Origin of the sequence: Neorhizobium galegae (genome assembly GCF_017877135.1) — a bacterium.
GTDB classification, from domain to species: Bacteria; Pseudomonadota; Alphaproteobacteria; order Rhizobiales; family Rhizobiaceae; genus Neorhizobium; species Neorhizobium galegae_A.
Genome location: NZ_JAGIPH010000004.1, coordinates 401995 through 458353, shown reverse-complemented (window position 1 = coordinate 458353; position 56359 = coordinate 401995). Strand labels below are relative to the sequence as shown.

The 56359-nt window shown below is 62.2% G+C and carries 53 protein-coding genes and 1 tRNA gene (1 of these 54 cut by a window edge); 31 read left to right on the top strand and 23 right to left on the bottom strand.

The genetic code is table 11. The features are described 5' to 3' along the window. From J2858_RS15035 to J2858_RS15020, 4 genes are all read right to left on the bottom strand, one after another. Window positions 1-1006 carry the 5' portion of a flagellar motor protein MotA gene (locus J2858_RS15035; RefSeq protein ID WP_210105607.1) on the bottom strand. Its footprint begins 38 nt before the window's first position, so only the first 1006 of its 1044 coding nucleotides appear in the window; it begins with the start codon at window positions 1004-1006; its stop codon lies off the left edge, out of view. Window positions 1007-1145: 139 nt separating this feature from the next. Further along, window positions 1146-1946 (bottom strand): inositol monophosphatase family protein, encoded by an 801-nt coding sequence (locus tag J2858_RS15030; RefSeq protein WP_210105606.1) that lies wholly within the window; start codon window positions 1944-1946, stop codon window positions 1146-1148. Between the two features lie 177 nt (window positions 1947-2123). Then, window positions 2124-3281, bottom strand: coding sequence for a tetratricopeptide repeat protein (locus J2858_RS15025; protein ID WP_210105605.1), 1158 nt, complete (start codon window positions 3279-3281; stop codon window positions 2124-2126). Window positions 3282-3289: 8 nt separating this feature from the next. Then, the gene (locus J2858_RS15020; RefSeq protein ID WP_210105604.1) at window positions 3290-3943 is read right to left on the bottom strand and encodes a thiamine phosphate synthase; all 654 of its coding nucleotides are present in this window, start codon (window positions 3941-3943) and stop codon (window positions 3290-3292) included. A 197-nt stretch (window positions 3944-4140) separates the two neighbouring features. Between J2858_RS15020 and J2858_RS15015 the strand changes: the two genes are divergently transcribed. After that, window positions 4141-4917 (top strand): sulfite exporter TauE/SafE family protein, encoded by a 777-nt coding sequence (locus J2858_RS15015; RefSeq protein ID WP_210105603.1) that lies wholly within the window; start codon window positions 4141-4143, stop codon window positions 4915-4917. An 85-nt stretch (window positions 4918-5002) separates the two neighbouring features. Beyond that, a complete protein-coding gene (locus J2858_RS15010; protein ID WP_210105602.1) occupies window positions 5003-5263 on the top strand; it encodes an ArsR/SmtB family transcription factor in 261 nt (86 codons plus the stop codon). Window positions 5264-5430: 167 nt separating this feature from the next. Here the strand turns inward: J2858_RS15010 and J2858_RS15005 are convergent, their stop codons facing one another. After that, the gene (locus J2858_RS15005; RefSeq protein WP_210105601.1) at window positions 5431-5607 is read right to left on the bottom strand and encodes a YdcH family protein; all 177 of its coding nucleotides are present in this window, start codon (window positions 5605-5607) and stop codon (window positions 5431-5433) included. Between the two features lie 376 nt (window positions 5608-5983). Between J2858_RS15005 and J2858_RS15000 the strand changes: the two genes are divergently transcribed. The 6 genes from J2858_RS15000 to J2858_RS14975 all read left to right on the top strand — a co-directional run bounded on the left by J2858_RS15000 (window position 5984) and on the right by J2858_RS14975 (window position 9806). Continuing rightward, window positions 5984-6187 carry a YdcH family protein gene (locus tag J2858_RS15000; RefSeq protein WP_210105600.1) on the top strand — a complete coding sequence of 68 codons (204 nt, stop codon included), beginning with the start codon at window positions 5984-5986 and terminating at the stop codon, window positions 6185-6187. 50 nt (window positions 6188-6237) lie between these two features. Beyond that, window positions 6238-6705: a 5-(carboxyamino)imidazole ribonucleotide mutase gene (gene purE / locus J2858_RS14995; RefSeq protein WP_210105672.1), complete on the top strand. Its 468-nt coding sequence runs from the start codon at window positions 6238-6240 to the stop codon at window positions 6703-6705. Continuing rightward, a complete protein-coding gene (locus J2858_RS14990) occupies window positions 6702-7760 on the top strand; it encodes a 5-(carboxyamino)imidazole ribonucleotide synthase (protein ID WP_210105599.1) in 1059 nt (352 codons plus the stop codon). Before purE ends, J2858_RS14990 begins: the two co-directional genes overlap by 4 nt. A 146-nt stretch (window positions 7761-7906) precedes the next feature. Then, window positions 7907-8032, top strand: a complete 126-nt coding sequence (gene ykgO, locus J2858_RS14985) for a type B 50S ribosomal protein L36 (RefSeq protein ID WP_062279996.1) — start codon at window positions 7907-7909, stop codon at window positions 8030-8032. 111 nt (window positions 8033-8143) lie between these two features. Continuing rightward, on the top strand, window positions 8144-8764 hold the full coding sequence (locus tag J2858_RS14980) for a hypothetical protein (RefSeq protein WP_210105598.1): 621 nt from the start codon (window positions 8144-8146) through the stop codon (window positions 8762-8764). 163 nt (window positions 8765-8927) lie between these two features. Continuing rightward, on the top strand, window positions 8928-9806 hold the full coding sequence (locus J2858_RS14975; RefSeq protein ID WP_348635494.1) for an alpha/beta fold hydrolase: 879 nt from the start codon (window positions 8928-8930) through the stop codon (window positions 9804-9806). Window positions 9807-9876: 70 nt separating this feature from the next. Here the strand turns inward: J2858_RS14975 and J2858_RS14970 are convergent, their stop codons facing one another. The 3 genes from J2858_RS14970 to J2858_RS14960 all read right to left on the bottom strand — a co-directional run bounded on the left by J2858_RS14970 (window position 9877) and on the right by J2858_RS14960 (window position 12439). After that, window positions 9877-10437 carry a pyridoxamine 5'-phosphate oxidase family protein gene (locus J2858_RS14970; protein ID WP_210105597.1) on the bottom strand — a complete coding sequence of 187 codons (561 nt, stop codon included), beginning with the start codon at window positions 10435-10437 and terminating at the stop codon, window positions 9877-9879. A gap of 131 nt (window positions 10438-10568) precedes the next feature. Next, window positions 10569-12008, bottom strand: coding sequence for a pyruvate kinase (gene pyk / locus J2858_RS14965; RefSeq protein WP_210105596.1), 1440 nt, complete (start codon window positions 12006-12008; stop codon window positions 10569-10571). Next, window positions 12008-12439, bottom strand: a complete 432-nt coding sequence (locus tag J2858_RS14960) for a DUF1036 domain-containing protein (protein WP_377296893.1) — start codon at window positions 12437-12439, stop codon at window positions 12008-12010. Before J2858_RS14960 ends, pyk begins: the two co-directional genes overlap by 1 nt. 227 nt (window positions 12440-12666) lie before the next feature. Here J2858_RS14960 and J2858_RS14955 point away from each other — a divergent pair, with 227 nt between their 5' ends. From J2858_RS14955 to J2858_RS14945, 3 genes are all read left to right on the top strand, one after another. Beyond that, on the top strand, window positions 12667-13458 hold the full coding sequence (locus J2858_RS14955) for an N-formylglutamate amidohydrolase (RefSeq protein WP_210105669.1): 792 nt from the start codon (window positions 12667-12669) through the stop codon (window positions 13456-13458). A 24-nt stretch (window positions 13459-13482) separates the two neighbouring features. Continuing rightward, a complete protein-coding gene (locus tag J2858_RS14950) occupies window positions 13483-13788 on the top strand; it encodes a DUF1244 domain-containing protein (RefSeq protein ID WP_210105595.1) in 306 nt (101 codons plus the stop codon). A gap of 93 nt (window positions 13789-13881) precedes the next feature. Then, window positions 13882-14154 carry a DUF2312 domain-containing protein gene (locus J2858_RS14945; protein WP_210105594.1) on the top strand — a complete coding sequence of 91 codons (273 nt, stop codon included), beginning with the start codon at window positions 13882-13884 and terminating at the stop codon, window positions 14152-14154. 100 nt (window positions 14155-14254) lie between these two features. On the opposite strand, the gene J2858_RS14940 is transcribed toward J2858_RS14945, so the two are convergent. After that, window positions 14255-16069 carry a DUF882 domain-containing protein gene (locus J2858_RS14940; protein WP_210105593.1) on the bottom strand — a complete coding sequence of 605 codons (1815 nt, stop codon included), beginning with the start codon at window positions 16067-16069 and terminating at the stop codon, window positions 14255-14257. A 349-nt stretch (window positions 16070-16418) separates the two neighbouring features. Continuing rightward, complete coding sequence (locus J2858_RS14935; protein ID WP_210105592.1) at window positions 16419-17951, bottom strand: sigma-54-dependent transcriptional regulator; 1533 nt, start codon at window positions 17949-17951, stop codon at window positions 16419-16421. Window positions 17952-18157: 206 nt separating this feature from the next. Here J2858_RS14935 and J2858_RS14930 point away from each other — a divergent pair, with 206 nt between their 5' ends. From J2858_RS14930 to hemH, 8 genes are all read left to right on the top strand, one after another. Next, window positions 18158-20011 (top strand): M3 family oligoendopeptidase, encoded by a 1854-nt coding sequence (locus J2858_RS14930; RefSeq protein WP_210105668.1) that lies wholly within the window; start codon window positions 18158-18160, stop codon window positions 20009-20011. A 119-nt stretch (window positions 20012-20130) separates the two neighbouring features. Continuing rightward, window positions 20131-21306 (top strand): aminodeoxychorismate synthase component I, encoded by a 1176-nt coding sequence (locus J2858_RS14925; protein ID WP_210105591.1) that lies wholly within the window; start codon window positions 20131-20133, stop codon window positions 21304-21306. Continuing rightward, window positions 21255-21914 carry an aminotransferase class IV family protein gene (locus tag J2858_RS14920; protein WP_210105590.1) on the top strand — a complete coding sequence of 220 codons (660 nt, stop codon included), beginning with the start codon at window positions 21255-21257 and terminating at the stop codon, window positions 21912-21914. The genes J2858_RS14925 and J2858_RS14920 overlap by 52 nt, the downstream gene beginning before the upstream one ends. Before the next feature lie 27 nt (window positions 21915-21941). Next, the gene (locus tag J2858_RS14915) at window positions 21942-22850 is read left to right on the top strand and encodes a heme-dependent oxidative N-demethylase family protein (RefSeq protein ID WP_210105589.1); all 909 of its coding nucleotides are present in this window, start codon (window positions 21942-21944) and stop codon (window positions 22848-22850) included. A gap of 129 nt (window positions 22851-22979) precedes the next feature. Then, window positions 22980-24431: a homospermidine synthase gene (locus J2858_RS14910; RefSeq protein WP_210105588.1), complete on the top strand. Its 1452-nt coding sequence runs from the start codon at window positions 22980-22982 to the stop codon at window positions 24429-24431. A 154-nt stretch (window positions 24432-24585) separates the two neighbouring features. Continuing rightward, complete coding sequence (gene omp10 / locus J2858_RS14905) at window positions 24586-24948, top strand: outer membrane lipoprotein Omp10 (RefSeq protein WP_210105587.1); 363 nt, start codon at window positions 24586-24588, stop codon at window positions 24946-24948. A 222-nt stretch (window positions 24949-25170) separates the two neighbouring features. After that, entirely contained in the window at window positions 25171-27150 is a 1980-nt protein-coding gene (locus J2858_RS14900; protein ID WP_210105586.1) for a 5'-nucleotidase C-terminal domain-containing protein, read from the top strand. Between the two features lie 149 nt (window positions 27151-27299). Then, window positions 27300-28334 carry a ferrochelatase gene (gene hemH, locus J2858_RS14895; protein ID WP_210105667.1) on the top strand — a complete coding sequence of 345 codons (1035 nt, stop codon included), beginning with the start codon at window positions 27300-27302 and terminating at the stop codon, window positions 28332-28334. Window positions 28335-28382: 48 nt separating this feature from the next. Here hemH and J2858_RS14890 read toward each other — a convergent pair whose 3' ends face one another. The 3 genes from J2858_RS14890 to queC all read right to left on the bottom strand — a co-directional run bounded on the left by J2858_RS14890 (window position 28383) and on the right by queC (window position 30994). Next, window positions 28383-29135 carry an MBL fold metallo-hydrolase gene (locus tag J2858_RS14890; protein WP_210105585.1) on the bottom strand — a complete coding sequence of 251 codons (753 nt, stop codon included), beginning with the start codon at window positions 29133-29135 and terminating at the stop codon, window positions 28383-28385. Continuing rightward, window positions 29135-30127: a GNAT family N-acetyltransferase gene (locus J2858_RS14885; protein WP_210105584.1), complete on the bottom strand. Its 993-nt coding sequence runs from the start codon at window positions 30125-30127 to the stop codon at window positions 29135-29137. The genes J2858_RS14890 and J2858_RS14885 overlap by 1 nt, the downstream gene beginning before the upstream one ends. 159 nt (window positions 30128-30286) lie before the next feature. Next, entirely contained in the window at window positions 30287-30994 is a 708-nt protein-coding gene (gene queC / locus J2858_RS14880; RefSeq protein ID WP_210105583.1) for a 7-cyano-7-deazaguanine synthase QueC, read from the bottom strand. A gap of 174 nt (window positions 30995-31168) precedes the next feature. On the opposite strand from queC, the gene J2858_RS14875 reads away from it, so the two are divergent. Further along, complete coding sequence (locus tag J2858_RS14875) at window positions 31169-32194, top strand: SPFH domain-containing protein (RefSeq protein WP_210105582.1); 1026 nt, start codon at window positions 31169-31171, stop codon at window positions 32192-32194. Between the two features lie 4 nt (window positions 32195-32198). Beyond that, a complete protein-coding gene (locus tag J2858_RS14870) occupies window positions 32199-32660 on the top strand; it encodes an NfeD family protein (protein ID WP_210105581.1) in 462 nt (153 codons plus the stop codon). Window positions 32661-32667: 7 nt separating this feature from the next. Here J2858_RS14870 and J2858_RS14865 read toward each other — a convergent pair whose 3' ends face one another. Next, window positions 32668-33663, bottom strand: a complete 996-nt coding sequence (locus J2858_RS14865; RefSeq protein WP_210105580.1) for a KpsF/GutQ family sugar-phosphate isomerase — start codon at window positions 33661-33663, stop codon at window positions 32668-32670. 175 nt (window positions 33664-33838) lie between these two features. Between J2858_RS14865 and J2858_RS14860 the strand changes: the two genes are divergently transcribed. Next, window positions 33839-35266, top strand: coding sequence for an outer membrane beta-barrel protein (locus tag J2858_RS14860; RefSeq protein WP_210105579.1), 1428 nt, complete (start codon window positions 33839-33841; stop codon window positions 35264-35266). Window positions 35267-35329: 63 nt separating this feature from the next. On the opposite strand, the gene galU is transcribed toward J2858_RS14860, so the two are convergent. Then, window positions 35330-36214 (bottom strand): UTP--glucose-1-phosphate uridylyltransferase GalU, encoded by an 885-nt coding sequence (gene galU, locus J2858_RS14855; protein ID WP_210105578.1) that lies wholly within the window; start codon window positions 36212-36214, stop codon window positions 35330-35332. Between the two features lie 206 nt (window positions 36215-36420). On the opposite strand from galU, the gene J2858_RS14850 reads away from it, so the two are divergent. Together J2858_RS14850 and J2858_RS14845 are read left to right on the top strand one after the other, a co-directional pair. Continuing rightward, window positions 36421-37644 carry a lytic murein transglycosylase gene (locus J2858_RS14850; protein WP_210105577.1) on the top strand — a complete coding sequence of 408 codons (1224 nt, stop codon included), beginning with the start codon at window positions 36421-36423 and terminating at the stop codon, window positions 37642-37644. Window positions 37645-37729: 85 nt separating this feature from the next. Beyond that, window positions 37730-38896, top strand: a complete 1167-nt coding sequence (locus tag J2858_RS14845) for a DUF459 domain-containing protein (protein WP_348635493.1) — start codon at window positions 37730-37732, stop codon at window positions 38894-38896. A 3-nt stretch (window positions 38897-38899) separates the two neighbouring features. Here J2858_RS14845 and J2858_RS14840 read toward each other — a convergent pair whose 3' ends face one another. From J2858_RS14840 to gltB, 3 genes are all read right to left on the bottom strand, one after another. After that, on the bottom strand, window positions 38900-39484 hold the full coding sequence (locus J2858_RS14840) for a nucleoside 2-deoxyribosyltransferase (RefSeq protein WP_210105575.1): 585 nt from the start codon (window positions 39482-39484) through the stop codon (window positions 38900-38902). A 91-nt stretch (window positions 39485-39575) separates the two neighbouring features. Then, window positions 39576-41030, bottom strand: coding sequence for a glutamate synthase subunit beta (locus J2858_RS14835; protein WP_210105574.1), 1455 nt, complete (start codon window positions 41028-41030; stop codon window positions 39576-39578). 331 nt (window positions 41031-41361) lie between these two features. Continuing rightward, window positions 41362-46026, bottom strand: a complete 4665-nt coding sequence (gene gltB / locus J2858_RS14830) for a glutamate synthase large subunit (RefSeq protein WP_245366257.1) — start codon at window positions 46024-46026, stop codon at window positions 41362-41364. A gap of 530 nt (window positions 46027-46556) precedes the next feature. On the opposite strand from gltB, the gene J2858_RS14825 reads away from it, so the two are divergent. Beyond that, window positions 46557-47609, top strand: a complete 1053-nt coding sequence (locus J2858_RS14825) for a threonine aldolase family protein (RefSeq protein ID WP_210105573.1) — start codon at window positions 46557-46559, stop codon at window positions 47607-47609. 18 nt (window positions 47610-47627) lie between these two features. Here the strand turns inward: J2858_RS14825 and J2858_RS14820 are convergent, their stop codons facing one another. Beyond that, window positions 47628-48488, bottom strand: coding sequence for a LysR family transcriptional regulator (locus tag J2858_RS14820; protein WP_210105572.1), 861 nt, complete (start codon window positions 48486-48488; stop codon window positions 47628-47630). A 91-nt stretch (window positions 48489-48579) separates the two neighbouring features. Between J2858_RS14820 and J2858_RS14815 the strand changes: the two genes are divergently transcribed. Then, a complete protein-coding gene (locus tag J2858_RS14815; RefSeq protein ID WP_210105571.1) occupies window positions 48580-49578 on the top strand; it encodes a bile acid:sodium symporter family protein in 999 nt (332 codons plus the stop codon). 92 nt (window positions 49579-49670) lie between these two features. Here the strand turns inward: J2858_RS14815 and J2858_RS14810 are convergent, their stop codons facing one another. Next, window positions 49671-50153: an Hsp20 family protein gene (locus J2858_RS14810; RefSeq protein ID WP_210105570.1), complete on the bottom strand. Its 483-nt coding sequence runs from the start codon at window positions 50151-50153 to the stop codon at window positions 49671-49673. A 484-nt stretch (window positions 50154-50637) separates the two neighbouring features. On the opposite strand from J2858_RS14810, the gene J2858_RS14805 reads away from it, so the two are divergent. Then, complete coding sequence (locus J2858_RS14805; protein WP_210105569.1) at window positions 50638-51606, top strand: alpha/beta fold hydrolase; 969 nt, start codon at window positions 50638-50640, stop codon at window positions 51604-51606. A 9-nt stretch (window positions 51607-51615) separates the two neighbouring features. On the opposite strand, the gene hisN is transcribed toward J2858_RS14805, so the two are convergent. Beyond that, window positions 51616-52386: a histidinol-phosphatase gene (gene hisN, locus J2858_RS14800; RefSeq protein ID WP_210105568.1), complete on the bottom strand. Its 771-nt coding sequence runs from the start codon at window positions 52384-52386 to the stop codon at window positions 51616-51618. A 300-nt stretch (window positions 52387-52686) separates the two neighbouring features. Beyond that, window positions 52687-53571, bottom strand: coding sequence for an N-formylglutamate amidohydrolase (locus J2858_RS14795; RefSeq protein ID WP_210105666.1), 885 nt, complete (start codon window positions 53569-53571; stop codon window positions 52687-52689). 178 nt (window positions 53572-53749) lie between these two features. Here J2858_RS14795 and cpdR1 point away from each other — a divergent pair, with 178 nt between their 5' ends. The 4 genes from cpdR1 to J2858_RS14775 all read left to right on the top strand — a co-directional run bounded on the left by cpdR1 (window position 53750) and on the right by J2858_RS14775 (window position 55871). Then, window positions 53750-54112, top strand: coding sequence for a response regulator CpdR1 (gene cpdR1, locus J2858_RS14790; RefSeq protein ID WP_210105567.1), 363 nt, complete (start codon window positions 53750-53752; stop codon window positions 54110-54112). Between the two features lie 105 nt (window positions 54113-54217). Then, window positions 54218-54292, top strand: a tRNA-Val gene (locus tag J2858_RS14785). A gap of 275 nt (window positions 54293-54567) precedes the next feature. Then, the gene (locus tag J2858_RS14780; RefSeq protein ID WP_210105566.1) at window positions 54568-54945 is read left to right on the top strand and encodes a PH domain-containing protein; all 378 of its coding nucleotides are present in this window, start codon (window positions 54568-54570) and stop codon (window positions 54943-54945) included. Between the two features lie 266 nt (window positions 54946-55211). Beyond that, window positions 55212-55871 carry a hypothetical protein gene (locus tag J2858_RS14775; protein ID WP_210105565.1) on the top strand — a complete coding sequence of 220 codons (660 nt, stop codon included), beginning with the start codon at window positions 55212-55214 and terminating at the stop codon, window positions 55869-55871. A gap of 111 nt (window positions 55872-55982) precedes the next feature. Here the strand turns inward: J2858_RS14775 and J2858_RS14770 are convergent, their stop codons facing one another. Then, window positions 55983-56312 (bottom strand): GCG_CRPN prefix-to-repeats domain-containing protein, encoded by a 330-nt coding sequence (locus J2858_RS14770; protein ID WP_210105564.1) that lies wholly within the window; start codon window positions 56310-56312, stop codon window positions 55983-55985. Window positions 56313-56359: the final 47 nt, after the last annotated feature.

The following is a 56359-nucleotide window of genomic DNA, read 5'->3' as shown; positions in this document are numbered from 1 at the left end:
TGCGGCGCATGGCCTTCGATTCCTCCTGCTGCGCCTCGATCCAGTCACGCAGCATCTGCTGTTCGTTGCGCATGTTCTTGACCAGCCCCTGGATGCCTTCGGCAAGGCTGTTCATCGCGGCAAGCGAACGCTCGTTCTGCGCGGCTTCGGTTTTCGACTGGGAGGCGATCAGCTTGCGCAGCTGCTCAGCCACACGCCGCAGGTCTTCGCCCGCGCCATCGACGGTCGCAGCACTTGCCACCGGCAATTCCGCGCTCACTTCCGTGACGGAGGAGAGCCAGTTTTCCAGCTCGGTGTAAAAACGGTTTTGGGCGCGGCCGGCCTGGAGATCGAGGAACCCGAGGATCAGCGAGCCGGAGAGACCCAGCAGCGACGAGGAAAACGCCGTGCCCATGCCGGACAGCGGCGCTGTCAACCCGGTCTTCAGCGCCGACAGGATATCGTTGTTGTTGCCGGAGCTCGGATCGAGCCCGCGGATAACCTCGCTGATCGAGCCGATCGTGCCGATGAGGCCCCAGAAGGTGCCAAGCAGGCCGAGAAAGACCAGAAGGCCGATCAGATAACGCGAGATGTCGCGCGATTCGTCGAGCCGGGTTCCGATCGAATCAAGAATGGAGCGCAGCATGTTGGTCGACAGCGCCAGCCGCTGGCTGCGCCCGAGAAGCGAGCGCATCGGCGCCAGAAGCCGTGGATCGCGCCCGACGCGATCAGCGCTGCCGGCGGCGCGGAACGAGTTGAACCAGCGCACTTCCGGGATAAGGCTCGCAACCTGCAGGAAGATCAGCAGGATACCGATCGCCAGAACCCCGACGATCAGGCCATTCAGGCCCGGATTGGTCATGAAGGCGGCATGCGCCTGCCGGTAGAGGATGGCGGCGATGAAGCCGACGATGATCAGGAAGATCATCATCGTCCAAAGGAAGGGCACCGGATTGGACAGCTTGTAGGCCTGTGGACGGGGTGCCAGCTCTGAACCGTTCACATCCCCAAGGGTCTCGTTCGCCATGTGCCGCTGCCTCTTTCGCTTTACAACGCGGCGGAGGCTAGTGCAAAAATAAGACGAATTGAAGTGATGGCCACTCGGAAATCGTCGCAAGCCCCAAGGCTTTTACCCTTCATTCACCGCAGAAGCGAGGAATGCCCGATCAACGGGTGGGCACGGGACGGTTGGTCACTTCCACGAGCTGCTTCTGGATCAGCTCATTGCCGGCGACAACGGTTCCTGCGTCCATCATGTCGTTGCCACCCTTGAGGTCGCTGACAAAGCCGCCCGCTTCGCGGATGATGACAAGGCCTGCAGCCATATCCCACGGGGAAAGACCGACTTCCCAGAAACCGTCGAGACGGCCGGCCGCCACATAGGCGAGATCGAGCGCGGCGGCGCCAAAGCGGCGCACACCGGCCACTTCGCCCATCACGTGGCGCAGTTCCACCAGGAACTTGCCGTGGTTGCCGCGGCCCAGATGCGGAACACCGCAGCCGATGACGCAATCGGACAGAACTCGGCGTGCGCCGACGCGGATGCGGCGATCGTTCAGGAAGGCGCCGCCGCCCTTTTCAGCCGTAAACAGCTCATCCGTTGCCGGATTGAAGATGACGCCGGCCACCACTTCACCATTGCGCTCCAATGCGATGGAGACGGCGAACTGCGGAATGCCATGCAGAAAATTCGTCGTGCCGTCGAGCGGATCGACAATCCAGCGATGCGCGCCGTCCGTGCCCTTCTCTTCCTCGCCTTCCTCGCCGAGGAAGCCATAGGTGGGACGTGCCTTCATCAACTCGTCGTGGACGATCTTCTCAGCCTTCAGATCCGCCTGGGAAACGAAATCGCCCGGGCCCTTCACCGAGACCTGGAGGTTCTGCACTTCGCCGAAATCACGCGACAAAGACTTACCGGCCTTGATGGCGGACTGAACCATGACATTGAGAAGGGCTGAACGAGCCATTGGGGGATCCTTGCGGGTATAGGGCGGGTGTCCCTGTCGAACAGGAACGAACGTCGATCTGAACTTTCATGAATAGGCGCGTTCAGAACCACAAAAGCAGGCACAATTCAAGTCACGCGACCGGATAAGGCCGCAATCGGTGGCATTAGGGTGAATACCGGCCACCCCGGCGAAGGCTCAGCCGCGGCGAAAACGGTTGGCCGCGTCGATCGCCTGTTTCTGCTGATCCTCATTGATGCCGAGGTAAAAATCCTCAAGAACCGGATCGGCAAGGCCGGCGCGGCGCGACAGCACATACCATTTGGCCGCCTCGACCGGGTTGGGGCGGGTGCCGAGCGCATAGATGTAAAGATGCGCAAGCTTGTTCTGCGCCACCACATTGCCGCGCGTGGCGGCAATCCGCAGCCATTCGAAGCCCTGCTCGTAGTCGCGCGGGCCTCCGACACCGTTGACGAACCAGATGCCGGCATCGAGCTGGGCCGTATCATAGCCGGCCTTCGCGGCGCGCAGCAGCCATTCGCGGGCCTTGGCCTTCTTTTCCGGCGCAATGTCTTTTACCCCCTCATAGAGCTGCGAGACGGCATATTGCGCGTCAGCCACGCCCTGTTCGGCGGATTTCTCGTAAAACGGCAGCGCCAGCTTCAGGCCCTTTTCACCGGGATTGTCGGCCACCAGGATCTGGCCCCAGTTGAACTGGGCCGATGCATTGCCGGCCTCGGCGGCGCGGCGCATGTAATCGTCTGCCTTCGCCTTGTCGCGCGGCACATTGCGCCCTTCCATCAGCAGCAGCGCATACTGGAACATCGCGGCCGGATCGCCGCGCTTGGCCGCTTCGCCATACCAGAAGGCAGCACCCTTCGCGTCATGCACGATGCCGAGCCCGCGGGTCATCATTTCCGCGACCAGCGTCTGGGCTGCCGCGTCGCCGGCTTCTGCACGCGGCAGGGCCTTGTCGAGGGCGGTCATGTAACGGCCACGCTGATAGGCGCCATAAGCCTCGTCGATCGGGCCGTGATACGGCTTTTCCGGTGGAACGGCGGGCAGATCAGAGCCCATGCGCTGGTAAAGCGTCACGCCGGAGGACGGGTAAGGATCATCACCTGCTGTGGCGGACGCGCCATCCGGCGCGCCGGAGGCCTCACCCGCACCCTTGTCCTTTGTCGCGTCAGCGCCATCGGCCGGCACCTTGCGCAAGGGATCGGCCGCGGACGGAACCGGGCGGGTCACCGCGCGCTCGGTTCCTTGCGCAAGCGCCGGCTGCACGCCCTCTTGCCCGCCGGCAAGGCAGGACAGGATGACGGGAGCGGTGATGAGCAGGCGGGATCTGAGGCGCATGCTGACCTTCAAGCGTCAAACCGTGGCGCTTTTTCGTCCAACAGTGCGTTGATTTCAGAGATAGCGGCCGCAGTGCCCGCCGGGTGATCGAAAACGGCGGAGCGAAGGGCGACGAATTCGGCACCGGTTTCGGCCACCTGCAGCACGGAGGCGATATCGGTGCCGCCCATCACGATGCAGGGGATCTCCACCATCGAAGCCCACCATTCGCCAAGCGCCAGGTTCTTCGGATGCGCCTCCGGCTTGATGTCGCCATCGAGCTTGCCGAAGAAGATGTAATCGGGGCGCGCCTCGCCCACTTCGAGAGCGGTGTGGCGGTCGCTTGCGCCGCCTGCGCCGACGATCATCTTCGGCGTGAATTTCTCGATCGCCTCCGCCAGCTCCTCGACCTTGCCGAGAATATGCAGGCCATCGGCCTTGGCGCGACCGGCCACGCGGCTGTCGCCGGCAACCAGGGCTGCGGCGCCCGCTTCCTGCACGATCGCCACAAGACCTTCGGCACGCTTCTGGAAGGAAACCTCGTCCAGACCGTATTGCGGCAGAATGACCGAAGCGACATCGCCACCGCGCAGCGCATGCGCCAATTTTTCGGACAGAACTGCATCGTCATCGGCGTCCGGCACGATCAGCACGAGGCGGCAGCGGTCTTCCAAAAGTGTCATGTCGTGTCCAATCTGGCAGGTGTCTGGCCGCGATCTGGCCAATGGCATGTCGGTGTCTGTTGCGGATCCGGGCCCGGATCGGACCGCCTGTCATAAAATGCAGGCTCGATCCGGTTTGGGGCTCGTCATCCCGTGCTAAGTCCGATAGACCGGTCCGGCCTTCCGATCAACTCCATATGCTGGCCCCCTGGCGCTCCATGCTTGGCTTCGACCTTCCCAGTCTCACCTTTTTTGCCGCCGCCATCCCAGCCGTGGCGCTGGTCGGCCTCTCCAAGGGCGGCCTTGGCGGCGCCTTTGCGCTGATCGGCGTGCCGCTGATGGCGCTGGTGGTGAGCCCGGTGGATGCCGCCGCCATCTTCCTGCCGATCCTCATCGTCATGGACATCGTGGCGCTTTACGCCTGGCGCAAACATAACGACCGAAAACTGCTTCTGGCCTTCCTGCCCGGGGGCATGGTGGGCGTTGCGCTCGGCTGGGCAACCTCTGCCTATGTGCCGCCGGATGTGCTGCGCTTCGTCATCGCCGTGTCGATGATCCTGTTTGCCTTGCGCTATTTCTACCAGGTCTATGGTCCGGCCAAGGGCGAACTTCCGCCGCCGGCCGGCCACCGCACGGGCCCCGCGCTGTTCTGGGGCACCTTGTGCGGTTATGGCAGCTTCGTTGCCCATGCCGGCGGCCCGCCCTTCCAGATCTATGCGCTGCCGCTCAGGCTCGATCCGAAGGCCTATACGGGCGCCAGCGTGCGCTTTTTCGCCCTCGTCAATGCCATCAAGGTCATACCCTATGTGGCGCTCGGCGCGCTTGATACGAAGAACCTGTCGATTTCGATGACACTGCTGCCGGTCGCCCTTGTTGCCACCATGGCCGGCGCGGTGATCGTGCGGCGACTGAAGCCGGAGGTATTTTACCCGCTGGCCTATGGCCTCGGGCTTATCGCGGCGCTGAAACTACTGTGGGATGTGCTGCCCCATTAAAAAATCATACTAAAAATCATCTTCGATGCTGCGATGCACAAGAATAGTCTTGCCGGGCTACACTGTGTCGCGTAAGTTGCAATGCATGACGACGATTGATCCTTTCGCTGCTATTGCTGACCCGAACCGGCGTTACTTGCTGGAGGAGCTGAGGCGTGCCCCGCGCACCGTCAACCAGCTGGCGGAAGGCCTGCCGATCAGCCGGCCCGCCGTGTCTCAGCACCTGAAGGCGCTGCTCGACAGCAACCTCGTCACCGTCACGGCGGAGGGCACGAAGCGGATCTACGCCTTGAACAGCAAGGGCTTCCAAAAGCTCAACCTTTGGCTCGATCAGTTCTGGTCCTGAGAGATTGTTGTGACGGGGCGTCGGGCTGCCAAAAACACCGGTTGCGACCCTCATCGCGGGTCTTTTGCAAATAAAACCGCCGCCTCGTATGGCCTGTGGCCTGGAGCGGGCGGCGGCTGGTCTTGATCAGTAACGCATGCAAGAACTCATAGGCTCTCGTCGAAAGATCAGTGTCGCGTGTCGGTCCTCAGCCGCTCCATTTGGTCCTTGATGCGCAGCTTGCGGCGCTTCAGGTCGGCAATATCCTTGTCATCAGAGGATGGGGACGCAAGAACAGCCTGGAGCTCCTCCTCAAGAGCACCATGCTTCTTTTCGAGCGATGCGATATGAGCCTGTATGGTCATGTGGCACGTCCTTCCCTTTTTGCCTGCCATCGGCCCTCCATGGGGCCGTGGCTTCAGGTTTGCGAAGGAATTGTGACACGATCGGAGTGCTTTGTCGAAGGCGAAATCGTGACATCTCCGCGGCAAATCGGTGCATGTGTTTAAGGGCTAATAAATGCTTGGAAAATTCTTCTCTTAGCCTGCCCCGCATCGAAACAGGGGGAAGCGTTTACCCAATGCGACATTTGCCGTTGATTAATCGGCGCGTCTCTGGCTCGAATGGGGGCCGAGATTTGCCGCCCATCGCTCTAGTCGTTCTGAAGGTTTGATGGTAGGAGCTTGCGGGCATTCCCCGGCGAGACAAAGACCGGAATGAAGACAAGGGGACACGGGATCCATGGCCGATCAGGAACAGGCGGATATCAGGCTGACGCTGGCGCGGCTGCGTCAGGAACACGAAGACTATGACGCCGCCATCAACGCCATGATCCAGACAGGCTGCGAGGCGCTGCGTATCCAGCGCATGAAGAAGAAGAAGCTCGCCATCAAGGACAAGATGACGCAGCTCGAAGACCAGATCATTCCAGACATCATCGCGTGACGACAGAGGATGTAAGCGTGCCGCAAGAGAGACCGCCCGTTGCCATCATCATGGGAAGCCAGTCGGACTGGGAAACCATGAAGAACGCCGCCGATACGCTGGATGCTCTCGATGTCGGCTATGAGGCGCGCATCGTCTCTGCCCATCGCACACCCGAACGCATGGTGGCCTTTGCACAAGGGGCACGCGCGGAAGGGTTCCAGATCATCATCGCCGGCGCCGGCGGTGCGGCCCACCTGCCGGGCATGGTGGCAGCCCTCACACCGCTTCCGGTGTTCGGCGTTCCGGTTCAGTCGAAGGCGATGTCGGGCCTCGACAGCCTTTATTCCATCGTGCAGATGCCGGCCGGCATTCCGGTTGGAACGCTTGCCATCGGCCGCGCCGGTGCTGTCAATGCGGCGCTCCTCGCAGCTGCCGTGCTTGCCCTTTCCGACGACGACCTGGCCGACCGGCTGGACGATTACCGCGCCCGCCAGACGGCCGCCATTGCAGACTATCCCATCGACGAGGCGCCATGACGCTCAAAACCCTTGGCATCATCGGCGGCGGCCAGCTTGGCCGCATGCTGGCGATGGCCGCCGCCCGGCTGAATTTCAAGACCGTCATCCTCGAGCCGCAACCGGATTGTCCGGCAGCGCAGGTGGCCAACCGCCAGATCGTTGCCGCCTATGACGATCGGGCTGCCCTTGATGAACTGGCCGCCGCCTGCGACGTCATCACCTATGAATTCGAAAACGTGCCCGTCTCGGCGGCCACGCATCTTTCGGCATCCCGGCCGGTCTATCCGCCGGCAAAGGCGCTCGACGTGGCGCAGGACCGGCTGACGGAGAAGCGCTTCCTCAATGGCTGCGGCATCAAGACCGCGCGTTTTCACGCGGTCGACAGCGATGAGGATCTTGTCGCCGCACTTGCCGATTTCGGCGGCCAAGGCGTGCTGAAGACACGCCGCATGGGTTATGACGGCAAGGGTCAGCGCGTGTTTCGCGGCCCCGGCGACAGCGCCGACGGCGTCTTTGCCGCCATGGGCGGCGTGCCGCTGATTCTCGAAAGTTTCGTGGCCTTCGAACGCGAAGTGTCCGTCATTGCCGCCCGCGCCATCGACGGCACGGTGAAAAGCTTCGACGTGGCCGAAAATGTCCACCGCAACGGCATTCTCCATACCTCCACGCTTCCGGCGAGAATCACTGCCGAAACGCAGGAGATGGCCAGAACAGCTGCCGAACGGCTGCTCTCGGCGCTCGATTATGTCGGCGTCATCGGCATGGAATTCTTCGTGATGCCGGACGGGGCCTTGATTGCCAACGAGATCGCACCGCGCGTTCACAATTCCGGACATTGGACGGAGGCGGCCTGCGTGGTCTCGCAGTTCGAACAGCATATCCGCGCCGTGATGGGGCTTTCGCTCGGCGATCCGGCCCGCCATTCCGATTGCGTGATGACCAACCTCATCGGCGACGACATGGACGACGTGCCCGCATGGCTGGCAAAGCCTGACGTGCTCGTTCATCTCTACGGCAAGAGCGAGGCGCGGCCGGGCCGCAAAATGGGCCATGTCACACAGCTTTTGCGGTGAAATGCCTTGGCCGAAAAGGCAGGCGCGGTTGACAGGCAGGTGGTGAACCTGTATCAGCCTCCCATCCTAAAGGGGGTGCCCATGGCGCCCTTTGATTGTCAGAGACATGAGTGGCCCAAGCGCCCTCGATACCGCGGATCAGAACAATGAAGATCAAGAACTCGCTCAAAGCGCTTAAGGCCCGTCACCGCGATAACCGTCTGGTTCGCCGCAAGGGACGCGTTTACATCATCAACAAGGCTAACCCGCGTTTCAAGGCTCGTCAGGGCTGATCGACGGTCGAACCGGCATGATCTTGTTATCGCCGGCTCCTGAAGATCACTTTCTCGAAAAGCTTCGAAATTTCGGTTTCCACTAGAGCGCATGCGGATTACCTTATCTGCATGCGCTTTTTCCGTTTGCCCCTTGCGATTCTCCTGACCAGCCTTGCAGCCTTGCCCCCCGCGCTGGCGCGCGAGAGTGCACCTTCCGGCACCGGGAGCGCCAAACCTGTAGTCCGTGAAGCCTCGCCGGCCCCTTCCCCCCAGGCCACACAGCAAACCCTGTTTGACGCCCTGAAACGCGAGCGTGATGCCGACAAGGCCCGCAGCATCGCCCAGCAGATTGCCGCAAACTGGCACCAGTCCGGCAGCGCCACCATCGATCTTCTGATGCAATGGGCCTCCAAGGCCGCGACCGACAAGAACAACAGCGCGGCCCTGGATTTCCTCGATCAGGTGACCGTGCTGCAACCGGATTATGCGGAAGCCTGGAACCGGCGCGCGACACTTCATTACACGATGGGCGACCTGCGCAAATCGATGGCCGATATCAATCAGGTGCTGAAGCAGGAGCCGCGCTACTTCCCAGCCATTGCCGGCATGGCCACGATCCTCACCGATTCGGGCGAGGACGCGCTTGCCCTGAAGGCCTGGGAGCGCTATCTCGCGATCTATCCCGCCGATCGCGACGCCCAGGAGAACATGCAAAAGCTCTCCGAAAAGCTCGCCGGCAGCCGCACCTGAGGCGCAGCCCCTGTCCTATCTCCTGGTCTTCCTTGTCTTTATCGCCGCACTCTGCGCCGCAGCCTTCGGCTTTACAGCCTACGAATCGGCCCGGATCGAGCGGCAGTTCCCCAATGAGGGCACGCTCACCGATATTGGCGGCTATCGTCTCAACGCGCTCACCGTGCCGCAGGGCGCCGATCCGGACCTGTCGCCCATCGTCTTCATCCACGGCGCCAGCGGCAATCTGCGCGACCAGGAGGCGGCCTTCCGCGCCCCCCTTCAGGGCCGCGCCGAACTGCTGTTCGTCGATCGCCCCGGCCATGGCTATTCCGAGCGCGGCGGCGCGGAAAACGATTTTCCCGATGGCCAGGCGGATGCCATTGCGCGCCTCATGGAAAAGCGCGGCATCGGCCAGGCGATCATCGTTGCCCATTCCTTCGGCGGCGCGATCGCCGCGAGCTTTGCGCTCAATCACCCCGACAAGGTGATCGGGACGGTGTTTCTCTCGGCCGCCACACACCCCTGGCCGGGCGGCATCGACTGGCATTACCGGCTGACGGCCATGCCCGTCATCGGCTGGCTGTTCAGCCACACGCTGGTGATGCCGGCTGGTATGATCATGCTCGACCCCGCCACCCGGTCGGTTTTCCGTCCAAACCAGCGCCGTGAGCGATACCTGGAAGAAGGCGCCCCTGCCCTTGTGCTGCGGCCGCAGACATTCCGCAACAATGCCAAGGACGTCGCAAACCTGCTCTCCTACGTGCGCCGCATTGCGCCGCGCTACACAGAGATAAAAAGCCCGGCGGTGATCATCACCGGCGACAGCGACCCCATTGTGCTTGCCGATATCCACTCGACCGGCCTCAAGCGCGATCTCGAGCACTCCGAACTTGTCTGGGTCAAAGGCCTTGGTCACAAGCCGGATTATGTCGTGACCGATCTTGTCATAGCCGCCATCGAAAAACTGTCAGGCAAGGACCGCGACCTGCAAGCCATCGCGCGGGCGGATGAGCAGCGTATTGCCGTTGAAAATGCCGCAGCCGCGCAGAGCAGACCGTAATTGCCGGCTCGCAAGTTCACACGGCCCACGACGACACGGATCGCCTTAAGGGCGCCGCGTGGCCTGGACCTTACTCGTCTTCGCCAAACAATCCGGTCGGCAGCCCGTCGAGGCTGACTTGGTTCTTTTCCCGCCAATACTGCTCGATGCCGTCCGGACCCTTGGAGCGGGCCCAGGCATCCATCTGCGGACGCTCCTCCCGGTAGTCGAAGAGCGGCACCCCATAACCGCAGGATGTCTGGACCATGTCGATATCGAGGTGGACCATCTGGCGGGCGCCGAGCGGTGCCTGGTCGTTAAAATGCTGCGCGAGCCGTGCGGCAAACTCCGGATCCTCCCGGTGAATGACCCGGCCTTTTCCGTAAAGGCGCATGATCAGCGGCGGGCCATCCACGGCACAGAACATGATCGTCAGCCGGCCGTCCGCCTTCAGGTGCGCCGCGGTCTCGTTGCTGCTGCCGGTCCTGTCGAGATACATCACGGCGGTGTCCGACAGGACCCGGAACATGTCGGTGCTGCGCGGCGACACATTCACATGGCCAACGGGCGCTGCCGATGCGGTGAAAAACAGATGCTGCCCGGCGATGAACCGGACATGATGATCATTCAACTGAGGGAATTGTTTTGCCATGGCTGCGCCGAGAGTTTTTCCGGGAAGGATCGCGGCCGGAAGCCTCCGAAACGTCGAGGGCAAGCCGAGGCCGCGACAACAGACAATAAAAAAGGGGGCGAAAACGGCGCCCCCTTCTTTCGATCCTTGCGTCAGACGCCCGACTGGCCGTCGGGGCCGATATAGGCGATGCGCAGCATGTTGGTGGCGCCGGGCGTACCAAGCGGCACGCCGGCCGAAATGATGATGCGGTCGCCGGCCTTGCCAAAGCCTTCGGAGGCGACGATGCGGCAGGCCTTGTTGACCATGTCGTCCATGTCCGCCGGCTCTTCGGATACCACGCAGTGCAGGCCCCAGCAGACCGACAGGCGACGCGCCGTCTGGACGATGGGCGAGAGCGCGATGATCGGCACTTGCGGGCGCTCGCGCGAGGCGCGAAGGCCCGTCGTACCGGACGAGGTATAGGTAACGATAGCCGACAGTTTCAACGTTTCGGCGATCTGGCGGGCAGCGAGCGAAATCGCATCGGCACCGGTTGCTTCCGGCTGAGGACGCTGCGCGTAGATGATGTTGGAGTAATACGGATCCTTTTCGACCGTGCTCGCAATCGAGGCCATGGTCGAGACGGCTTCCACCGGATACTGGCCGGATGCCGATTCGGCCGACAGCATGATCGCATCGGCGCCTTCGAAAACGGCGGTTGCAACGTCGGACACTTCGGCGCGCGTCGGAACGGCAGCGGTGATCATCGATTCCAGCATCTGGGTGGCGACCACCACCGGCTTGCCGGCACGACGACAGGCGCGGGTCAGCTGCTTCTGCAGGCCCGGAACCGCTTCGAGCGGCATTTCGACGCCAAGATCGCCGCGCGCCACCATCAGCGCATCGGAGAGCTCGATGATTTCCTCGATGCGCTCGATGGCCTGCGGCTTTTCGATCTTCGACATCAGGCCGACGCGGCCGCGCGAGATCTTGCGCACTTCGGCGAGATCCTCCGGACGCTGCACGAAGGAGAGCGCGACCCAATCGACCTCGTTGGTGGCGAGCACCGCATCAAGGTCCAGCCGGTCCTTGTCGGTCAGCACGCCCACGGCCAGCAGCGTATCGGGAAGGCTCACACCCTTGCGGTCGGAAATCGAGGTGCCGGAGACGACCGTCGTGACGATGCTCTTGCCGTCGCACTGTTCGGCGCGCAGGTGAAGCTTGCCGTCATCGATCAGCAGGCGGTCGCCCGGCTTCACCGATTCCAGGATTTCCGGATGCGGCAGGTAGACGCGGGTGGTATCGCCCGGCGCCTCATTGTTGTCGAGCGTGAAGGTCTGGCCGGCAACCAGCGTCACCTTCGTATCGGCAAACTTGCCGACGCGCAGCTTCGGTCCCTGCAAATCGGCAAGAATGCCGATCGGGCGCCCGCAGCGGGCTTCGACGGACCGGATGCGGGAGATCAATGTGCGCATCAGATCATGGCTGGCATGGCTCATGTTGATGCGGAACAGATCGGCGCCGGCCTGATGCAACTTCTCGATCATCGCCTCGTCGGAAGAGGCCGGTCCGAGGGTCGCGAGGATCTTTACTTTGCGGTTGCGCTTCATCAATTCTGGCCTTCTTGCGTTCCGGGCGTATCAGACAGCTGGACCATCCAGCTTCCCTGGCGACCGGTGTCATATTCCTTGAAACCCATGCGCTGGAAACCGCGGGCAAAGCAGTCGCCGACACCGGTGATCTTGAACTCGTTTTCGGCCACGCACATGTTGACGTCGCCGGTCCAGCGGCCGCCGCGCGCGGCATCCTCCGCATAGAGATAGTAGTAGCGAGACTGCAGTTCGCCCTCGATCAGCGTGGCGCAGCTGGAAGCGGGAACCTGCCACCAGCCCTCCGAAATCCAGCCCTCGCCGGCCCGGTAGCCGATGGCCACTCCGACAAGGTTCTGGGTGCCGTTGCACACGCGAAAATCAGCATGGGCGGCATCGGCGATCATGAGAACGGGAACACTGACCGCAGCAAACGCAAGCGAGGGCAGCAATCTCAGCGAGATATGGGACAATAGGCTTTTCGGCACGGCTTCCGCTGGGACTCCATGTGAGATCATTGCACTGTCTTCGCCTGCCGCCATGGGAAAGTCAATGAAATCTAATCGATTATAATAGAGTGGTTACCGGTTGACTTCATCGGACACGCGCTTGCGCGTCACCCCTTGGGCATGCGAACAGCATGGGTGAGAGACACCTCAATTCAGGCAAGCGGATGGCGATGCACAGTTTCAGTTCGCATGAAGTGATACACGGCAATCGTGACAGCGGCATGGTGCTTCTGGGCGACCACGCGATGAACCGGCTTCCGCCGTCCTATGGCACGCTCGGCCTTGATGCCGAAGCCTTCAAGCGACACATCGCCTATGACATCGGCATCGAGGGGCTGACGCGCGCGCTGGCGGAGCGCCTCGGCGTTCCGGCCGTCCTGTCGTGTTTTTCGCGCCTGCTGATCGATCCGAACCGCGGCGAGGATGACCCGACGCTGATCATGAAGATCTCCGACGGCGCCATCATTCCCGGCAATCATCCGATCACGGCTGAGGAATGGCAGCACCGGCTCGATACCTATCATCGGCCGTATCATCGGGCCGTGGACGAAGAATTGCAGGCGGTGGCGACGGCGAGTGGCAAGGCACCGCTGGTGCTCTCTCTCCATTCCTATACGCCGGCCTGGAAAGGCGTGCCGCGTCCGTGGCATGCGGCCGTGCTGTGGGACACGGACCATCGGGCGGTTCTGCCGCTCCTTGATCTCCTGCGCCGGCCAGGCGATATTCTCGTGGGCGACAACGAACCTTATGATGGTGCGCTGAAGGGCGATACGATGTATCGTCACTGCATGGCCAAGGGTCTGGCGCATGCGCTTCTGGAAGTGCGCCAGGACCTGATCGGCGACGAGGACGGCATTCTGGCCTGGGCCGACCGGCTTGCCCCGATCTTTGCGGAACTGAACGCCGATCCGCGTCTTCACGAAAGACAGATCTTTGCCTCGCGCACAGGGCCCTATGCGTGAGCAGATCGCATCAGGAGAGTTTTTATGAGCGAGCTTACGCCACAACAGCGCACGGAACTGGAAGCGGCGGCCTTTCGCCGGCTTGTCGCACATCTGCGTGAGCGCACCGACGTGCAGAACATCGACCTGATGAACCTCGCCGGCTTCTGCCGCAACTGCCTGTCCAACTGGTACCGGGAGGCGGCCGAAGAAAAAGGCCTGCCCGTCAGCAAGGATGCCTCCCGCGAAATGGTCTATGGCATGCCCTACGAAGACTGGAAAAACCTGCATCAGGGCGAAGCCAGTGCCACACAAAAAGCGGCATTCGCCCTCAACACACCGCACAAATAAGCCAGTGCAGCGGTGAAACGCCTTGACCTTGCCCGCACTTCACGGCAGGTGACACCACTCACGCAAATTGCCCTTTAAACACAGGAGGCCCCGATGTCTGATGCTGCCCACGGCGTCGCCCGCGACCAACTCCGCGCCTTTGTCGAGCGCATCGAACGGTTGGAAGAAGAAAAGAAGACCATCGCCGACGACATCAAGGACGTCTATGGCGAGGCCAAGTCCATGGGCTTTGACACCAAGATCCTGAAAAAGGTCATTGCGCTGCGCAAGAAGGACGAGCAGGAGCGGATGGAAGAGGACATGATCCTCGACACCTACCTGGCAGCCCTCGGCATGGTTCTTGCGCCGGAAGAAGAAGCCGCCTGACGGTTCACGAAGCCGGTTTCACAAAGCCGAATTAAAATGGCCCGCCTGTTCATTCTGACAGGCGAGCCTTTTTTTTGATCCGGGAAGAGCGGTGAGCCGGTTACGGCTTCACCTGGTTTGCGCCGCTGAACCGGTTGGGATCGACCGCAACGGTTGCCGAGACCGGCCGGAAGCCACCGCTATAGGCGGCGGAATATTCGCTGTTGAGCGCGCGGGTGATGAGGCGTGGCGCCTTGATCGAGGCCACGGCCTCCTTGCGGTTGGTCGAGCTTGCCCATTGCGCCAGCATATGACCTGTCAGCACCTTTGGACCCGGGGTTGCCGGATTGCCGCCAAGCTTGGTCACCGCGCCACCCTTCACCACTTTCGCAGGCGCGCTCTGGGCGGATGGCTTTGGCGTATCGAAGCCATCGTTGAACACCATGGCACCGCTATCGGCGGGTTTCGGCGAGGCGGACGCCACCTGCATCGGCTTTTCTGCAGCCGGCAGGTTTTCGGCAGCCGCCGGCCTTTCAGGCCGCAGCGCCGGTGTCGGGGCGTAATCGGCGCTGGCCGCAAGGCTTGCCACCAGTTCCGGCGTCAGTTCACGCTGCTCGGAAGCGGACGCCACGGCGGGCGGTGCGGCCGCGGGCAGGCTGACAGTCTCGGCTGCGGCCGGTCGCCCAATATCCGGCCGATGGGCCGGCACCGGAATGGCCGCCAGCAGCATCGGATCGTCTTGCGCAGGGCTTGCTGAGGCGGTCATCGGGCCGGCCGTCTGCGCATCGCCCTTCAGGCCGCGCGGACCAAGCAGCGTCGGCACCGGAATATTCATGCGGGCAAGGTCGACAAAGCTCTCACCCGGGGGCTCGGGCCGCGCCATCGGCATGACAGGTGTTGCCGGAAGGGCGGCCTGGAGGGCATCCTGGGCTGCGTTGCGCGGCGGCTGGTAAAGCGCCGTCGCAAGGCCTCCCGGCGAAGGCTGCAGGTCAGGCCGCGCAACAGGAACCGGCGCGCCAACAGCCGGCACGGAGGGGGCAGCGGAGGCCACGGCAACGGGTGCCTCTTCGTCGGGCTCGGCAGCAACCGGCACCGGCGGAACATTGCGCTGCCGCGCGACGACGGGTGCTGCAATCGATTCGGAATCTTCCTCCTCGTCCGCACCACCGCCAAACAGCATGGCGGCAAGCGTATTCTGCCGCTTGGCGCGCGTGGCGGAGAAGGAACCGCCCGCCGTGCTTGCGAGCTGGATGGAATCGGACGAAACGCGGCGCTTGTAATCGGCAACCGCCTGCTCATAACCCGGCAGCGGCTTGCCATCGGCCGGCACGTGCATGGTATTGCCCTTGGGGAACAGCTGCACCAGTTCCTGGCGCGACATGCGCGGCCAGGCGCGCACGCCGCCGACATCCAGATGCACGAAGGGCGAGCCGGAGGTCGGATAATAGCCGACGCCGCCGACCTGCATCTGCATGGCAATGCCACGCAGCGTCGCAAGCTTCACGCCGGGAATGAAAAAGTCCATGGCCTTGCCCAGCATGTGCTGGCTGCTCTTGGCGACACCCTTGGTGCGCGAGCGCAGCATGCCGTTGGTGGCCGGCGAGCGATAGGCGGAGACGACGTGAATGTAATCGGTGGCACCGGACCGGCGATAGACCTCCCAAACGAGATCGAACAGGCGCGGATCCATGCGCGTCGGCTCATTGCGGCGCCAGTCGCGCAGGAAACGGTTGATCTCCTGCAGACCCTTGGGATCATACCGGCCATTGCGCTTGAAGGTGATTTCGGCCCGTTCGCCCGTGTGGACGAAGTAGAGCTTCAGGGAGCGCGTTTCGCCGGCCGCCGCGGCCGGGGCCGCCGGAACGGTCATGACAGACGCGGTCAGTGCCAGCGACATGAACACGGCGGCGGCGCGCTTCACGAAAGACCGGATCATGCGCACCAGAGGGCGCCGTCCGTTGTCACCCGTAGGCGTCGATTCTGCATACTGATACGGCAAGTCGTTCCCCGTCTGATTGACAACATCCGGTGCTGCCTCACATGACCGTGAATTGCGTTTACACGATGGCAAATGTGCCACACATGCACAAGCGCTACTTTCTTAGTCAATAAATGACTACCGAAAGGTTGACGAGGTGTAACAAAACATACTTGCCCGAAAATTAACAGACCCCGTTTGCCAAAGGATGAAGGCCAGAGGGAAAGGGTCACAGGATGACAGAGCGCGGGGGCGCCGCGCTCTGTCCCGTCTTCTCATAGATCGTCCGGTTGAGGCGACGTGGGGTTTACGCCGCCTCCTTCAAAGGGTCGTCGGGGTCGATCCCGTAATCCTTGAGCTTGCGGTAGAGCGTCGAGCGTCCGATGCCGAGCTTGCGCGCCACCTGGCTCATCTGGCCGCGGTAGAATTTCAGCGCAAAGCGGATCAACTCCTCTTCCACATCGGCAAGCTTGCGCACTTCGCCGGCGTCATCGGTGCTGACGATGATGTTCTCGGGTCCCCCGAACATCTGCGTCAGCGCCGTTTCGGCGCGGGCAAGGCGCAAGGCCTCCGACATGGCCGCTTCGGCCGGGTCGTTTTCGGTTGTCGTTTCGGCCGCAACGGCCGTTGCGCGCAGTTCCGGGCTCTGGAAGTCGGGAACCTGGGCGGCGATCTGCGGAAAATCCTTTTCCGTCAGTTCCGATCCTTCCGCCAGCACGACGGCGCGGAAGACGGCGTTTTCCAGCTGGCGGATATTGCCGGGCCAGTCATAGGCGGTCAGCAGCGCCATGGCGCCGGCCCCGACCTGCAGGCCCTGCTCCAGCTTCTGCTCTTCGGAAAAGCGCTGCGTGAACACGCGGGCCAGATGCGGAATGTCTTCCTTGCGCCGGCGCAGTGCCGGAATGGTGATGGGGAAGACGTTGAGGCGATAGTAGAGGTCCTCGCGGAACCGGCCGGCACGAACCTCTTCGATCAGATCCTTGTTAGTGGCCGAAATCAGCCGCACATCCACCTTCTGCACCTTGGCGGCGCCGACGGTCTCGATCTCGCCCTGCTGCACTGCGCGCAGAAGCTTGACCTGCACGTCGAGCGGCAAGTCGCCGATCTCATCGAGGAACAGCGTGCCGCCATCGGCTTCCATGAACTTGCCAGTGTGACGTTCTGTCGCCCCGGTAAAGGCGCCCTTCTCGTGTCCGAACAGGATGCTTTCGACCAGGTTGGAGGGAATAGCACCGCAATTGACGGTAATGAACGGTTTGGAGGCGCGCTCGCCGCCGGCCTGGATGGCGCGGGCGATCATTTCCTTGCCGACGCCCGATTCGCCCTCGAGCACGACAGGGATATTGGAATGGGAGGCGCGCTGCGCCAGATCGATCACCCGCAGCATGTCGGGGCTTGCCGAAACGATATCGCCGAAGCTGACATTGGGGCTCTTGGTGCCGCGCACGGCGCGCACCTTCGCCTCGCGATGGTCGAGCTTCAGCGCATTGGAGATGGAGGCGGCAATGCGTTCCGGCGATACCGGCTTCACCACGAAATCGAAGGCGCCGGCCCGCATGGCCTGCACCACCGTCTCGATGCCGCCCTGCCCCGTCTGCACGATCACCGGAATATCGATGCCCATTTCGCCGATGGCCTGGAGGAAGCCCAGCCCGTCCAGTTCCGGCATCATCAGGTCCAGCACGATGACGTTGAACTGATTGGGGTTTCGCTTGAGGAACTCAAGGGCGATCCGGCCGTTCTCGGCCAGGTGCGCCGCATGGCCATACCGCTCCACGGCGTTCTTCAAGAGGCGCCGCTGAACCGGATCATCGTCGACAACAAGAATATGGGCCGTCATGCTCGCTCCAAAATCATGTCCTTGTCCCACAGCGGGACCCTGTATGCAAGGTTGTGTCACGCGGGCTTAAACATCCCGTTTTGAGAAATGCTTGCATTTTACCTGCCGCCCGTGAAAACAACCGACATCAGAACAGACGAGAGAGAACAGGGAGCCAGAACGTGACATCCACCACTTTCACCCACCATGAAAACCTCCTCCGATCCCTGCGTTTCGCAGCAGCAGACGCCGTTTCCTCCAGTGCGGACGACGCCGCTCTAGGTAACCTGCCCACCTGGCGGCTGGAAGATCTCTATCCGTCCCGCGATAGCGCAGTATTTGTTAACGATGTTTCGCGCGCGGATGCAATGGCCCTTGCCTTCGAAATAAAGTGGAAAGGCAAACTTACCGATGCTGCTGCCAAGACTGGCGCGGACGGTTTGGGTGCTGCAATCGCCGAATACGAGGCGATTGACGATCTGGTGGGCAAGATCGGCTCGTTTGCCGGCCTCACCTATTTTTCCGATACGTCCAATCCGGCCAATGGCAAATTCTTCGGCGACATCCAGTCGAAACTGACGGATCTTTCCGCCCATCTCCTGTTCTTCCCGCTGGAACTGAACCGAATCGATGATACGCGTCTGGAACAGAGCCTCGCCGACGATCCGCAGGCCCGCCACTACGCGCCCTGGCTTCTCGACCTGCGCAAGGACAAGCCCTTCCAGCTGGACGATCGGCTGGAGCAGCTGTTTCTCGAAAAGTCGATGACGAGCGCTGCCGCCTTCAACCGCCTGTTCGACGAGACGATGGCCGAGCTTCGGTTCGAGATCGACGGCGAGATGCTGCCGCTGGAGCGCACGCTCAATCTTTTGCAGGAGCCGGAGGCGGACAGCCGCGCCAAGGCGGCGGCCGCGCTGTCCAAAACATTTGGGGAAAACCTGCGCGTCTTCACGCTCATCACCAATACGCTGGCCAAGGACAAGGATATTTCCGACCGCTGGCGCGGCTTTGAAGACATTGCCGATTCGCGCCACCTGTCGAACCGCGTCGAGCGCGAGGTGGTGGATGCGCTGGCAGCCGCCGTCAAGGATGCCTATCCGCGCCTGTCGCATCGCTATTATGCCATGAAGGCCCGGTGGCTCGGCATGGAGCGGATGAACTTCTGGGATCGCAACGCGCCGCTGCCGGAAACGCCGAAGGCGCTAATCTCCTGGGACGCGGCCAAGGACATGGTGCTGTCCGCCTATGGGAATTTCTCGCCCGACATGGCCGGCATCGCCCGCCGCTTCTTCGATGAGCAGTGGATTGACGCCCCGGCCCGCCCCGGCAAGGCACCGGGCGCCTTTGCCCATCCGGTCGTGCCGTCCGCCCACCCGTATGTGCTCGTCAACTATCTCGGCAAGCCGCGGGACGTCATGACGCTTGCCCACGAGCTCGGCCATGGCGTGCATCAGGTTCTGGCCGGCGGCCAGGGCGCGCTGATGTGCCAGACCCCGCTGACGCTTGCCGAAACGGCCTCCGTCTTCGGCGAAATGCTGACGTTTCGCGCGCTCCTGAAGACGACCACCGACCCGCGCGAACGCAAGGCGATGCTTGCCCAGAAGGTCGAGGACATGATCAATACGGTCGTGCGCCAGATCGCGTTTTACGATTTCGAGCGCAAGCTGCACACGGCGCGCAAGGAGGGTGAGCTGACCTCCGGGCAAATCGGAGAACTGTGGCTGTCAGTCCAGGAAGAAAGCCTCGGGCCGGCCATCCGCATCTCGGAAGGCTATGAGACCTGGTGGACCTATATCCCCCATTTCATCCACTCCCCCTTCTACGTCTATGCCTATGCCTTCGGCGATTGCCTGGTGAACTCGCTCTATGCCGTTTACCAGAACGCCGAGGATGGCTTCCAAGAGAAATACTTCGACCTCCTGAAGGCCGGCGGCACCAAGCATCACTCCGAACTTCTGGCCCCCTTCGGCCTCGACGCCACCGACCCGACCTTCTGGTCGAAGGGCCTGTCGATGATCGAGGGCCTGATCGACGAGTTGGAGGCGCTTGACCGGCAGTTGCAGGCAGGCGCCAACGGCTGACGGCGATCGTCCACATCCGCCCCCTCTTCGTCTGCGGGGGCGGATGACGAAACCTCTGTTCTCCCGGTAGAGCGCAGAGTAGAAGGCAGCAGCCGGAACGGAGCCTGCCACGGACAAGAATGAGCGCCACACCCCCCTTTGCCCTTTTCCGCGACGACCGGGCGGCGACGAGCCTTGTCTTCGATCAGCCGCTGGAGATCGTCACGGCTCACCCCGCCGAGGAGATCCTGCCGGCCTTGGCGCGTCTGGAAGCGGCTCGGCGGGACGGGCGCTGGCTTGCGGGATACCTCTCCTATGAAGCGGGCCACATCTTTGAGGAAAAGCTTGCGCCGCTGATCGTGGCGAACCGGGACACCCCGCTGATTTGCATGGGCATTTTCAGGGCCCCGGCCCCTCAAGACCATCCGTTGTCGCGCCCGCCGGCAAGCGTGGTCAGCGACGACGAGGCAGAAAGGCCGTTCCTGACGGATCCGCATGCCGCCTGGGATATCGCCGCCTACCGTCAGCGTTTCGATGCGCTGCACGCCCATATCCGCCGCGGCGACTGCTACCAGGCCAATCTGACCATGCCGATCACGGTGCGCTGGAACGGCGATCCGGCCCGGGCCTTCTGGTCGCTCGTGGCTCGCCAACCGGTGCGCTACGGTGCCCTGATCGATCTCGGCGGTCCGATCATTCTCTCGCGCTCGCCCGAACTGTTCTTCAAGGTGAATGAAGACGGCTTTATCGAAACGCATCCGATGAAGGGCACGGCCGCGCGCGGCAAAACGCAGGAAGAAGATGCGGCCATCATCGCTGCCATGCTTGCGGACGAAAAGACGCAGGCCGAAAACCGCATGATCGTCGATCTCCTGCGCAACGATGTTTCGGTGATTGCAGAGGTCGGAACGCTGACCGTGCCAAAGCTGTTCGACATCGAGACCTATCCGACCGTCCACCAGATGGTAAGCCATGTCCGGGCAAAACTCCTGCCGGACATCGGCCTGCCGGACATCCTCGCCGCCCTCTTTCCCTGCGGCTCGATCACCGGTGCGCCAAAGATGTGGGCGATGCAGATTCTCGCCGGACTGGAAGATGGCCCGCGCGACATTTATTGCGGGGCAATCGGCTGGTGCGATCCCAAGGGGCCGATGCGTTTTTCAGTGGCCATCCGCACGCTGACCCTTTTCAACGACGGCAATGCCGTCTTCAATGTCGGCGGCGGAATTGTCTACGATTCGAAGGCCGAGACGGAATATGAAGAATGTCTGCTAAAAGCGCGCTTCGCAGTAAGCCATCAGCCGATTTCCTGCTGATCGAAACCCTGCGCTGGGAACCGGGTGCGGGTTTTCTGCGCCTCGATCCGCATCTGCGCCGGCTTGCACGCTCGGCCGATGCGCTTGGCTTTCGCCAGCCGCAGGATGCATCGGCACAGCTTGCAGAGGCTGTCGGCGGCGATGAACCCTTGCGCGTGCGCCTCACCATGACCTATCGCGGCAAGATCGAGATCACCACGACACCCTTTGTCGCCGAGCCGACCGGCAAGGTCTGGCACCTGCGCATCGCCCGCCAGCGGCTCTCGTCCGACGATACGCTCTACCGCCACAAGACGACCCGGCGCGAACCCTATGAGGCGGCACGGGCGGAATTTTCAAGCGACGAGGCCGACGAGGTTCTGCTGCTCAACGAGCGCGGCGAGGTCTGCGAGGGCACTATCACCAATCTTTTCGTGGAAGCCGAAGACGGACAGCTGCTGACACCACCGCTCAGCTGCGGTCTTCTGCCGGGCATCCTGCGTGCCGACCTCATCCGCGAGAGGAAGGCCCGTTCCGAAACGATCATGCCGGCCGATCTCAAGGGCCGCCGCATCTTTGTCGGCAATTCGCTGCGGGGGCTAATGGCAGCGGAACTGGTGGCGGGTTAGCAAGCCCGATCGGAAGGACGCAGCACGATGTTGCCCTACACTCCCTATGACGGCTCGTCGCAACCCTTCACCATCGGGCTGTCGCAGCTTGCGGCAGACGACTGGATCGAGCCGGATGACAGGCTGCCGGCGGTGCTTGCCGAAAAGGCGCAGCTGCTGGGCGTGCATCGCAACGCGATCTTTCGTGCCGAGCTGGAGACGGATGAGGCGCAGCAGGAACTTTTGACGCTGCTCGCAGATTATCTGCCGGCGCGCTACCCCGAGCTTTATCGCCGCACCGGCGACACGATGCAGATCAAGGGTGCGCCAGACGTGCCTCTGGCGGATGAGGCGGAGCCGGCCCTTGTCCGCGCAGGCCTGATGGTCGCCGACGATCTCGTCGTCATGCGGCGCGGCGACAAGGGCTGGCGCATTGCAGCCGCCTTCGTCGCCTTCCCCTCCTCCTGGTCGCTGGAGGAGAAATTCGGGCGGGTGATGGATGAGGTTCATGCCGAAGTCCCTGATTTCGAGGGCGGCAGCCGCAATGCCGAACTGATCAACCGCATGTTCGACCGGCTGCCGGATGATCGGCTGGTCAGCCGGATGAACTGGTCGGTGAATGCCACCGATGACCTCTTCCTGCCGAAATCCAAGAGCCAGCGCGTGATGCCGGACAGGCCGCCTGCCGCCCATTTCCTGAGGGTGGAGCGCCAGACCCTGCGCAAGCTCCCGGTCTCCGGCGACATCGTCTTCACCATCCGCATCTATCTCGATCCGCTGGCGCAGCTCGCCCGCGAGCCGGATGCCGCGCGCCTCATGGCCTCGCTGGCCGATCAGCTGGACGCCATGAGTGAAGCGCAGGCCGCCTACAAGGGCCTGTTGCACAAGCGCGCCGGTATGATCGCGCTTTTGCGAAAAGCAGCGGAAGACGGCGATTATTCGGCCTTCCTGCCATAGGCTTGTTGCGTTGGCCCTCTTTATTGTGAAAGCGTTTTATGATCTAGACCGCCGCCACAGCGCAGGTGAATTTGCGTAGAAAAAACACGGTTACGGACGGCACGAGGCCGCGGGCCGAAGGAGCAACAGATGACTGAAATTACCCATCCGGTTTATGCCGAAATCACCGGGCCCATCGTCATGATCGGGTTCGGCTCCATCGGCCGCGGCACGCTGCCGCTCATCGAACGTCACTTCAAGTTCGACAAGAGCCGGATGGTCGTCATCGACCCGCGCGAAGAACCGTCCGACATCGCGATCCTCGAAAAGCACGGCATCCGCCACATCAAGGCGCATGTCACCAAGGAAAACTACAAGGACCTGCTGAAGCCGCTTCTGACAGAAGGCGAAGGCCAGGGCTTTTGCGTCAACCTGTCGGTCGATACCGGCTCGCTCGACCTGATGAAGCTCTGCCGCAAGCTGGACGTGCTTTACATCGATACCGTCGTCGAGCCGTGGCTCGGCTTCTACTTCGACAAGAGCATGAAGAATTCCGAGCGCACCAATTATGCGCTGCGCGAAACCGTGCGCGCGGAAAAGCGCAAGAACCCCGGCGGCACGACGGCCGTTTCCACCTGCGGCGCAAATCCGGGCATGGTTTCGTGGTTCGTCAAGCAGGCGCTGGTCAACCTTGCCAACGACACCGGCCTGAAGTTCGAAGAGCCCGACCAGAACGACCGCGAAGGCTGGGCCAAGCTCATGAAGAAGCTCGGCGTCAAGGGCATCCACATTGCCGAGCGCGACACGCAGCTGACCAAGCACCCAAAGCCGCTGAACGTGTTCTGGAACACGTGGTCGGTCGAAGGCTTCATCTCGGAAGGCCTGCAGCCGGCAGAGCTTGGCTGGGGCACGCATGAAAACTGGATGCCGAAGAACGCCAAGAAGCACAAGAAGGGCTGCAAGGCCGCCATCTATCTGGAACAGCCCGGCGCCAACACGCGCGTGCGCACCTGGTGCCCGACGCCTGGCCCGCAATACGGCTTCCTGGTGACCCATAACGAATCCATCTCGATTGCCGATTACTTCACGGTGGAGAAGGATGGCGAAGTGGTCTATCGCCCGACCTGCCATTACGCCTACCACCCGGCCAATGACGCGGTTCTGTCGCTGCATGAAATGTTCGGCAATGGCGGCCACCAGCAGCCGGTCCTGCATGTTCTCGACGAGGACGAGCTGGAGGAAGGCATCGACGAACTCGGCGTCCTGCTCTACGGCCACGAAAAGAACGCCTACTGGTACGGCTCGCGCCTGTCGCTGGAAGAAACCCGCCGCATCGCGCCTTACCAGAACGCAACGGGCCTGCAGGTCACTTCGGCGGTTCTCGCCGGCATGGTCTGGGCGCTCGAAAACCCGAAGGCCGGCATCGTTGAAGCCGACGAAGTGGATTACAAGCGCTGCCTGGAAGTGCAGTCGCCCTATCTCGGCCCGGTTGAAGGCCACTATACGGACTGGACCCCGCTCGATGGCCGCCCGGGCCTCTTCCCGGAAGACCTCGACGAGAAGGATCCCTGGCAGTTCAAGAACATTCTGGTCCGCAGCTGATCGCCCGCGCCTGACACATCCCGGCAGTCAGCCGGGGAAAACCGTTCAAAACCTTGCAAGGCGGACTGTGCAACCGTCCGCCTTGCATTAGATTAAGGGTTCGCAGCATCGTGGCCCGACCTCACGGTGCAGAAGAATCGCGGGAGACCACGCAATGAAGATCAAACAGAGCCTCGTGCTCGTGTCCGCCGCCCTGATGCTGAGCGCCTGCGTTTCGCAGCCGACGCAACGTGCGCTTCCGCCGGCGCAGCCGCAGGGCGTCGAAGGTGCCTGGGTTGATCCCAATGGCATCGTGTCCACCTTCCAGGGCGGCACGTTCAGCACACGCTCGACGGACAACAACGCGCTTCTGGCCAGCGGCACCTACACGAATGTGTCGCCGACGCTGGTGGAGATCAACATGACCTCCATCGTCCGCCGCACCCAGTCCCGCGTCAACTGCGCGCTTGTCTCGCCAAGCCAGCTCAACTGCACCGCCGATACCGGCTCGCAGTTCTCGCTGACCCGCCGCGGCTAAGACGGCCGGATTTTCCTGGAGCTATGAGCTCCCGCAAAACCCCGCTCCGGCGGGGTTTCGTGTTTTGCGCGCATCCGTTTGCGGTTACACTACTGTCACATTTCGCTTGAAGTCGCTTTCCCTTGATGGAAACATGAAAAGTGGAACGAGTGTCATAAACCCGAACTACAATCAGGCGGAACAGCGCGGCGGTATCGTCGCTTGCAACAGGAGCAGACCAGGATGATCAGACATATAGGTTTCAGCGCAATTGCCGCGACAGTGCTTGCCCTTTCCTCAGGGGTCGCCTTTGCCGATTACCAGTTGGACATCCTGCACATCAACGACCTGCACTCGCGCATCGAGGCGATCAACAAGTCCGACGCCACCTGCTCGCAGAAGGAAGCCGATGCCAAGGAATGCTTTGGCGGCATTGCCCGCGTCAAAAGCGCCATCGACGGTTTCCGCAAGGACAATGCCGGCGCCAATATCCTCGTTCTGGATGCCGGCGACCAGTTCCAGGGCTCGCTCTACTACTCCACCTTCAAGAGCGCGCCCGTTGCCGATTTCATGAACGGCATCGGCTTTGATGTGATGGCCATCGGCAATCACGAATTCGACGATGGCCCGGAGGAGCTCAACAAGTTCATCGGTGCGCTGAAATTCCCCATCATCTCCGGCAACACCATTGCCAAGAAGGGCTCGCTGCTCGACGGCAAGTACAAGGGCTATGTGGTCAAGGAGATCGGCGGCCAGAAGGTTGGCGTCGTTTCGGTTCTTGCAACCGACAGCGGCGAAACCTCCTCGCCCGGCCCGGATATCTCGTTCGAGGACGAGATCACCTACCTGAAGAGCGCCGTTGCGGATCTTCAGGGCCAGGGTGTCAACAAGATCATCGCGCTGACGCATGTCGGCTACAACAAGGACAAGCAGATCGCCGCCTCCGTGGACGGCATCGACGTGATCGTCGGCGGTCACAGCCACACCTATCTGTCGTCCACCGATCCGAAATCGTTGGGCCCCTATCCGACGCTCGTCAAGAACCCGGCGGGCGTCGAAGTGCCGGTTGTCACCTCCTATGCCTATTCCAAATATCTCGGCGAGCTGAAGGTCACCTTCGATGACAACGGCGTGGTAAAATCCGCAACCGGCGCGCCAAAGCTGCTCGATGCGTCCGTCACCCCGGATGAAGCCTATACCGCCAAGGTCAAGGAGCTTGGCGCACCGCTGGAAGAGCTGAAGAAGAAGGTCGTCGGCACGTCCGAAGGCCTGATCGATGGCGACCGCAAATCCTGCCGCGCCGTCGAGTGCTCGATGGGCAATCTCGTGGCGGATGCGTCGCTTGCCAAGGTGAAGGAACAGGGCATCACCATTGCCATCGTCAACGGCGGCGGTCTTCGCGCCTCCATCGACCAGGGCGATGTGACGATGGGCGAAGTGCTGACAGTGCTGCCGTTCCAGAACACCATCGCCACCTTCCAGATCAAGGGTGCAGACCTCGTGGCCGCCCTTGAAAACGGCACGAGCCAGATGGAAGATGGCGCCGGACGTTTTGCGCAAGTCGGCGGCATGAAATATTCCTTCGACCGTTCCAAGCCGGTCGGCAGCCGCGTCAGCGCCGTGATGGTCAAGGAAGGCGATGCCTTCGTCGCCATCGATCCGGCAAAAACCTATGGCGTCGTTACCAACAATTATGTGCGCGGCGGCGGCGACGGCTTCAAGATGTTCGCAACCAATGCGGTCAACCCTTACGACTTCGGGCCGAACCTCGAACAGGCCGTGGCTGACTATATTGCCGCCAACTCGCCCTACAAGCCTTATACGGACGGCCGCATCACCGACCTGACGCCGGCCGGCTATGTCGCTCCTGCCAAGGCTCCGGCACCGGCAGCCCCGGCTCCGGCAACGGCTGCCGCAACGCCTGCTCCGGCTGCAGCGCCTGCGGCACCCGCCCCGGCTCCTGCTGCTGCACCTGCCGCCCCCGCTGCTCCGGCACCGGCTGCCGCGCCTGCTCCGGCTGCCGCGCCTGCTCCGGCCGCTGCTGCTCCAGCGGCCGCTCCCGCACCGAAGACATACACGGTCGTCAAGGGCGATTCGCTCTGGAAGATCGCCGAAAGCACCTATGGCGACGGCGAAGAATGGACGAAGATTGCCAAGGCCAACACGCTGCGCAATCCCAACATCATTGCCATCGGCGCCACGCTGGAACTGCCGGCCAAGTAACCGCACGATTTTGGCGGACCAATTGTCACGCGCAAGAAATCGGTCCGGGGCTTCCCCGGGCCGTTTTTTATTCCTAGATAGAACCGATTGCCTCCGGCGCGCGTAGCGTGGGATGCATCCGCAGACATTCCGGGGAAAACTTCAAGATGATGAACGCCGCCGAAAATCACCTTCCGTCCGATCACCCTCCGGTTCGCTTCGGCAAGGTTGGCGTTCTGCTTGTCAATCTGGGCACGCCGGACGGTACCGATTACAAGTCGATGCGCCGCTATCTGGCGGAATTCCTCACCGACCGGCGTGTGATCGAATGGTCGCGCCTGCTCTGGTATCCGATCCTCTACGGCATCGTCTTGAACAAGCGCCCGCAAAAGGTCGGCGAGGCCTACAAGAGCATCTGGAACAACGATCTCGATGAGAGCTACCTGCGCACCTACACGCGCAGCCAGGCCGAAAAACTCGCTGAATCTCTGAAAGATCTGCCGCATGTGCATGTGGATTGGGCCATGCGCTACGGCCAGCCCGCGATCCAGGCGAAGATGGACGAGATGCAGAAGGCGGGATGTGAAAAGATCCTGCTTTATCCGCTCTATCCGCAATATGCCGCCGCCACGACCGCAACCGTCAATGACGAGGCCTTCAAGGCACTTTTGAAGATGCGCTGGCAGCCGGCGCTGCGCACCGTGCCCCGGTACCATGACGATGCCGTTTATGTCGACGCGCTCGCCAATTCCATCGAGCAGCATCTGGCCAAGCTCGACTGGGAACCGGAACTGGTGATCACCTCCTATCACGGCATTCCGATGTCCTATTTCAAGAAGGGCGATCCCTATCACTGCCAGTGCTACAAGACGACGCGCCTGCTGCGTGACCGTCTTGGCTGGCCGAAGGAAAAGCTGATGCTGACCTTCCAGTCGCGCTTCGGACCGGAAGAATGGCTGCAGCCCTATACGGACAAAACAGTGGAACAACTCGCCAAGGACGGCGTCAAGCGCATTGCCGTGCTGAACCCCGGCTTCGTGTCCGATTGCCTGGAAACATTGGAAGAAATTGCCGAGGAAGCCGGCGAGATTTTTCTGCACAATGGGGGCGAGAAGTTTACCCACATTCCGTGTCTCAACGACAGCCCCGATGGCATGCGGGTGATCGAGCATGTGGTGCGCAACGAGCTCAAGGGCTGGGTGTGAGGACAAGGCAGGCGGCGACCGGTCCGACCGACGCCGCTTGATCCGGTCTCAGGCACCGAGACTGATCTCGTCACCATCACCAGGGATGAGCAGGCGCAAAGGTGCGATTCCTGCGGCATCGGCGGCGGTCCGCAGATCGGCACGGCTGGTGGTGGCGTGATCGAGCGCCTCCATATGGGTGGCAATCACCGTCGCCAGGGGTGCGGCCTTGCAAAGTTCGACAGTCTGCGCCGCATCCATGACGATCAAGTCGCTATCCCAGACAGCGCCGCAGGAATGCGTGACGATCACATCCGGGCGTATCATCGCCACCTGATCGAGGACGGGCGGATAAAGCACCGTATCGCCCGCCCAGTAGATTTGAGCCTCGCCGGGGGCCTCGAGCGAAAGACCCATGACGGAGCCCATCTTTGCACGCACCGGCCCGAGGCCATGGCTGCCCTGTTGGCGGGTGATGGTGATACCCTGCCACTGAACACTGTCGTCCAGCGGTGTGATGTCGAGAAATCCGGCCGCCCCGATCGTGTCCTCATCGCCGGGCTGGCAGAGGATCGGCAGGTCCTTTGGCAGCCGCGCCTTGGCAACGCTGTCGAAGTGATCCGAATGAAGGTGCGAGACGATCACCAGTTCGACGCCGTCGAGAATATCCTCGATGGAACACGGCAGCTCGACCAGCGGGTTCGGCGACTTGCCCGTGTAGGAGGGAAGGCTGTGGCGCGGGGCGAGATAGGGATCGATCAGGATCGTGCACCCGCCATAGACAAGTTTCAGCGTGGCATTGCGGATCAGTTGCAGTTTCATCAGGCGTCCTCCGGGACAAGGCCGCTTTCGACCGGCGCAAGAGTGAGAAAATGCGTGAGCGTCAGCGCATGGCGCAGGCCGAGCGCGCGGGCAAGCTGCAGGGACGGCTGGTTGGTTTCTTCGACGACATAGCGGCCCTGCAGACCGCGCCTCTCCAGTTCGGCAAAGGCTGCGCACACCACGCGAGCGGCATGGCCCTTGCGGCGCGCATCGGGACGGGTGGAGAGGCCTCCGACTTCCCAGAGGTCGCCGCTATTCTGGAAGGCGAAACAGACCGAAACGGCAGCCCCCTCGTGGCGCGCCTCCACGACGAAAGCGCTGTCCGCAGCCAGAAGCGGCATCAACCAGTCGCGCGCATAACCCCTTGCTTCAAACAGCGACCAAGCCTCCGGCGACAGATCGCCGGTCACCGGTCGAGGAAGATCAGCCTCGCAAGATCCTGCAGGACCCTGCCCTGTGAACGATAGAAAGCTTGTGGTGCGACGAAGATCAAAGACCTTTGCCACCGCAACGCGATCCGCCTCCCCCGCAAGCTTGAACACGAGGCGGCAATCGCGCGGGACATGGGCGAGAAGCCGGGTCGTCAGTTCCGGATCGTCGCTGGCGATAAAGCAGACAAAGCCGGCGGTCGGATAGGTTTCGCGGTCATAGGCACTGGCGCTGACACGCAGCAGAACCAGGACCGCCTCGCCCCTTTGCCCCCGCACGTGGAACGCTTGCGTATCCTGCGGATAGCCATGCAGGTACTTCGACAGGGAAATCGTCTTCAACGGTTCCCGGTTGAGATAGGTTGATACCAAGTGTCGGTGATAGGAACCTATAGGATGGGTCACGACCGGTTTCTGGCTAGGCGCGGTGCGCAGCGCGATACTGACGCATCGGGCAAGCGCCGCAACGACGGCAGGGACCGGTCGTGACCCACCGCCGGCAGGCTTATCGAGCTTTCTGGCGTTGTCGAGGTTCTTGACCGATGCGAAAGCATCGCTCTGCAAACCCCTCCTAGCCAGAAAGCTCGATAAGCCTGTCCTATAGGTTTCTATCATCGACACTTGGTATAGGACATCGCGCTTCATGGTGCAGGGCCCGGCATGATCCGAGACTGCCGCAAACTCCGATGATGCACCAATCAAGAGATGGAATGGGAGCGGCCGTCACACCGCCTCGGCGCGAAAGCCCGATGTGGCGGCCTTCCAGAAATCCGGGTCCGCGTAATCCGTCGGATCGTCGACGCCGGCAAGGAAGAAGGCTTCGCGACGCTCGACGCAGGTGCCGCAGCGTCCGCAGTGTTTTTCGCCGCCCTTGTAGCAAGACCAGGTTTCGCCGAACGGCGTGCCGTGGCGCGCACCTTCGGCGACGATATCGGCCTTCGAGCCGTTGACGAACGGCGCCATCAGCGTCACGTCGGCGTAACCGTCGAGCGCCTCTTTCTGCATCGCCTGAAAGCTGTCGATGAAGCCGGGACGGCAATCGGGATAGATGAAATGATCGCCGCCATGGACGGCGACGGCCACGGCATCCGCCTTGCGGGCAGCGGCCAGACCAAAAGCGATGGCGAGCATGATGGCGTTGCGGTTCGGCACCACCGTCACCTTCATCGTCTCTTCGGCGTAATGCCCGTCCGGCACGTCGAGATCATCCGTCAGCGCGGAGCCCGAGAGATGCCGACCGATGCCGGAGATGTCGATGATATCGTGGGGAACGCCGAGACGGTTTGCCGCGCGGGCGGCAAATTCCAGCTCCTTTTTGTGGCGTTGGCCATAATCGAAGGAGATGAGGCCGATCAGGGTGTGTTCTTTCGCCACCTTGTGAGCAAGCGAAACGGAATCGAGTCCGCCGGAGCAGACGACGAGTGTCTTCATAGGTCAGGGTCCTTGTTTTAACCGGGTAGGCTGCGACCGGATATTTCTGCGCACGGCGGATACAGCAAAAGGCGAGCGCGCGCAAATCACCGTCATCCCATGCTTCGCCTCTGGCCTCGGCATGCCGCATGGCCTACATGAGGGACACCTGCTTAAACCCGTTTGGAGGGGCTCATGGAATTTTCCGGCTTCGATATCGTCGTCATCGCACTTGTCGCCTTTGTGGTTCTGGTGCTGGTTGCCGGCATCAAGACCGTGCCGCAGGGCTATCGTTACACGGTGGAGCGTTTTGGGCGTTATACGCGCACGCTCGATCCGGGTCTCAATCTCATCATCCCCTTCATCGACCGGCTCGGCGCCAAGATGAACGTGATGGAGCAGGTGCTGGACGTTCCGACGCAGGAGGTGATCACCAAGGACAATGCCAGCGTATCCGCCGATGCCGTGGCCTTCTACCAGATCCTCAATCCTGCACAGGCGGCCTACCAGATCTCCAACCTCGAAAATGCCATCCAGAACCTCACCATGACCAATATCCGTTCGGTCATGGGCTCGATGGATCTCGACGAGCTTCTGTCGAACCGCGAGGTGATCAACGAGCGGCTGCTGCGCGTGGTGGATGATGCCGTCGGGCCGTGGGGGATCAAGGTCACGCGCGTCGAGATCAAGGATATCCAACCGCCGCGCGATCTCGTCGAATCCATGGGCCGGCAGATGAAGGCCGAGCGCGAAAAGCGCGCGCAGGTGCTGGAAGCCGAAGGCTCGCGCAATGCGCAGATCCTGCGGGCCGAGGGCGCCAAGCAGGCCGCCGTGCTGAAAGCCGAGGGCGACCGCGAGGCGGCCTTCCGCGAGGCCGAAGCGCGCGAGCGTCTGGCCGAAGCCGAAGCCAAGGCCACCCGCGTCGTCTCGGAGGCGATTGCCGCCGGCGACGTCAACGCCATCAACTACTTTGTGGCGCAGAAATACACCGAAGCCATGGCCTCGATCGGCACGGCGCCCAATTCCAAGATCGTGCTGATGCCGATGGAGGCGTCATCGCTAATCGGGTCGCTGGCCGGAATCGGGGCCATTGCCCGCGAGGTGTTTGGCGAGACGCCGAATGCACAGAAGCCGCCGCGCGTGCCGGCCCCGCCGCAGCCATCCGCCAACCGCACCACGCCGAGCGTAAACCCGTTCAACCAACCCAGAACCGAGACCTAAGGTCATGCTGATCAACCTCGTCGCCTGGCTTGGTCCCTGGAGCTGGTGGATCCTCGGCATGGCGCTGCTGGCGGCCGAAATGGCAGCGCCCGGCGTTTTCCTGATCTGGATCGGGCTCGCCGCCATGGTTGTCGGCGCTGCCTCGCTGGCGCTCTGGGGAGAGGTCTGGTGGAGCTGGCAGCTGCAACTGGTGCTGTTTGCCGTGCTGTCGCTGGCAATCACCTTTGTCGGGCGCAGCTATTTTGCCCGCCGGCACGGGGAAAGCGACCAGCCACTGCTCAACCGGCGCGGCGACAGCCTTGTCGGGCGGACGGCGACGCTGGTCGAGCCGATCCGCGAGGGCCGCGGCCGCATCCGGCTGGATGATACCTGGTGGTCGGTGACCGGGCCTGACCTTCCCGCCGGCATGCGCGTGCGCGTGGCCGACTGGACCGGCAGCGAGCTGATCGTCGAACCGGTCGCCTGAGTTTCTGTCAGACGACGCCGATGCGCAAAAGATCGTGGAAATGCACGAGGCCGACCGGATAACGGTTCTCGTCAGCCACGATCAGCGCGCCGATATTGTGCTTGTTGATGAGGCCCAGCGCTGCCGTGGCGAGCGTATTCGGCGCAATCGTCTTCGGCGTTGTCGTCATCACGTCATCGACGCAGAGTTCGCCGAGATTGCGGCTGAGATTGCGCGCCATATCGCCTTCGGTGACGATGCCCGCCAGCCGACCGTCTTCCTCCAGCACGATGACGCAGCCGAAATGCTTGTGTGACAGCGTGCGCACCGCCTCCACCATCGGCGTGCCGCGCGCCACCAGCGGCAGGCGATCGCCGGTGTGCATGATATCGCGCACATGGGTGAGGCTCGCGCCGAGTTTGCCGCCGGGATGGAAGACGTGGAAATCGCTCGGCGTGAAGCCGCGTGCCTCCAGAAGCGCCACCGCCAGTGCATCGCCAAGCGCAAGCTGCATCAGCGTCGACGTGGTGGGTGCCAGCCCATGCGGACAGGCTTCCTGCTCGGCGGGCAACAGCAGCACCACATCGCTTTCACGCGCGAGCGACGATGTGGGCGCACAGGTGAGCGAGACGAGCGGAATGGAGAACCGGCGTGTATAGGCGATGATGCTTTTGAGCTCTGCGCTTTCGCCACCCTTGGAGATTGCCAGCACGAGATCATTGCCGGCGATCATGCCGAGATCACCGTGATTGGCTTCGGCGGCATGGACGAACGAGGCCGGCGTGCCGGTGGACGCAAGCGTTGCGGCAATTTTTGCGCCGATATGGCCGCTTTTTCCAACCCCCGTCACGATGACACGGCCGGTAATGGCGGACACCAGGCGGATGGCCTGGCGCATGGGCTCGCCCAGACCGTCGGCCAGCGCCGTTTCCAGCGCTTCAAGGCCGCGCTTCTCTGTTGCGATCGTGCGCAGCGCCGAAGCAACCGCGTCAAACTCTTCTGTCTGCAGGGCGTTCGTGTTCATGGGCGATGCCATAGCGCCGTTTCCCGGCGAAGTCCATGTGGACATAGGCCGCAGATCGTACGGTCTGCGCCCACCACTGCGACAAGCTGCACTCATCCAACAAGGAAACATTAACCACGTTGCTTTAGCATTGGCTAACACTGTTTTCATGCCCGTTTTCCTGTCAGGCCACGCAATGATCTCCACTTTCCTCCTCGCCGGACTGGTTTCCCGGCACAGGATGCCGGCGACGCTGCTGTTGGCAACCGCGGTGCTGGCGCAAGCCACGGCCTCCTCTGCGCAGTCGCCGGAGATGTCCGGTACCGATCCGCAGGGGGCGGCAAATTCCTCCACCGTGCCCGTTGGTGCTGTGCCCCTGCGCGGCGGCATGCTGCAGGAGGCGTCGCCGGAAGAGGACCAGGCGGATGACCTCAGCCAGCTGATCGATGGCGCGCAGAACCCGATGGAGACCGGCATCGACGCCGGTGAAGGCATAGACCGCCGCGACGACGGCACCGGCATCCGGCTCGGCACGTTCACGCTTCGCCCGACGATCAACCAGAGCCTCAACAGCGAAACGACGACGAGCGGCGGCATAAAATCCACCCGCAGCTATCTCGCCACAACAGCCAATGGCACGCTCACCTCCGACTGGGCCCGCCACCAGCTGACGGTCACCGGAGAAGGCACCTATGAGCGCAATGTCGGCGGGCGCGGTAGCACGGATCCGGAAGGCCGACTCGATGCTGATCTGCGCCTCGACCTCTCCGGCAACACCACTGGCCACATCACCGGTGGCTATGCCTTCGAGCGTGAGGATACCGGCGATCCGAATGCCGTGAGCGGGGCTACCACCCAGGCCGGGGTCAACCGGTATTCGGCAGGCGCATCGCTGGAGCGGGATTTCGGCGTGCTGCGCGGCACCGCCGCCATCGATGCGGCACGCACCACCTATGGCACGGCCCGCCTCTCCGACGGCAGCAGCCTGTCTCTCAGCGACCGCGACCGGACCGCCGTGGAAGGTCGCCTGCGGCTCGGCTATGAACTCTCGCCCGCGCTCATTCCCTTCATCGACGCACGGCTTGGTCGCGCCGTCTATGATGCCACCCGCGATGCGTCGGGCTACGAGCGGTCGTCGATAAGCTATGGCGGTCGCGGCGGGCTTCAGTTCGATTTCGGTGAAAAGCTGCGCGGCGAATTCGGCATCGGCTATGCGACGGTGAATTACGAAGATGCCCGCCTTGCCGCCCTCAATGCCGTTACGCTGGATGGCACCGTCTTCTGGTCGCCGCACCGGGGCACGGATGTCGATCTGGGGCTTCGCACCACGCTTCAGGACGCTACGACGGCCGGCGCCAGTGGCTGGAGCGAATACCAGCTGTCGGCCGGCCTCACACACCAGATCCTCAACGATCTTACCGGGCGCCTCACGGCGTCTGCCACGCGGCGCGATTTTCCCACGGCAGCGGATGAAACCGACTGGCAGGCGGGCGCCGGCCTCATCTGGAGCGTCAACCGCTATTTCGACGTGACGGCCAATATCGGCTATGAACACACCGCCAATGCCGGCGGCGCCGACAGCAATCTCTGGCGCGCCGGTATTGGCCTCAGCCTCAAGCGCTGACCGCGCATAAAAAAGGCCCTGCGGATGATGTTCCGCAGGGCCTTTTCGTTCAAAGCGTAAAACTCAGATCTTCGAGGTCATCGCCTTCAGCGGGCCTTCGATCAGCGGGCGGATGTCGCCGCGCTTCAGTGCGAAGGCAAGGTTTGCCAGGATGAAGCCATCCTTGGCGCCGCAGTCATAGGTTTCGCCCTTGAAGTGATAGCCGGCGAATTCCTGTGCCTTGGCAAGCGCCAGCATGCCGTCGGTGAGCTGGATCTCATTGCCGGCGCCGCGCTCCTGGGTTTCCAGGATCTTGAAGATTTCAGGCTGCAGGATGTAGCGACCGTTGATGAAGAAGTTGGACGGGGCCGTGCCCTTGGCCGGCTTTTCGACCATCTCGGTGATCTTGAAGCCTTCGTCGCCAACCTTGTCGCCAACGCCGACGATGCCGTACTTGTGCGTCTGGTCGGGAGCGCATTCTTCGACGGCCAGAACGTTGCCACCGGTCTTGTCGTAAAGCTCGACCATGCCCTTCAGGCAGCTCTTCTCCGACGACATGATCATGTCGGGCAGGAGAACCGCGAACGGCTCGTCGCCGACGATGTCACGGGCGCACCAGACGGCGTGACCGAGACCGAGCGGAACCTGCTGGCGGGTGAAGCTTGCGGTGCCGGCGGTCGGCAGAAGATCCGCCAGAAGCGTCAGCTCGGCGTTCTTGTTACGCTCGCGCAGCATCTGCTCGAGTTCGAACTGGATGTCGAAATAGTCTTCGATCACGCCCTTGCCGCGGCCGGTGACGAAAACGAAATGCTCGATGCCGGCTTCTGCCGCTTCATCGACGACATACTGGATCACCGGCTTGTCGACGACCGTCAGCATTTCCTTTGGAACAGCCTTGGTGGCGGGAAGAAAGCGGGTTCCAAGTCCTGCGACGGGGAATACGGCTTTTCGAATTTTCTGGTTTGCCAATCATGCCTCCTAAAGCACTTCAATCATTTTGGTGCGACGCAAAATTTCTGGTAGCGGATAATCATCACATATTCACAAACAATGACAGATCCGTGTTCGCATGGTAAAGAATTTATTGACATTGTCCGTCTACCCTTCGGTCAATGCCAGGGCGTGGTTCCCGATCCTGGCAATTTTCAGGCCGGACAGAAGGAACACGACTGCCGATGAAAATCTTCTCCAAACATCGTTTCGCAGGCTTTGCCCTGTGCGTGACTGCAGCCATCACGCTTTCGGGCACCGCAATAGATGCCAGAGCAGACCAGGGTTTCAAGTCCTGGGTTGCCAATTTCTACCAGACGGCCGCGGCAAGCGGCATCACCCGCGCGACCTATAACAAGGCTTTCGCCGGCATAACAGGCCCCGACGAAGACGTTTTGCAGAAAGCGGGCTACCAGCCGGAGTTCAAATCGGAAATCTGGCAGTATCTGGATTCGCGCGTCAACCCGTTTACCGTGCGCATCGGCCGCGAAATGCTGGCCAAGCACGGACGCCTTCTTGCCGGCCTCGAAAATCACTTCGGCGTGGACAAGCATATTCTGCTGGCGATCTGGTCGATGGAATCCAACTATGGTTCTGTTCTGGAAAAGCCGGATCGTCTGCACCATGTGCCGCAGGCGCTCGCAACGCTTGGCTGGGCCGACGCCAAGCGCTCGAAATTTGCCCGCACACAGCTGATCGCGGCGCTCAAGATCCTGCAATCGGGCGATGTGACGCCACGCCACCTCACCGGCTCCTGGGCAGGGGCCATGGGCCATACGCAGTTCATCCCGACAAGTTACCTGCTCTATGCAGTCGATGCCGATGGCGACGGACGCCGCGACATCTGGAACTCGGTTCCCGATGCGCTGGCAAGCTCGGCCAATCTCTTGGCCAAGAATGGCTGGCAGGCGGGCAAGACCTGGGGTTACGAGGCGGTTCTACCGCGCGGCGCTGCGCGGTATGAGGGCCAGACCAAGACGCTGGCGCAATGGGAAGCGCTGGGATTCACGCGCCCGAACGGCAAGGGTTTCCCGCGCCAGAGCGACCGCGCGGAGCTGAAACTGATGGCGGGCGCCAATGGTCCGGCCTTCCTGATGGTGAAGAACTTCTTTGTCATCAAGCGCTATAATGCAGCCGACAGCTATGCGCTGGCGGTCGGCCTTCTGGCTGACGAAATTGCCGGCTATGGCGGTATCTCACAGCCCTGGCCACGCCCGCAAGGCGCGCTTGACATGAAGGAGAAGTTCGAACTGCAGAGCCGCCTGAAAGAGCTTGGCTATTACAATGGTGAGATCGACGGCAATTTCGGCTCCGGCTCGAAAGCAGCGATCAGCGCCCTGCAGGCGCGGCTCGGCATGGAAGCCGATGGAGAGCCGTCGCAGGCCCTTCTGAGGCGGATCCGCAAGTAAGCTGTTGGAGGTCAAGCACCGGCCTCTGAACGAAAGACAGGATGGAATGATCAGAAACGGGGCGAGCCGACAGCGATGGGGGCGCGTGCTTTTATTGAGCGCGCTGGCCTTTCCGCTCGCCCTGCCGCTTGGCCTGCCCGATGCGGCAGCGCAGGAGCGGCGCACGCTGATGGATCTCTTCTTCGGCAACCGGCGCCAGGTGCAGGAGCGCTCCATCATCAACCTCAACACCCAGCCGCAACGTCGCCGCCAGCCGGCACGCGTCACCGCTCCCCGGCCCGAACGAGCGCCGGTGCCGATGGCAGGGGCCGCCGATGCCACGGCCGTGACCGCGCCGCCGGCCGTGCAAAAGATGGAAAACGCCCGCAAGATCCTCGTCATCGGCGATTTTACCGCGATGGGCCTTGGCAAGGGGCTCACCGCCGCCTTCGCGGACGATCCTTCTGTTTCAATCCTCGAGCAGGGCTCCGGCTCCTCCGGCCTGGTGCGCGAGGACCACCTGGATTGGCCAAAGGAACTGGAAAGGCTGATTGCCGCGGAAAAGCCGAAGCTGGTCGTGGTGATGATCGGCGCCAATGACCGCCAGACCATGCAGATGGCGGGCGGGCGCGAACGGTTTCGCACCGACCGCTGGTTTGGGGAATACGAGGCCCGGGTGACGAAGCTTGTCACGCTCGCGACCGCCCAGAAACTGCCCGTCCTCTGGGTCGGCCTGCCGCCCTTTGAATCGCCCTCGCTCACGGCCGATGCCGTCACCCTGAACAGCATCTACCAGAAACAGGTGGAAGCGGCCGGCGGCGAGTTCGTCGATATCTGGGATGGCTTTGTCAGCGAAGGGGGCCAGTTCATCGTCAGCGGCTCGGACATCAACGGCCAGCCGGTGCGGCTGCGCGCCCAGGACGGTATCGGCTTTACCGATGCCGGCAAGCGCAAGCTTGCCTTCTATGTGGAAAAACTGGCGCGCCGCCATCTCGGCGACCTGTCGGTGACCGACCTCATCCGGCTCGATGCCGGCGACCTGCCGCTGCTCTCCAGCCTGCCGCCGCAGGCCGAGACGCCGGTGAAGACGCAGCCGATCAGCCTGTCAGACCCCAGTCTCGATGGCGGTGAAACGCTGATGGGGGCGTCCCGCCCCCTGCCCGCTGCAGCGGATTCGCCGCGCGACCTGCTGGTGACCAAAGGGGAACTGAAGGAAGCCCCCATTGGCCGCGTCGACTACTATCGCATGGATGTGACCGGCGCGACCCGGTAAACCTCAAGCCCGTTCGGAGGCAGCCGGTCTTGCGGCGAGAACCGCAAGGCACTCCTCGAAAGCCGTCAGGTCCGTGTAGAGCGCATCGGCTGCGGCGTCATGGATGGCGATATGCCCGCCGCGCCGCTCGATGCCACCGTGCAGCATGAGGTTCTCGATCATGTCGAAATCCTCAAGCGACATGCCGTCGGGACCGCGCTTGCGCCCATCGGCCCCTTCGCGAATATCGCCGGCGTAGAAATCCCGAGTCCGGGCAAAATGGTTGGCGGTCATGTTGGTATAGGCGGCCACGAGCTTGCCCTGCGCGCACATGTAGCCCAGCTCAAAGGCGGTGCCGACATCGGCCGCAATGCCGCGAAACGGCGTCAGGTTGGCGATGACGCCATCGGCACGGTTCATCATGTCCTCGTCGACGCCGCTGATCTTCAGGCCGAAGGCATGGCGGGTCGGCGCCGGTTCGATCGTCACATCGCCCGGGCAGATCGGCTCAAAGCCGTAGGCACGGGCCATGGCGGCCTTGGCATCGAGCATGTCGCGGGCATTGGGCAGGAAAACCTCCGGCCCGGCGAGGTAAAGTTTCAAGGTCATGAAACCGGTATCCGGCAATAAACGAGTGTGAAAAAAAGAAGGACGTCTAAAAGGTCAGCCCGGCGAACCGGGCTGACAGGCAGGACATGGATCAGGCCGGCAGAACCGAGGCGCCCATCAGCGCCTCGTCGACGGCACGTGCCACCTGGCGTCCTTCGCGGATCGCCCAGACGACCAGCGACTGGCCGCGGCGCACGTCGCCGGCAGCCCAGAGCTTGTCGACGGAGGTCTTGTAATCGCGCTCGTTGGCAATGACGTTGGTCGAGCCGCGGCGATCGACGTTGAGCGCCAGCTTGCCCTCCATGTCGGACAGCACGCCGTCCTTTGCCGGGCCGGAGAAGCCGATGGCGATGAAGGCAAGGTCAGCCTTGATGATGAAGTCGGTGCCGGCAATCGGCTTGCGGCGCTCGTCCACCTGGCAGCAGCGCACGCCCGTCAACTGTCCATCCTCGCCGACGAATTCCAGCGTTGCGACCTGGAATTCGCGGTTGGCGCCTTCGGCCTGCGAAGAGGAGGTGCGCATCTTGGTGGCCCAGAACGGCCAGACGGCAAGCTTGTCTTCCTTTTCCGGCGGCATGGGGCGGATGTCGAGCTGGGTCACCTTCACGGCGCCCTGGCGGAAGGCCGTGCCGACGCAGTCGGACGCCGTATCGCCACCGCCAACGACCACGACATGCTTTGCGCCCGCCAGGATCGGTTCCGACGGCCAGCCGACGCTGTCGATGTTTTCGCGACCGACGCGGCGGTTCTGCTGCACGAGATAGGGCATGGCATCATAGACACCGTGCAGGTCAACGCCCGGAATGCCGGCCGGACGCGGCGTTTCCGAACCGCCGCAATAGATCACCGCATCATGCTCGGCCAGCAGCTTTTCCATCGGCAGATCGACACCGATATTGACGCCACAATGGAAGGTGACGCCCTCGCCCTTGATCTGCTCGACGCGGCGATCGATGAAATTCTTCTCCATCTTGAAGTCCGGAATGCCGTAACGCAGCAGCCCGCCGGGCTTGGACTCGCGCTCATAGACATGCACTTCATGGCCGGCACGACCAAGCTGCTGGGCAGCGGCAAGCCCTGCAGGACCGGAACCGATGACGGCGACCTTCTTGCCGGTGTGGATGGTGGCCGGCTGCGGCGCGATGAAGCCCAATTCATAAGCCTTGTCGGCAATCGCCTGCTCGACCGTCTTGATGGCGACGGGCGCATCTTCCAGGTTCAGCGTGCAGGCTTCCTCGCACGGCGCCGGGCAGACGCGGCCGGTGAATTCCGGGAAATTGTTGGTGGAATGGAGGTTGCGGATCGCCTCCTCCCACTTGTTGTTATAAACAAGATCGTTCCAGTCCGGGATCTGGTTGTGAACCGGACATCCGGTCGGGCCGTGGCAATAGGGAATGCCACAGTCCATGCAGCGCGCGGCCTGCTTCTGCACTTCCGGTTCCGACATAGGGATCGTGAACTCGCGAAAATGGCGAATGCGGTCCGACGCCGGCTGGTACTTTGCCACCTGCCGGTCGATTTCCATGAAACCCGTAACCTTGCCCATGTTTCATCCCTCAATCTTCGCCGCTAGCGCAGCACGTTACTAACCAGGTGTCGTCGTCTTTGCCGAAGTATCGTCATCCCAATCAGCGAAGGGATTGAACTTAATACTCATAGCCTCGATTGCCGCAGCTTCCGCCGGATGGATCGTAATCGTTCCGTCCCTCTCCTGGCGAATAATGATCCTCTGCCCCTAAAGGAAGAAGTCATCTGGAAGTGCTATAAGACGACGATTCCCTTCTCTGGTGATGTTGCTTTCGCATTCTCTTGTCTGCGGTCCCATCGGCGCCCTCCGGATTGAGTTCAAACTCTTACCACAGGGCGCCGAAAACCAATCATTCCGCCGCAACGCCCATGCGCATGCGTTCCATTTCCTCGAGCGCACGACGGTATTCCACCGGCATGACTTTGCGGAACTTCGGACGGTACTCGGTCCAGCGATCCAGGATCTCCTTGGCCCGGTTGGAGCCCGTGTAGTGGAGATGGTTGGAAATCATCTGGTAGAGACGTTCCTCGTCGTGGCGCGTCATATCTTCGGAGACATCGACACGGCCCTTGTGCATGAGGTCGCCACCATGATGGTGGAGCTTCTCCAGCATGTCGTCTTCTTCCGGCACCGGCTCGAGCTCGACCATCGCCATGTTGCAGCGCTTGGCGAAATCGCCGGTTTCATCGAGAACATAGGCCACGCCGCCGGACATGCCGGCTGCGAAGTTGCGGCCGGTTTCACCCAGAACGACGACGATGCCGCCCGTCATGTATTCGCAGCCGTGGTCGCCCACGCCTTCGACAACGGCAATCGCACCGGAGTTGCGCACGGCAAAGCGCTCGCCCGCGACACCGCGGAAATAGCACTCGCCGGTGATGGCGCCGTAAAGCACCGTGTTGCCGACGATGATCGAATGCTCTGCGGCAAGCCGTGAATTTTCCGGCGGGCGCACGATGATGCGGCCACCCGACAGGCCTTTGCCGACATAGTCGTTGCCGTCACCCACGAGATCAAAGGTGATGCCGCGGGCAAGGAAGGCGCCAAACGACTGGCCGGCCGTGCCACGCAGCGTGACATGGATCGTGTCGTCCTTCAGGCCCTTGTGGCCCCAGCGCTTGGCCAGCGCGCCCGACAGCATGGCACCGGCGGAACGGTCGACGTTCTTGATCGGCACTTCGAAGACCACCGGCTCCTTGGATTCCAGCGCCGGAGCGGACTTTTCGATCAGCTTGCGGTCCAGAACGTCGTCGATCGGATGCTTCTGGCGCTCGGTCCAGAAGGTTGCCTCCTTGGGTGCATCGACCTTGTGGAAGATTTTTGAGAAATCGAGCCCCTTGGCCTTCCAGTGGGCGATCATCTCGTCCTTTTCCAGAAGTTCCGAAGCGCCGATGATCTCGTCCAGGCGGGTGAAGCCGAGGGCCGCCAGCATTTCGCGCACTTCTTCGGCGACGAAGAAGAAGTAGTTGATGACGTGCTCGGGCGTGCCCTTGAAGCGCTTGCGCAGAACCGGATCCTGCGTCGCAACGCCGACGGGACACGTGTTCAGATGGCACTTGCGCATCATGATGCAGCCGGCGGCAATCAGCGGCGCGGTGGCAAAGCCGAACTCGTCGGCCCCGAGAAGCGCCCCGATGATGACGTCACGGCCGGTCTTCAAACCACCATCCACCTGCAGCGCGATGCGTGAGCGAAGGCCGTTCAGCACCAGCGTCTGCTGGGTTTCGGCAAGGCCGATTTCCCATGGCGAACCGGCGTGCTTCAGCGAGGTGAGCGGCGAAGCGCCCGTGCCGCCGTCGAAGCCGGCCACCGTGATATGATCGGCACGCGCCTTTGCCACGCCCGCAGCCACCGTACCGACGCCCACTTCCGAGACGAGCTTCACGGAAATATCGGAGGCCGGGTTGACGTTCTTCAGATCGAAGATCAGCTGCGCCAGATCTTCGATCGAATAGATGTCATGGTGCGGCGGCGGCGAGATGAGGCCGACGCCCGGCGTGGAGTGGCGGGTCTTGGCAACCGTCGCATCCACCTTGTGGCCAGGCAACTGGCCGCCCTCGCCGGGCTTTGCACCCTGCGCCACCTTGATCTGCAGCATGTCGGCATTGACCAGATATTCCGTGGTCACGCCAAAGCGGCCGGAGGCGATCTGCTTGATGGCCGAGCGTTCCGGGTTCTGGTTGCCGTTGGCAAGCGGCAGATAGCGATCGCTCTCCTCGCCGCCCTCGCCGGTGTTCGACTTGCCGCCGATGCGGTTCATGGCGATGGCCAGCGTGGTATGCGCCTCGCGGCTGATCGAGCCGAAGGACATGGCACCCGTGGAAAAACGCTTGACGATGTCCACCGCCGGCTCCACCGCGTCGATGGAGACCGGCGTGCGGCCGATATCGGCCGCCGACTTCACCTTGAAGAGGCCGCGAATGGTGTTCATGCGCAGCGCCGTCTCGTTCACCATGGCGGCAAACTCGCGGTAACGCTCCTGGCTGTTGCCGCGCACGGCATGCTGCAGCGAGGCGACCGCATCCGGCGTCCAGGCATGGCTTTCGCCGCGCATGCGGTAGGCATATTCGCCACCGATATCGAGGTTGGTGGCGAGAATAGGGTCCTTGCCGAAGGCCGACAGGTGGCGGGCAACGGTTTCCTCGGCGATTTCCGCCAGGCCAACGCCTTCGATGGAGGTAGCCGTGCCGAAGAAATACTTCTCCACCAGTTCGGACGACAGGCCGATCGCATCAAAGATCTGCGCGCCGCAATAGGACTGGTAGGTGGAAATGCCCATCTTGGACATGACCTTCAGGATGCCCTTACCCACGGCCTTGATGTAGCGATAGACCACTTCGCTCGCATCGACTTCCTTGGGGAATTCGCCGCGCGCATGCATGTCGGTCAGCGTATCGAAGGCAAGATAGGGGTTGATGGCTTCGGCGCCGAAACCGGCGAGACAGCAGAAGTGATGGATCTCGCGCGGCTCGCCCGATTCGACCACGAGCCCGACCGAGGTGCGAAGCCCCTTGCGGATCAGGTGATGGTGCACGGCGGCGGTGGCCAGAAGCGCCGGGATCGCAATGCGATCCGGGCCAATCTGGCGGTCCGAAAGCACGATGATGTTATAGCCGCCCTTGACGGCCGCTTCCGCCCGCTCGCAGAGACGATCCAGCATTTCCGGCATGCCTTCGGCGCCACGCTCCACGTCATAGGTGAAGTCGAGCGTCTTGGTGTCGAAACGGTCTTCCGTGTGACCGATGGAGCGGATCTTTTCGAGATCGCCATTGGTCAGGATCGGCTGGCGCACTTCCAGGCGCTTGGCCTTGGCGGCCCCCTCGTGATCGAGAATGTTCGGGCGCGGACCGATGAAGGAGACGAGGCTCATCACCAGCTCCTCGCGGATCGGATCGATCGGCGGGTTGGTGACCTGGGCAAAATTCTGCTTGAAATAGGTGTAGAGCAGCTTCGACTTCGACGACATGGCCGAGATCGGCGTATCGGTGCCCATCGAGCCAATAGCTTCCTGCCCCGTCGTTGCCATCGGCGACATCAGGATGCGGGTGTCTTCCGAGGTATAGCCGAAGGCCTGCTGGCGGTCGAGCAGCGACACGTCGCGGCGCAGCGCGCGCGGCTCGACGGGCTTCAGCTCTTCCAGGATCAGCTGGGTGCGATCAAGCCAGGTGCGGTAAGGATGCTGCGTGGCAAGCTCCAGCTTCACCTCCTCGTCGGAGACGATGCGGCCCTTTTCCATGTCGATGAGCAGCATCTTGCCCGGCTGCAGGCGCCACTTCTTGACGATGGTTTCTTCCGGCACCGGCAGAACGCCGGCTTCGGACGCCATGATCACACGGTCGTCGTCGGTCACGACATAGCGGGCCGGACGCAGACCGTTGCGGTCGAGCGTCGCGCCGATCTGCTTGCCATCGGTAAACGCAACGGCCGCCGGGCCGTCCCACGGCTCCATCAGGGCGGCATGGTATTCGTAGAAGGCCTTGCGCTCCGGGCTCATGGACTGGTTGCCCGCCCAGGCTTCCGGGATCAGCATCATCACCGCATGGGCCATGGAATAACCGCCACGCACCAAAAATTCGAGCGCGTTGTCGAAGCAGGCCGTATCGGACTGGCCCTCGTAGGAGATCGGCCAAAGCTTGGAGATGTCGTCGCCGAAGAAGGGCGAGGAGACGGACGCCTGGCGCGCCGCCATCCAGTTGACGTTGCCGCGCAGCGTGTTGATTTCGCCGTTATGGGCGACCATGCGGTACGGATGCGCCAGCTTCCACGACGGGAAGGTGTTGGTGGAGAAGCGCTGGTGCACGAGGGCGACCGCGCTTTCGAAACGCGGATCGGACAGATCCTTGTAATAGGCGCCCACCTGATAGGCGAGGAACATGCCCTTGTAGACAATGGTCGAGGATGACAGCGACACCGGGTAGAAGCCGGTCTCCTGGCCGCCGAAAGCATCGTAGATGCGGTTGGAGATCACCTTGCGCAGCAAGAACAGCTTGCGCTCGAAGTCATGGTTCGTCGCCGCATCGCGGCCGGCGCCGATGAAGACCTGACAGTGATAGGGTTCGGTCGCAGCGATATCCGGCGCCTTCGACAGCGAGGAGTTGTCGACCGGCACATCGCGGAAGCCGAGGAACTGCTGGCCCTCCTCGGCGATGACGTCGATCATCACTTTCTTGAAGTGCTCGATCTGCTCGGGGTCTGACGGCATGAAGATATGGCCGACAGCATATTCGCCGGCCTTTGGCAGGGTCACGCCCTGCTTGGCCATTTCCTCGCGGAAAAAGCGGTCGGGGATCTGCACGAGGATGCCGGCCCCGTCCCCCATCAAAGGATCGGCGCCGACGGCACCGCGGTGCGTCAGGTTTTCCAGGATGAACAGGCCGTCCTTGACGATCTGGTGCGACTTCTGGCCCTTCATATGGGCGATGAAGCCGACGCCGCAGGCATCATGTTCGTTGCGCGGATCGTAAAGCCCCTGCGCCAGCGGCAGGCCGGAAGCGGACAGGCGGCGGAAAGGCATGGCGGCTTTCACGGCTTCGTCCGAGCCGGCCGCAGAGCCTTCTGGTGCATGAACCTTCGTCATCGTCTTTCCTCCTACAGGCCGCACAAGCGGACAGGGTTGACCAGGGTGATGGACCTCGCTCTGCGGGCCAGCACAATCATAGAGGCCACACGCGTAGCGCAGAAGACAGCCACCCTTTAAAAACAAAGGTTAACGGAATTCTGCGCTCTCGTTTGGCAAATTAGGACAGGAAGACTGCCCTAATTCTCAATTCCTATGACAGAAATTTGGCGTTCGCGCAAGGTGCCCGCCATAAAATTCCGACACCCGTTCTGGCTGAAAATGTCGGGAACAACGACCAATGGAGCAACAAAATTACGTCAACATGGCGAGAATGATCTTCTTCCTTGCTTCCAAAACAGGTCCGGGCGTCGATGACGGGTAAAACCTATTGAACCTCGCGGATATCGGCCTAATCTCCGGGTCGAGCGGCTGGCGCCGCCGGCCGTTTCCCGGCTGCCCCACACGTCTTGAAAGTCTGCAATTTCATGTTTTTTGCCTCGGATAACTGGGCTGGCGCCCATCACGCCATCAACGAGCGACTGATGAAGGAATCGACCCGCTTTGCCGCCGCCTATGGCACCAGCGCGCTCGATCAGGCCATCGAGCAGCGTTTCAACGAGATTTTCGAGCGCGAAGTCTCGGTGTTCTTCGTGGCAACCGGCACGGCGGCGAATTCCCTGTCGCTGGCAAGCCTTGCCAAGCCCGGCGGCGTCACCTTCTGTCATACGGAAGCGCATGTGATCGAGGATGAATGCGGCGCGCCGGACTTTTTCAGCGGCATGCGCATGTCACCCGTCGATGGCCGCAACGGCAAGATGGATCCCAAAATCCTGTCGAGCCGCATCGCCCGCTATCCGCAGGATGCCGTCCATCACGGCCGCGCCACCGCCGTCACCATGACGCAGGCGACGGAGTTCGGCACCGTCTATTCCCTGGCCGAAATCGAAGAGATTTCCCGCGTGGCCAAGGCAAACGGCCTGCCGCTGCATATGGATGGCGCCCGCTTTGCCAATGCGCTCGTCCAGATCGGCACGACGCCTGCTGAAATGACCTGGAAGCGTGGCGTCGATGTTCTATCCTTCGGCGGCACCAAGAACGGCTGCTGGTGCGCCGAAGCCATCGTGTTCTTCAATCCGGACATGGCCAAGGAACTGCCGTTCATCCGCAAGCGTTCGGCGCAGCTGTTTTCCAAGTCGCGTTTCATCGCAGCCCAGTTCGAAGCCTATCTGCAGGATGATCTCTGGCTGGATCTTGCCCGTCACGCCAATGCCATGGCGGATCGCCTGCGCGCCGGCCTTGCCGCATCCAACAGCGCCCGCCTTGCCTGGGAAACCAGCGCGAACGAAGTGTTTGCCGTCATTCCAAAAGACACCGCCAAGGCCGCCGAAGCCAAGGGCGCCAAGTTCTATGACTGGCTGGAGCCGCACGACATGGCCGAACCGGTCGAAGACGACGCCGTTCTCATCCGCCTCGTCACCAGCTTTGCAACGGAAGCCCAGGACGTCGACGCCTTCCTGGATGTGATCGCCGCAGGCTGAGGCGGACTAGACGATCGGTCACGGCGCCGGATGCGGCACGATCTGCGAGGTAATGAGGCTCGACAGCGCCTCCACCAGAGCCTGATCGGCGCCCCGTCTGGCGACCAGCACGAACTCCACGTCCTCCAGAACCGGAAGACGGGCGCCGGCAATTTCGCGAAGGCCCTCCGGCGCCATGCTGCGCGGCTGAACCAGCACGCCCATGCCGGCCCGCGCTGCCGCCGTCAGCCCGCTGAGGCTTGCGCAGGTGCAGACGATCCGCCACGGAATTTTTGCCCGGTCCAGCGCATCCTGCGCGGCCTTGCGGGTGATGCTGAGCGGCGGAAAGGCGATGAGCGGCAGCGGCTTATCCTCCTGCAGACGCACCAGATCCGGATCGCGCGCCAGCCAGATGAGCGGTTCGCGGTAGAGCAGCCGACCATGGGTTTCGCCGATATGGCGCTTGGCCAGCACCAGATCCAGATCGCCGACATCCTGCATCTGGGTGAGCGTCGCGCTGAGCGCCACCGTCAGCTCCAGATCGACCAGCGGATAAAGCCGGATGAAATCCTCCAGAATGCCGGTCAGGCGGCTTGCCACCACATCCTCCGACACCCCGAGCCGCAGGCGACCGCGCAGGCGATTTTCCGAAAACAATGACAGCGCACGGCCGTTCAGATCCAGCATGCCGCGCGCATAGCCGATGAGCGCTTCGCCTTCTGCCGTCAGCCGCACATGATGCGTGGTGCGGTCGATCAGCTGGCGCCCGAGCGACCGTTCCAGGCGCTGGATGTGCTGGGTGAGCGTCGGCTGGCCAATCCCCAGCCGCTCGGCCGCCGCAGTAAAACTGCCGGTCTGCTGCAACATGACGAAGCTCGACAGGTGAGTGAGGTTCAGCATTTATTGCAATCCGTGATAACTGTTAGTGTTTGCATCTTGCATCATGATGGGTGAAGGGTAAATCCTGCCTGCCACGTTAGGATGCCTGCCCATGAGCCGCTTTCTTCCCGATCGCTTCAACCTGATGCTGGTGACGACGGTCATCATCGCCTCCTTCCTCCCCGCCAAGGGCGCCTTCGCCGACTATTTCGGCATTGCGACGGATTGCGCCATCGCCCTCTTGTTCTTTCTCCATGGCGCGCGGCTGTCGCGCGACGTGGTGATTGCCGGCGTCTTGCACTGGCGCCTGCACCTGACCATTCTTGCCGTCACCTACGCGATCTTTCCGCTGCTCGGCCTTGCCGCCGGCTATATTCCCGGCGAGATCCTGAAGCCTGAGCTTTACATCGGTATCCTGTTCCTGTGCGTGCTGCCCTCCACCGTGCAGTCGTCCATCGCCTTCACCTCGATTGCCGGCGGCAATGTGCCGGCCGCGATCTGCTCGGCGTCGGCCTCCAACCTCTTCGGCATGTTCCTGACGCCGCTGCTGGTTGGCCTGTTGATGACGACAACCGGCAGTTCCGGCTTCTCTCTGGATGCGCTGGAGACCATTCTTCTGCAGCTTCTTGCCCCGTTCATCCTCGGCCAGATCCTGGAGCCGTGGATCGGCAAATGGATCCGCGGCCGCAAGAAGCTGTTGATGCCGGTCGACCGCGGCTCGATCCTGATGGTCGTCTATCTCGCCTTTTCCGAATCGGTCAACGAAGGTTTGTGGCAGACGTTTTCCATCCGCGATATCGGCGTCGTGCTGGTTCTGGATGCGCTGCTGCTGGCGCTCGTGCTGGCGATCACCATGTTCGGCAGCCGGCTTCTCGGCTTCAACAAGGAAGACGAGATCACCATCACCTTCTGCGGATCGAAGAAGAGCCTTGCCTCCGGTGTGCCGATGGCAGGCGCCATCTTCGCGGGCCAGAGCATCGGCGCCATCGTTCTGCCGCTGATGCTGTTCCACCAGATCCAGCTGATGGTCTGCGCGGTGATTGCCCAGAAATATGCGGCAAAGCGTGCCGCCTCCGCCGTGCCCATGGCGGTTGAACCCTCCAAGATCTGACAGAGGCAGGCGGCCACAAGGGCGCCTCGCCCACAGAAAAAAGGCCCCTCCCGTCAGGGAGAGGCCGTCTGCAGCCGGAACGTTGACGCTCGTCAGTTGACCTGTTGCGGAGCCACCTGGGCTTCGATGGTCTTTGGCGTTTCCACCACATCCGCGGCAATCGCGATGCGGCGCGGTTTCAGGGTTTCCGGAATGTTGCGCAGAAGATCGATGTGGAGAAGGCCGTTCTTCAGCGAGGCGGCCTGGACTTCCACATGGTCTGCCAGCTGGAAGCGGCGCTCGAAGGCGCGCTTGGCGATGCCGCGATAGAGGTATTCGCTCTTGGCCTGACTGTCTTCCTCGGACTTTTCACCCTTCACGGTCAGCACATGGGCATGGGCCTCGATGCTGAGTTCGGTTTCATCGAAGCCGGCCACCGCCATGGTGATGCGGTAGGTGGTCTCACCGGTGCGTTCGATGTTGTAGGGGGGATAGGTCTGGGCCTGCTCGGGATGGCTTGCGCCATCGAGCATGGAAAAAAGCCGGTCGAAACCGACGGTGGAGCGATAGAGCGGCGAAAAATCGACGTGACGCATGATGTCCTCCTTGAAGCGACGTTTGCGAAGTTCAGTCTCACGGCGGCACCCCGTTCTGGCTGTGCCACCTTTGGGTTACAGACCCTTTCGGCGTCCGTGACAGACAGATGGGAGCTCTAAATTTCCGCTTCAAGACCTTTTGGCTGCAAAAAAGCGAGGTCACCTCATCTGCCGGGATCTGCGGCTGAACGGCGGGTGAACGGACGGTTCCACCACCGTTCAGGCACCCTCTGCGAGAAAGGCGACAACCGGGCGGCCTGCCGCCGGCCACTGAAGCCACGTCCCTTCTCTTCAGTGTCATTTGGCCGGGGCCGGCAATCCGGCTCCGGCTTTTTTCTTTGACGCCTGCGCGCCAAGATCCTAACCCTTGCACCAGCGAGACGGTCCGGTGCTTTGCGCCAACAGACATTGGCCGGTCGAAGCAGACAGACGACGTCTGCCGTGTTTCCCGCGGCAGGCGTTGCACAGGAAGGACGGCAAGCCGATGGATGACATCCTCTTTTCCACGCCCGGCAATCCGGTTCCCGACAATCATGTCGCCGGCTATTTTGAGGGCCATCGCGGCACGCGGCTGCGCTACGGCCTGTTTCGCTCCGATCTGTCGCCGGCGCGCGGCACCGTCGTCCTCGTTCAGGGTCGCAACGAATTCATCGAGAAATATTTCGAAACGATCCGCGACCTCAACGCAAAGGGCCTGTGGGTGGCGACCTATGATCTGCGCGGCCAGGGCGGATCAGACCGGCTGCTTGATGATCCCCGCAAGGGCCATGTGCGCCGCTTTGCCGATTACGAGCGCGATCTGGAGCTGTTTCTCGAAAAGATCGTTCTGCCCGATGCGCGCCTGCCCTTCTTTCTGGTCGCCCATTCCACCGGCGCGCTGATTGCGCTTTCGGCGGCCCCTCGCCTGCTAAACCGCATCGATCGCATGGCGTTGGCGGCACCCTATGTGGCGCTGACCGGGCAATCGCTGCCCGAACCCTGGATCCGGCGGCTGTCGCGGCTGCTCTCCACCCTCGGGCTTGGCGCCACATCGCTCGGCGCCGACCGCAGCCAGCGCCCGTTCGAGGGCAACCCGCTCACATCGGATCGGCAGCGCTTCCTGCGCAATGCAGAGATCATCGCCGCACGGCCGGACCTGACCATCGGCGCACCCACGGCACGCTGGCTGCACGAGACGCTGAAGACCGCTGCCCGCGTCTCCTCCCAGACGCATCTGACGAAAATCACCATTCCGACGCTGCTGCTCGCCCCGATGCTGGATGGGGTCGTGCCCTATCTGGCGCAAGAGCGGCTCTCGCGCAATTTCCGCGCCGGACAGTTGGTCACCATCACCGGTGCGCGCCATGAAACCTTCCAGGAGCGCGATATTTTTCGCGCCCAGGCACTTGCCGCGCTGGAGGCCTTCATGCCGGGAAGCGAGCCGATTCCGGATTTTTCCGAGCCCGCCGCCTGACGCGTCCGATCACTTCAGATAGGCGATCGCCTCGTCGTAAACGGCGCGGCTGCCGGCCGCGATGATGCTGCCGCCCGCTTCCGGCCGTCCGCCCTCCCAAGTGGTGACAATGCCACCGGCCTGCTCGATGATCGGGATCAGGGCACCGACATCATAGGGCTTCAGGTTGTTTTCGATGACGAGATCGACATGGCCTGCGGCAAGCAGCACATAGGCATAGCAATCAAGGCCATAGCGGAACAGCTGCACCTTGTCTTCCACCGCCTTGTATCGCGCCAGGGCGTCGCCCTCAAAGATATGCGGCGAGGTGGTGAACAGCGTTGCGTTTGCGAGCGTGCCGCAATCGCGCGTGCGGATCTGCCGCTCGCCGTCGGGACCGCGATACCAGGCGGCCGTGCCATCGGCATAATAGCGCTCGCCGGTAAACGGCTGGTCCATCATCCCCATCACGGCCCGTCCCCCGGCATAAAGGCCGATCAGCGTGCCCCAGGACGGAAGGCCCGAGATGAAGGCGCGGGTTCCATCGATCGGATCGATCACCCAGACATGCTCGCGGTCCAGGCCTATGGATTCATGCTCCTCGCCGAGAATCCCATGGTCGGGGAAGCGGGCGGTGACGAGATCGCGAATGGCGGTTTCGGCGGCGCGGTCGGCCTCCGTGACCGGATCGAACCCGCCCGCCAGCTTGTTGGCAACCAGGGTGCCGGTGCGAAAACGCGGCAGGGTCTGTTGGCGGGCGGCATCGGCCAGGGCATCGAAGAAAGCGCGATCAGGCAACATGAAATATCCCGTGCTTGAGAGGGTGCCTGTCTTTCTACCCGATCGGTCGACCGGGGCAAGCCGATCCTGCAAAATGCTCTATGCCTCAAGTTTAATCACAGGCAATAATTGCTTGACAAATGAGCATAGCTTTCATAACGTCGTGATCGCAGTCTTTTGACTGTAAATACCCTCCTTGGGTGTTTCCTCCCTAGACTTAGCCGCGCCCGTAGGCGCGGTTTTTTTTGACCTGCACACGGCCGCATGCAGGCGCGAGAGCGCCAACCACATTGCACGCAGGATAAAATACAGGAGGGGCCGTTATTCCGCGGCGAGCGCCATGTCGGCACTGAAGCCGACGGAAAATTCCACCATCTGGCGCATGAAGGTGGAGAGTGCACCAGCAATCAGGTCAAAATCCGGCCGCCGCTGCAGCGTGACCTCATCGACATAGAGCGCGCGGTTGACCTCGATCTGGAGCGCGTGCAGGCCGCGCACAGGGCGCCCGTAATGCTCCGTGATGAAGCCGCCCGCATAGGGTTTGTTGCGCACGGCATGAAACCCCATATCTTCCAGGAAATGCAGCGCGGCCCGCGACAGGTCGGCGGAGGCGCTGGTGCCATAGCGATCACCGATGATGAAATCCGGGCGCACATTTGAGCCGGCAACACGGATCGTTCCCGGCATGGAATGGCAATCGATGAGGATGGCGAGACCGAAACGGGCATGGGTGCGCGCAATCAGGCGCCGCAGGCAGGCATGATAAGGCTTGTAGATCGTCTCGATCCGCGACAGGGCCTCGTCCACCGAGAGCCTGCGCGCATAAATCTCCATGTTTTCCGCCACGATGCGCGGCACGGTGCCGAGCCCGCCGGCGACCCGCATCGAGCCGATATTGGCGTAAGACGGCAGCGCGCCGTCGAACATGCGCGGATCAAGCTCATAGGGCTCGCGGTTCACATCGAGATAGGCACGGGGAAAATTGGCCACCAGAAACGGCGCGCCGAGGGCCGTGGCATCGGCAAACAACTCATCGACATAGTGATCCTCCGACCGGCGGATGCCGATCTGGTCGAGACGCGATGCCTTGAGAAATTCTGCCGGATACTGGCGCCCGCTATGGGGAGAGTTGAACACGAAGGGAATGATCTGCGTGTCAGGCTCGCGCACCTCGAAGGGGTCAAAATCGCCCGTCACCCAATCCATGCCCTTTACCATGCCGTGAACTTGTCTTAACCGCCATGTTGCCAGTTGCCCGCTGTGAAGTCCATACTATCTACACCCACTGCCGCGGGCGTTGCCGCCTTGCGCATTCACAGGTTTTTTACTGCGGCTGCGTAGGGTGCGGATCCTTTCGAACCATGAGAAACCACAAACGGTCCTGATGATGCAAAAAATCCTTCTCGCCGAAGATGATAACGATATGCGCCGTTTCCTGGTGAAGGCGCTGGAAAAGGCCGGCTACAAGGTGGCGTCCTTCGACAATGGCGCAAGCGCCTATGACCGGCTGCGCGAAGAGCCGTTTTCACTGCTGCTGACCGATATCGTCATGCCCGAAATGGACGGCATCGAACTGGCACGCCGCGCCACCGAACTCGATCCTGACCTCAAGGTCATGTTCATCACCGGCTTTGCCGCCGTGGCGCTGAATTCCGATTCGAAGGCACCCAAGGACGCCAAGGTGCTTTCCAAGCCCTTCCACCTGCGCGATCTGGTGGACGAAGTGAACAAGCTTCTGGCTGCCTGAGCCGGGATTCCGGGCTTCCGGAAGCGACTGTCAAAAAACAGTCACGACCGGTGAAAAAAGCGGTTGACGGGCCGAGCCTGTTATGGTCTATGCCGCGTCACGGAAGGGCGTGTAGCTCAGCGGGAGAGCACTACGTTGACATCGTAGGGGTCACAGGTTCAATCCCTGTCACGCCCACCATTCCATTCTAAACGTTGAGAAATCCGCTTCGGCGGATTTTTCCGTTTTAGGGCTCTGGCGACAGATTTTGCGCGTCACCTGCCCTCTGACAAAGGCTTGCCGTGCCGAGGACGAAAGCCGCCGCGACGGCCTCTGATGCCACCCCTTGCGCGCCGGCGTCCGCAACTTATCCACAGCCTCGACACCCGTGACGCTGCGCCAAAACCGGTCGGGGATGAATTCCCCGAGGCGCCCCCTATCTCCCTGTGGACAACACCAGCCATGGGAGAAAGACGATGGGACTTTTCGACAGCCTGATGGGTCACGGATCGAAAGTCGATCCAGCCGATCTTAACAAGCGCCTCGATGGCGTGCTGATCGACGGCGAGGCGCCGCAGCTCGCCTTCCGTATCGTGCGCGATTTTTTCGTCTTCACCCAGCACCGGCTGATTCTCGTCGATATCCAGGGCATGACTGGCAGCAAGGTCAGCTATACCAGCGTCCCTTACCGGGCCATCACGCGCTTTGCCGTGGAAACCGCCGGTACGTTTGATCTGGATTCGGAATTGAAGATCTGGGTTTCGGGAAGCGCCACGCCGATTGAACGCACGCTTGGCAAGGGAAGCGATGTGCGCGGCATTCAGCGTGCGCTGGCAACCGGTGTCTGGCGCTAGCACATCGGCGCGAAGACCAGAGCCATTATTGCCAAGCATGAAGCATAGGCAGTGCAACAAGCGCCGTGCTCCGCCCCGATGAATGGGCAATGCCTCCTCTTGCTTGCGCCAAGCGCAAGCCTGCAGCCGTCTCAAGCCGCAGGGTCGGTGTGCTTCGGTGTTGCTTGCGAATACCTCTTCACATTTTCGTTAACAGCTTTTCGGCCTGAAACCTCCTGCCCCTCTCGTGGTTGTTCTTCCGCACAGTCTACCACGTGGAGGAGAACATGCAGAAATTCATGAGTGTACTGCTGGTAACAGCAGCCTTTGCTAGCCCTATACCGTATCAGGCTTTCGCCCAGGATATTGGTGTATCGGTGGGCGGCATCAGCGCCGGCGTCGATGTCAACACCAGCAATGGGCTGGGGGTCGGGGCCGATGCGTCCATCGGCGGCAGTTCCGGCATCAATGCGGGTGCTGACGCCAATGTGGGAGGAGGAAGCGTTGCGGGCGCGGACGTGAATGCGTCGGTCGGCGGAGCCAATGGCGTGAACGCCGACGCAAATGCCAATGTCGGCGGCGGCCGCGGCATTGATGCCGGCGCCACGGCCTCCATCGGCGGCAGCCGCGGCGTCAATGCCGATGTCGGCCTTGGTGTCGGCGGCGGACGCGGTGTCGGCGTGGGCGCCAATGTCGGCATCGGCGGCACCTCGCCCGGCGGCATTCCTGGCGGTCCCGGCAGCAATCCCGGCACTGGCAACCCTGGCAACCCCGGCAATCCTGGTAACCCCGGCAGCCTGACGCCGGCGCAGATGCAGACACTGCGCAACATGTCGGGCGACGAACGCCGGCAGATGATGGTGCGTTGCGCCACGATCAGCTCGCAAAGCTATGATGCGGCGCTCGTCAACCTCTGCCGCCTGCTGCGCCAGAGCGCATCGCGCTGAGCAAACCCTTCCAAGTTCTACAATCAGGCAGCACAAAAGGCGGGCCCTTCGAGGACCCGCCTTCTTGCTTCACGTCACATACCAGACCGGATGACCGTTCCGACGCGCGGCCTACCAGCGCGGCGGCGGACCCCAGTCTCCCCGGGGCGGGCCCCAATGGCTGTAATGCGGTGGCGGGCGGTAACGCGGCGGCGGCGGGCCCCAGCCCCAATCGGGCGGTGGCGGGCGATAATAGCGCCGCGGCGGCGGCCCGCGACGCGGCACGCAATCACCCCAGCGGTTCAAACGCCACCCGGGCCCGCAGGCATAATCCACCTGCTGGATGAGGCGCGATGGCGCGACCTGCGGCGCCTCCGCGCCAAACGCGCGGGGTACGGGCTGGGCAAGACTGGCGCCGGCGCCAGCAAGGGTCAGGGCTGCGGCAAGGAAAAAAGACTTCATGGTCGTGTACCTCGTGTCAAGCGACGGGGACAGAATTGAGCGCGACA

What these genes read in the sequence shown, in the direction of transcription:
- J2858_RS15030 (WP_210105606.1), bottom strand. Translation starts at nt 1,946, where the DNA reads ATGGCTCGTTCAGCCCTTCTCAATGTCATGGTTCAGTCCGCCATCAAG.
- J2858_RS15025 (WP_210105605.1), bottom strand. Translation starts at nt 3,281, where the DNA reads ATGCGCCTCAGATCCCGCCTGCTCATCACCGCTCCCGTCATCCTGTCC.
- J2858_RS15020 (WP_210105604.1), bottom strand. Translation starts at nt 3,943, where the DNA reads ATGACACTTTTGGAAGACCGCTGCCGCCTCGTGCTGATCGTGCCGGAC.
- J2858_RS15015 (WP_210105603.1), top strand. Translation starts at nt 4,141, where the DNA reads ATGCTTGGCTTCGACCTTCCCAGTCTCACCTTTTTTGCCGCCGCCATC.
- J2858_RS15010 (WP_210105602.1), top strand. Translation starts at nt 5,003, where the DNA reads ATGACGACGATTGATCCTTTCGCTGCTATTGCTGACCCGAACCGGCGT.
- J2858_RS15005 (WP_210105601.1), bottom strand. Translation starts at nt 5,607, where the DNA reads ATGACCATACAGGCTCATATCGCATCGCTCGAAAAGAAGCATGGTGCT.
- J2858_RS15000 (WP_210105600.1), top strand. Translation starts at nt 5,984, where the DNA reads ATGGCCGATCAGGAACAGGCGGATATCAGGCTGACGCTGGCGCGGCTG.
- purE (WP_210105672.1), top strand. Translation starts at nt 6,238, where the DNA reads ATGGGAAGCCAGTCGGACTGGGAAACCATGAAGAACGCCGCCGATACG.
- J2858_RS14990 (WP_210105599.1), top strand. Translation starts at nt 6,702, where the DNA reads ATGACGCTCAAAACCCTTGGCATCATCGGCGGCGGCCAGCTTGGCCGC.
- ykgO (WP_062279996.1), top strand. Translation starts at nt 7,907, where the DNA reads ATGAAGATCAAGAACTCGCTCAAAGCGCTTAAGGCCCGTCACCGCGAT.
- J2858_RS14980 (WP_210105598.1), top strand. Translation starts at nt 8,144, where the DNA reads ATGCGCTTTTTCCGTTTGCCCCTTGCGATTCTCCTGACCAGCCTTGCA.
- J2858_RS14970 (WP_210105597.1), bottom strand. Translation starts at nt 10,437, where the DNA reads ATGGCAAAACAATTCCCTCAGTTGAATGATCATCATGTCCGGTTCATC.
- pyk (WP_210105596.1), bottom strand. Translation starts at nt 12,008, where the DNA reads ATGAAGCGCAACCGCAAAGTAAAGATCCTCGCGACCCTCGGACCGGCC.
- J2858_RS14955 (WP_210105669.1), top strand. Translation starts at nt 12,667, where the DNA reads ATGCACAGTTTCAGTTCGCATGAAGTGATACACGGCAATCGTGACAGC.
- J2858_RS14950 (WP_210105595.1), top strand. Translation starts at nt 13,483, where the DNA reads ATGAGCGAGCTTACGCCACAACAGCGCACGGAACTGGAAGCGGCGGCC.
- J2858_RS14945 (WP_210105594.1), top strand. Translation starts at nt 13,882, where the DNA reads ATGTCTGATGCTGCCCACGGCGTCGCCCGCGACCAACTCCGCGCCTTT.
- J2858_RS14940 (WP_210105593.1), bottom strand. Translation starts at nt 16,069, where the DNA reads ATGATCCGGTCTTTCGTGAAGCGCGCCGCCGCCGTGTTCATGTCGCTG.
- J2858_RS14935 (WP_210105592.1), bottom strand. Translation starts at nt 17,951, where the DNA reads ATGACGGCCCATATTCTTGTTGTCGACGATGATCCGGTTCAGCGGCGC.
- J2858_RS14925 (WP_210105591.1), top strand. Translation starts at nt 20,131, where the DNA reads ATGAGCGCCACACCCCCCTTTGCCCTTTTCCGCGACGACCGGGCGGCG.
- J2858_RS14920 (WP_210105590.1), top strand. Translation starts at nt 21,255, where the DNA reads ATGTCTGCTAAAAGCGCGCTTCGCAGTAAGCCATCAGCCGATTTCCTG.
- J2858_RS14915 (WP_210105589.1), top strand. Translation starts at nt 21,942, where the DNA reads ATGTTGCCCTACACTCCCTATGACGGCTCGTCGCAACCCTTCACCATC.
- J2858_RS14910 (WP_210105588.1), top strand. Translation starts at nt 22,980, where the DNA reads ATGACTGAAATTACCCATCCGGTTTATGCCGAAATCACCGGGCCCATC.
- omp10 (WP_210105587.1), top strand. Translation starts at nt 24,586, where the DNA reads ATGAAGATCAAACAGAGCCTCGTGCTCGTGTCCGCCGCCCTGATGCTG.
- J2858_RS14900 (WP_210105586.1), top strand. Translation starts at nt 25,171, where the DNA reads ATGATCAGACATATAGGTTTCAGCGCAATTGCCGCGACAGTGCTTGCC.
- hemH (WP_210105667.1), top strand. Translation starts at nt 27,300, where the DNA reads ATGAACGCCGCCGAAAATCACCTTCCGTCCGATCACCCTCCGGTTCGC.
- J2858_RS14890 (WP_210105585.1), bottom strand. Translation starts at nt 29,135, where the DNA reads ATGAAACTGCAACTGATCCGCAATGCCACGCTGAAACTTGTCTATGGC.
- queC (WP_210105583.1), bottom strand. Translation starts at nt 30,994, where the DNA reads ATGAAGACACTCGTCGTCTGCTCCGGCGGACTCGATTCCGTTTCGCTT.
- J2858_RS14875 (WP_210105582.1), top strand. Translation starts at nt 31,169, where the DNA reads ATGGAATTTTCCGGCTTCGATATCGTCGTCATCGCACTTGTCGCCTTT.
- J2858_RS14870 (WP_210105581.1), top strand. Translation starts at nt 32,199, where the DNA reads ATGCTGATCAACCTCGTCGCCTGGCTTGGTCCCTGGAGCTGGTGGATC.
- J2858_RS14865 (WP_210105580.1), bottom strand. Translation starts at nt 33,663, where the DNA reads ATGAACACGAACGCCCTGCAGACAGAAGAGTTTGACGCGGTTGCTTCG.
- J2858_RS14860 (WP_210105579.1), top strand. Translation starts at nt 33,839, where the DNA reads ATGATCTCCACTTTCCTCCTCGCCGGACTGGTTTCCCGGCACAGGATG.
- J2858_RS14850 (WP_210105577.1), top strand. Translation starts at nt 36,421, where the DNA reads ATGAAAATCTTCTCCAAACATCGTTTCGCAGGCTTTGCCCTGTGCGTG.
- J2858_RS14840 (WP_210105575.1), bottom strand. Translation starts at nt 39,484, where the DNA reads ATGACCTTGAAACTTTACCTCGCCGGGCCGGAGGTTTTCCTGCCCAAT.
- J2858_RS14835 (WP_210105574.1), bottom strand. Translation starts at nt 41,030, where the DNA reads ATGGGCAAGGTTACGGGTTTCATGGAAATCGACCGGCAGGTGGCAAAG.
- gltB (WP_245366257.1), bottom strand. Translation starts at nt 46,026, where the DNA reads ATGCCTTTCCGCCGCCTGTCCGCTTCCGGCCTGCCGCTGGCGCAGGGG.
- J2858_RS14825 (WP_210105573.1), top strand. Translation starts at nt 46,557, where the DNA reads ATGTTTTTTGCCTCGGATAACTGGGCTGGCGCCCATCACGCCATCAAC.
- J2858_RS14820 (WP_210105572.1), bottom strand. Translation starts at nt 48,488, where the DNA reads ATGCTGAACCTCACTCACCTGTCGAGCTTCGTCATGTTGCAGCAGACC.
- J2858_RS14815 (WP_210105571.1), top strand. Translation starts at nt 48,580, where the DNA reads ATGAGCCGCTTTCTTCCCGATCGCTTCAACCTGATGCTGGTGACGACG.
- J2858_RS14810 (WP_210105570.1), bottom strand. Translation starts at nt 50,153, where the DNA reads ATGCGTCACGTCGATTTTTCGCCGCTCTATCGCTCCACCGTCGGTTTC.
- J2858_RS14805 (WP_210105569.1), top strand. Translation starts at nt 50,638, where the DNA reads ATGGATGACATCCTCTTTTCCACGCCCGGCAATCCGGTTCCCGACAAT.
- hisN (WP_210105568.1), bottom strand. Translation starts at nt 52,386, where the DNA reads ATGTTGCCTGATCGCGCTTTCTTCGATGCCCTGGCCGATGCCGCCCGC.
- J2858_RS14795 (WP_210105666.1), bottom strand. Translation starts at nt 53,571, where the DNA reads ATGGATTGGGTGACGGGCGATTTTGACCCCTTCGAGGTGCGCGAGCCT.
- cpdR1 (WP_210105567.1), top strand. Translation starts at nt 53,750, where the DNA reads ATGATGCAAAAAATCCTTCTCGCCGAAGATGATAACGATATGCGCCGT.
- J2858_RS14780 (WP_210105566.1), top strand. Translation starts at nt 54,568, where the DNA reads ATGGGACTTTTCGACAGCCTGATGGGTCACGGATCGAAAGTCGATCCA.
- J2858_RS14775 (WP_210105565.1), top strand. Translation starts at nt 55,212, where the DNA reads ATGCAGAAATTCATGAGTGTACTGCTGGTAACAGCAGCCTTTGCTAGC.
- J2858_RS14770 (WP_210105564.1), bottom strand. Translation starts at nt 56,312, where the DNA reads ATGAAGTCTTTTTTCCTTGCCGCAGCCCTGACCCTTGCTGGCGCCGGC.